Raw genomic sequence first — 57,109 nt, forward strand, 5'->3', positions numbered from 1 at the left:
TCCCTCGCGGATGAACGAGCCGCCTGCCTGGTCGGCGGCCACCGCGTCGTCCGACCACGAGTCCCACAGCTCCCTCGCGGTCTGCAGGAACTCCGCCGCCCGGGTGTATCGGTCGGACTCGGCGAGGAAGCCGCCGCGCCGGAAGTTCTCCCCGGTGAACGCGTCGTAGCTGGTCACGACGTTCCAGGCGGCCCGGCCGCCGCTCAGGTGGTCGAGTGAGGCCAGCCGGCGCGCCACCTCGTACGGCTCGTTGAAGGTGGAGTTGACCGTCGCGGCCAGCCCGAGACGGGTGGTGACGGCGGACAGGGCGGCCAGCACGGTCAGCGACTCGGGCCGCCCCACCACGTCGAGGTCGTGGATGCGGCCCTTCATCTCGCGCAGCCGCAGCCCCTCGGCGAGGAAGAAGAAGTCGAACTTGCCGCGCTCGGCCGTCTGGGCCAGATGCCGGAACGAGTCGAAGTCGATCTGGCTTCCGGACCGGGGATCGGACCAGACGGTGGTGTTGTTGACGCCGGGGAAGTGGGCGGCGAGATGGATCTGCTTGGTCATGATGCCTTCCTGACAGCCGGCGCCGTGACGTCCAGGGGGGCGTCCGGACGGGTGTCTTCCAGGTGGGGGTCCGGGTGGGGGTCCAGGCGGGGGATGGCGGCCAGCAGCTCACGCGTGTAGCCGGCGGCGGGGGCGGTGAAGACCTGGCGCACGTCGCCCGACTCGACGACCCGGCCGTCCTTCATCACGAGCACGTGGTCGCTGACGTGGTGGACGACGCCGAGGTGGTGGGAGATGAACAGGTACGCGATCCCGAGGTCCGCCTGGAGCTCGGCCAGCAGGTCGAGCACCTGGGCCTGGATCGACACGTCGAGGGCCGACACCGGCTCGTCGCAGACGATCACCCGTGGGCGGGGCGCGAGGGCGCGGGCGACGGCGACCCGCTGGCGCTGCCCTCCCGACAGCCGCGACGGCCGCCGGTCGAGCACGGAGGCGTCGAGGCCGACCTGTTCCAGCAGCTCCACCGCCCGGTCGCGGCGGGTCCGCCGGGGCTCGCCTCCCACGCCGAGCGCCTCGTCGAGGATGCGGCGCACGTCGAACCGCGGGTCGAACGAGCTCAGCGGATCCTGGTAGATCACCTGGACGTGGCGGCGGATCTCCCGCCGCTCGGCCGGGGTCAGCCCCTCCCACGGGCGGCCGTCGATCTCGACCGAGCCCGCGTCGGGCTTGAGCAGGCCGAGCACGAGACGGGCCGTGGTGGTCTTGCCCGAGCCCGACTCGCCGACGATCCCGAGGGTCTGGCCGGCCCGGAGCCGGAACGACACCCCGTCGACGGCGGTCCGCCTCCCGAACGTCCTGACCAGGTCGCGCGCCTCGATGACGACCTCGCCGGGCGGGCGGGCCGGGATCGGGCGCGCCGTCTCGCCCTCGGCGACCGACAGGCGGGTGCCCTTGGCGTGTTCCATGGGGACGGCGGCCAGCAGCCGCCGCGTATACGGATGGCCGGGGCTTCGCAGCACCCGCGCGGCCGGGCCGTCCTCGACGACCACGCCGTCCCTCATGACCAGCACCCGGTCGGCCAGCTCCGCCACCACCGCCAGGTCGTGGCTGATCAGCAGCAGCCCGCTTCCCCGCCGCCTGCGCTCGGCCAGCAGCCGGAGGATCTGCGCCTGCACCGTGACGTCCAGCGCGGTCGTCGGCTCGTCGGCGATCAGCAGCCGCGGGTGGCACGCGATGGCCGAGGCGATCAGCGCGCGCTGGCGCAGCCCTCCGGAGAGCTCGTGCGGGTACTGCCGGGCGCGCAGCTCCGGCTCGGGCACGCCGACCTCGCGCAGCAGCTCCAGGACGCGCCCGGCGGTCTCGGCGCGGGAGACGGCGCCGGGGACGTCACGGTGCAGGCGCAGCGTCTCGGCGATCTCCTTCCCGACGGGGCGCAGCGCGTCGAGGGAGACCAGCGCGTCCTGGAGGACGAAGCCGATCCGCCCGCCCCGGATCGCCCGCCACTGCCGCTCCCGGTAGCCGGAGGCGTCCCTGCCCTCGATCCGGAACGACTCGGCGCGGACCCGCGCGCCGTCTCCGGTGAGGCCGAGCAGGGTGCGGGCGGTGACGCTCTTGCCCGACCCGGACTCGCCCACGATGGCGACGCACTCGCCGGCGTGCACCGCGAACGACACGCCCCGGACGGCGTCGATCGCGCCGAAGGAGACGTGCAGCCCGGTCACCTCCACGATCGGCTCTGTCACGATCGGCTCTGTCACGAGGCCCTCCCTTCCGACAGGCGCCGCAGATGACGGCCGACGACGGTGATCGACAGCACGGTGAGCGTGATCGCCACGCCCGGGAAGATCGCGATCCACCATGCGACGGAGAAGTAGTCGCGCCCGCCGGCGAGCATCGCGCCCCACTCCGGCGCGGGCGGTTGCGGGCCGAGCCCGAGGTAGCTGAGCGACGCCGCCGCGACGAGGGCGGTCCCGACCTCGATGGTCGCCAGCACGAGCAGCGGCGCGAACGCGTTGGGCAGGACGTGCCGCGCGACGATCCGTCCCCGCGTCAGCCCCAGCGAGGTGGCCGCCTCGACGTAGCCGGTGCGCCGGATCACCATCGTCTGCGCACGGATCAGCCGGGCGTAGCCGGGCGCCGTGTAGAGGGCGATGGCGAAGATCACGTTCACGGTGCCCGGCCCGGTCACCGTGATCACCAGGAGGGCGAGCAGGAGGGTGGGCAGCGCGAGCACCACCTCCACCAGGCGCATGACCACCTCGTCGAGCACCCGCCCGCCGAGCGCGGCCAGCAGGCCGAGCGCGGTGCCCGCCGTCACCCCGAGGGCGGTGGCGCCCAGGCCCGCCAGCAGGGACGGCGCGGCGCCGAAGACGATCCGGGTGAAGACGTCACGGCCGTTGGCGTCGGTGCCGAGCAGGTGCGCCAGGCCGGGGCCCTGGAGCGCGGCGAGAGCGTCCGCCGCGTCGGGTGAGCCGGATGTCAGCAGGGCGGGCGCGACGGCGGCGACGGCGACCAGGGTGAGGAACAGCGTCGCCGCCCACACCCCCGGCCGGGGGACCCGGCGGGCCCGCCCGGCACCGGCCGTGATGGCGGCGGTGGTCATCGGGCACCTCGCAACCGGGGGTCGATGACCAGGTAGAGCAGGTCGACCAGGATGTTGACGGTCACGTACACGAGCGCGGTGACCAGGACGACCCCCATCACGACGGGGAGGTCCTTGCCGATCACCGCGGCAAGCGTGAGCTGGCCGATGCCCTGGCGGGAGAAGATCTGCTCGACCGCCACCATGCCGCCGAGCAGCAGCCCGACGACCCAGCCCAGCAGCGTGACCGCGGGCACCAGCACGTGCCGCAGCGCGTGCCGGAGGCGTACGCCCGGATCCGACATCCCCCTGGAGCGGGCCGTCAGCACGAAGGGCTCGTCCAGGACGGTCTCCAGGTTCTCGCGCATCATCTGGGTGAGCAGCGTCGTGACCGGGATCGCCACGGCGATGACCGGCAGCGCCAGGCCGGAGAGCCCCTCGCCCCCGGCGGCGGGGAACCAGCCGAGCTGGAAGGAGAAGACGGTCAGCAGCAGGATCGCCGTCCAGAACGTGGGGATGGAGACGCCGATCAGCTCCAGGCCCGAGGAGAGCCCCCGGATCCAGCGCGCCCGCCGGGCCGTCAGCAACGCCAGCGTGGTGGACACCACGACGGCGACGGCCAGCGCGCCCGCCACGAGCTGCGCCGAGGCCCCCAGCTGCGCGCCGATCGCCGAGGCGACCGACTCGTGGAGCTGGTAGGACTGGCCGAGGTCGCCGCGGAGCACCCGGCCGAGGTAGCTCACGTACTGCACCGGCAGGGGCCGGTCGAGCCCGTAGTCCGCGATGATCCGGGCGCGGACCTCCGGTGTCACGGTGGAGTTGCCGATGAGGGCGTCGGCCACGTCGCCCGGCGTCAGGTGCAGGGCGGTGAACGACACCGTCACCGCCCCCCACAGCACCAGCAGCGAGGTGCCGAGACGGCGCAGGACCAGCCGTGTCATGCCTTCGACACCCACGCGTCGTAGAAGGTGGGGTACGCCTGCGGCTCCCAGCCGATGCCGTGCGCCGCCTTGGACACGCCCAGCAGGTAGTTGAAGACGTACACGGGGAAGACCGCGGCGTCGGCGTTGACCTTCCGCTGGACCTGGGCGTACAGCTGCGACCGCTCGGCCAGGTCGGTGGTGGCCAGCGCGCCGTTCAGCCAGCCGTCGACCTCGGCGTCGTCGTACCGGGCGAGGTTCTGGCCGAACCGCTCCGCGTTGGGGATGTTGGCGATGGCGAACAGGTTGCGCAGCGCGTCGCCGTCGGCCCGCTGCCAGCTGAAGTCGATCAGGTCGTAGTCGCCCGCGACGGCCATGGGCGTGAAGTCGTTCGGCGTGACGTCGGCGAAGCGGACCTCGAAGCCGATCTTCTTGGCCTCGGCCTGGACCTGCTCGGCCAGCGTCCCGCGCTGCTCCCTGGCCAGTGACTTGAAGAACGGCCAGCGGACCGTCAGGCGCGCGCCGTCCTTCGTGCGGTAGCCCTCGGCGTCGCGGCCGGCCCAGCCCGCGTCGTCGAGCAGCCGCCCGGCCGCCGCCGGGTCGTACCTCCACTGGGTCTCCGTGCCCTTGTCGTAGCCGAGCGTCGTCGGGGAGACTGGGCTGAACGCCGGGTCGAAGGCGCCGAAGTACAGCTTCCGCACGATGGTCGCGAAGTCGATGCCGTCCCGGAAGGCCTGCCGGACCTTGGGGTCGGCGAAAACGCCCTTGGCGGTGTTGGGGTAGTAGTTGTAGTTCCCGCCGGGGGCCTGCCGCTTGACGACGGCGAGCCGGGGGTCGGCCTGGATCCGCTTGAGGTCCACCGGCGGGACGCCGGCGATCGCGTCGATCTGGCCGCTGGTCAGCGCCCCGAGCCGGACGGAGTCCTCGGTCAGCACCTTGATCTCCAGCTTGTCCAGGTACGCCGTCCCGGTGTGCCCGGCGCCCTCCGGACCCCAGGCGTAGCCGGGATTGCGGTGGTAGGTGATCCCCTGGTGGGGGGTGAACCGGTCGATCACGAACGGCCCGGTCCCCACGACCTTCTTGGCGAGCGCCTCGGGCCCCTCGGCCAGGGACTTCGGCGACTCGATCCCGAAGTACGCGGTGGCCAGGGCGGCCAGGAACGGGGAGTACGGCTTGGCGAACGACACCGTGACGGTGTGCGCGTCCACCACCTTCGTCCCGGTGTACGGGCCGAACGCGGCGGCGGCGAGCTGCGACTTGGTCTTCGGGTCGACGATGTGGTCGAGGTTCGCCTTGACGGCGGCCGCGTCGAACGCGCTGCCGTCGCTGAACTTCACTCCCTCGCGGAGCTTGAAGGTGTACGTCTTCCCGTCGGATGAGATCTTCCATGAGCTGGCGAGCCACGGGTGGATCCCGCCCTTGTCGTCGAGGGAGACGAGGGAGTCGAGCACCGGACGGGTGAACAGGCCGGTCACGTCCTGCGGGCTCGCGTGCGGGTCCAGGTTCAGCGGCTCGGTGTTGACGCCGAAGACGAGCGTCCCGCCGTGGACCGGCGCGCCGTCGGGCCTGCCGGCGGTCTGGGTCGTGGCGTCGGTGCCGCCGCAGGCGGTCAGCATGACGAGGGAGAGGAGGGCCGGACCCGCGATGGCGGATCTGTGGGAGGGGGGCACGATGGTTCGCCTTTCCGTGAGGCACGCCGCCGGGCGGGGGGTGTCAGCGCATAACCTACTTACACAGTAGGAAAACTGGGTAATGTCGTCAACATTGACAATCTGAGGCTGCCTCAGCTTGACTGTGTGGCGGGCATAACATGAGGATGCCTCCGCATGTGTTGACCGCCCGAAGGGCATCCCGCCGAAGGAGCGCACGTTGGCCGAGGGAGTCGCCGTCTCCGTGCACGACACCGCGCCTGTCTGGCGTGGGGACACCGCGGGCGACGCGCTGCGCCGTTCGATCGACCTCGCGCGGGCCGTCGAGGCCATGGGATACCGGCGCCACTGGGTGGCCGAGCACCACAACACGCCGGCGCTGGCCACGTCCAGCCCCGCCGTGCTCGCCGGCTCGATCCTCGCGGCCACCTCCACCATCCGCGTCGGCTCCGGCGCGGTCCTGCTGCCCAACCACTCGCCGTACGTCGTCGCAGAGCAGTTCGGCGTGCTGGCCGGGCTCTACCCGGGCCGGGTGGATCTCGGGCTCGGCCGCGCCGCCGGCGGTTCCGGCGCGGCCGCGGCCCGCCTCGGCGACCCGCGCGGTCTCGACTTCGACGTCGCGCTACGCGAGCTGCGGGAGTACTTCGCAGGGGGCAGCGGCGGCGTCCGCGCGATCCCCGAGCCGGCCACCCCGCCCCAGATCTGGCTGGTCGGGTCGAGCGCCGGCAGCGCCGCCGGCGCGGGCCGCCTCGGCCTGCCCTACGTGTACGCGCACGCGATCGTGGGGGGCGGGGCGCCGGAGGCGCTGGAGGCGTACCGGCGGGCCTTTCGGCCCTCGCCCGCCCTGGCGGAGCCGCACGCCTGTGTGGCGGTGATCGCGGTCGCGGCCGACAGCGACGAGCGGGCACACCGGCTGGCCGCCTCCTTCGTGTACGGCCAGATCCTCATGCGGACGGCCGACCCGGCGACCCTCCTGCCGACCGAGCGGGAGACGGCGGAGCACCGGTTCACGGCCGCGGAGGAGCGGTTCCTGCGCGAGAAGATCGACCCCCAGTTCGTCGGCGGCGCGGAGCGGATCGCCCCACGCCTGGGCGACCTCCTCCGGCGCACCCGGGCCGACGAGCTGTTCGTCCTCACCCAGGTGCCCGATCACCAGGCCAGGATCCGCTCGTACGAGCTGATCGCCAAGATCGTCTCGTCCTTGTAGGCGGCCCTTGAGCGCCGGCCGGGCGGAGCGCCCCGCCATGAGGAGCCCTGGCAGGCGCCCTCGTCACTCGCCTCCGGTGGGCCCCGGGGTGCTGATGCCGTCCAGCATCAGCCGCAGGAACCGCACGCTGCCGTCCCTGCCGGAGGTGGACTGCTCGCGCACCCACGCGGCGCCGCTGAGCAGGTCGAACAGCTCGTCGGGTGTCAGGTCGGGCCGGACCCTCCCGGCGGCCTGCGCGGCGCGCAGCAGGCCGGCGCCGCCGCGGTGCATCGCGTTGCACGTGGCGTGGGAGGGCGTGCCCTCGTCGTACATGCTCCGCGCGAGGATTCCGACGAGCCCGCGGAAGATGCTGAAGTGCCGGACGGCCTGTCCCATCCACTCCGCCAGGGCCTCCAGCGGGTCGGGGTGGCCGCTGAGGCGCTCGGCGCGGGCCACAAGGTCGGCGAGGCCGTCGCGGGTGGCGGCCTCCACGAGCGACGCCCGGGTGGGGAAGTGCCGGTACAGCGTGCCGATCGCCACGCCGGCCTGGCTCGCGATGTCCTCCAGTGACGCCTCGGCGCCGTCCGTCTCGAACGCCTTGCGGGCCGCGGCCAGGATCGCGTCGTAGTTGCGCCGGCCGTCCGCTCTCCTGGGGCGCTGGGCGATGTAGGGCTTGCCGTCCATCGGGACCTCTCGCTTGACATCCTGAGGCTACCTCAGGACAGCCCGAGGCGGTCTGGCGGTGATCAAGATCGGTAGTCCTTCAGGGTGATCGCGGTCGCGGCCTTGCGGATGGGCTCGGTGACCCGCTTGATCATCGCGTTCTTCCCCGGGAGGTGCGGCATCAGCCGCAGCATGAACATCTGGAACCGGATCTGTCCCGCCGACTTCAGCACCATGCCCTTGAGGTTGCTCTCGGCGAGCTTCTGGTTCTCCTCGGCGAAGTGCCGCATGTCGCTCTCGTAGGCGGCGAACGCGGCGCGGTGGTCTCCGGCGGCGGCCGCGAGTGAGCCAGCCAGGACGTAGGCGCCCACCAGGGCGAGGCTGGTGCCCTGGCCGGAGGCGGGGGAGGGCCCGTAGGCGGCGTCGCCGACGAGGACGACCCGCCCGGACGACCAGCGGTCCATGCGCACCTGGCTGATCGAGTCGAGGTAGAAGTCCGGGGCGTCCGCCATGGCGTCGAGGAGCCGGGGCACCTCCCAGCCCTGGCCCGCGAAGATCTCGCTCAGCAGCTTCTTCTGCTGGGCGACGTCGCGCCGGTCGTAGGCCAGCGGAGGCGAGGAGAACAGGAACAGCGCCTTGGCGTCCGCGGCGCTCCTGGTGCTGTACATCCCCACGCTCCGGCCGGGGGCCGGGTGCATCACCTCGGTGCGGTCGAGGCCGAGGTGGTTCGGGACCGTGAAGATCGAGATGTAGTGACCCAGGTGGTGGATGAAGGGGGTCTCCTCGCCGAAGGCCAGGGCGCGCACGTTGGAGTGCAGGCCGTCGGCACCGACCACGAGGTCGAACGTCCGCGGCGGGGCGTTCTCGAACGTGACCCGCACACCGCCGGGCGTCTCCTCCAGCGCGGTGATGGAGTCGTCGAAGATGTACTCCACGTCGTCCTTGGTCGCCGCGTACAGGATGCCGGCCAGGTCGCCGCGCATGATCTCGACGTCGTCGCCCTCGCGGCCGCCGAACAGCTGGGCGCTCATGGTCGCCTTCTGCCTGCCGTCCGCGTCGACGAACCGCGCGATCCGCATGTCGGTGCCGTGCCGCCGCACCTCGTCCGCCAGGCCCATGCGCTCGACGACGCCGAGAGCGGCGCCCCGGATGTCGATCTTGTAGCCGCCGTCCCGCAAGGAGGGCGCGCGCTCCACCACGGTCGGGGTGAATCCGTGCCTGCGCAACCAGTAGGCCAGCGTGGGGCCGGCGACGCTGCCGCCGGAGATCAGGATGTTCGTCATGCCCCTTACGGTACAAGCGTCTTAATCGTTTGTCTAGCACAGTTGTCTAAGACGCTCGTTCGGCCTTCGGGGGACTCGATCCGGCCGACGCGCATGCCCGCGACGCCATACCGGTTTCGACGGATGCGGGCGTTTACCCGGCGTTCGTGGAATAGATCCCTTCCGTTAGGGCGTTGTAGACGCTCGGAAAGATCATGGCGAAGGGCATGCGATGCCCGCGCGGTAAGCGCGATCCCCCACGGGGGGAGCCACTGCCAAGTACGCGGACATCAAGGAGACACGTTTTGCGTCCTTCCATCGCCGCGGCCGGTCAAGCGGCCGACCTTCTGTGGGACACCCGGGCGGTCTTCCTGTCGGGCGGGGCCGCCCCCCGGCCCAGGACGCTGATCGACATCCTCGACCGCACGGCACGCAGTCACCCGCACGCTCTCGCGCTCGACGACGGGCACACCCGCCTCGACTATCTCGGGCTGCGTGCCGCCGTCGACCGGATGGCGGGCGAGCTGCGCGCCGCCGGGATCGGGCCCGGCGACCGCGTCGGCGTGCGCCGCCCGTCCGGCACCGCCGGCCTCTACATCGCGATCCTCTCCGTCCTCGCCGCCGGCGCCGCCTACGTCCCCGTCGACGCCGACGACCCGGACGAGCGGGCCGAGCTGGTCTTCTCCGAGGCCGGCGTCTGCGCGGTCATAGGGGAGACGATCGAGCCGGTCGGCACGCCCCTCGGCCGTACGGGACCTCCCGGCCCGGACGACGACGCCTGGATCATCTTCACCTCCGGGTCCACCGGCAAGCCCAAGGGCGTGGCGGTGACCCACCGCGGCGCGGCGGCCTTCGTGGACGCGGAGGCGCGGCTGTTCCTGCCCGACAGGCCGATCGGCCCGGGGGACCGGGTCCTCGCCGGCCTCTCCGTGGCGTTCGACGCGTCCTGCGAGGAGATGTGGCTGGCCTGGCGGCACGGCGCGTGCCTGGTCGCCGCCCCGCGCGCGCTCGTGCGGACCGGCATGGACCTCGGCCCCTGGCTGATCGACAAGGGCATCACCATCGTGTCCACGGTGCCGACGCTGGCGGCCCTGTGGCCCGTGGAGACGCTCGACCGCGTCCGCCTGCTGATCTTCGGCGGCGAGGCGTGCCCGCCCGAGCTGGCCGAACGGCTCGCCGTACCCGGCCGTGAGGTCTGGAACACCTACGGCCCCACCGAGGCCACCGTCGTCGCGTGCGCGGCCCGCATGCCGGGGGAGGGCCCGGTGCGGATCGGCCTTCCGCTCGACGGGTGGGACCTGGCCGTCGTCGACGCCCACGGCGAGCCGGTCGCCATGGGGGAGTCCGGCCAGCTCGTCATCGGCGGCGTCGGTCTCGCCCGTTACCTCGACCCGGCCAAGGACGCGGAGAAGTACGCGCCGCTCCCGTCGCTCGGCTGGGAGCGCGCGTACCGCAGCGGCGACCTGGTCCGCGCGGAGAGCGAGGGCCTGATCTTCCTCGGCCGGTCCGACGAGCAGGTCAAGCTCGGTGGCCGGCGCATCGAGCTCGGCGAGGTCGACGCCGCGCTGCAGGCGCTTCCCGGCGTCTCCGGCGCCGCGGCGGCGGTCCGCACGGCGGGCGCGGGCAACCAGCTCCTCATCGGCTACGTGGTTCCGGCGGAGGGGTTCGACCCCGGCGTGGCGACGAGCCTGCTGAGGGAGTCGCTGCCCGCGGCGCTCGTCCCCCGTCTCGCGATCGTGGACGACCTGCCGACCCGGACCTCCGGCAAGATCGACCGTGCCGCGCTTCCCTGGCCGCTCACCACCACGGGCGCCGGCGAGGCGGACGGTGAGCTGACCGGGACCGAGCGGTGGCTGGCCGAGCGCTGGGGCCACGTGCTCGGCGTGACCCCCGCCGATCCCGCCGCCGACTTCTTCACCGAGGGCGGCAGCAGCCTGGCGGCGGCGCGGCTGGTCTCCGCCCTGCGCGCCGAGTATCCGGCCGTCGCCGTCGGCGACGTCTACGACCATCCGACGCTGGGGGGGCTCGCGGCCCGCCTGTCCGCGTACGGCGCCGCCGGGGTCGCCACCACCGGCCGGGTCGTCAGGCCGATGCCGAGGCGGGCGGCCGCCGTGCAGGCGGCGCTCATGGTGCCGCTCCTCACGGTCGGCGGGCTGCGCTGGCTCACCGCGCTGGCCACGCTCGACGCCGTCGTCTCCCCGTCCGGAGCCCCGGCCGTCTCGTGGGGATGGGTGCTGGCCGGCTGGCTGTTGTTCTTCTCGCCCGCCGGGCGCATGGCCATCGCCGCCGGAGGCGCCCGCCTGCTCCTGCGCGGCCTGAAGCCGGGAAGCTACCCCCGGGGTGGCCACGTGCACCTGCGGCTGTGGTTCGCCGAGCGGCTCGCCGCCCGCCTCGGGGTCCCCGGCCTGTCCGGCGCCCCCTGGGTCACCTACTACGCCAAGGCGCTCGGCGCGCGGATCGGCCGGGACGCCGACCTGCACTCCCTGCCCCCGATCACCGGGATGCTCCGCCTGGGGGCGAACGCCGCGATCGAGCCCGAGGTCGACCTGAGCGGGTACTGGTACGACGGAGACCTCGTCCGGGTCGGCGAGATCCGCGTCGGCCCCGGTGCGACGGTCGGCTCCCGCTCCACCCTGCTCCCCGGCGCCAGGATCGGCAAGAACGCGCAGGTCGCACCCGGATCCGCGGTCGCGGGCGCCGTTCCTCCCGGGGAGCGCTGGGCCGGGGCGCCCGCCGTACGGCAGGGCAAGGCGCGCAGGCCGGAGGAGAGGCCGGAGCGGACGCGCCGCTGGCTGGCCGGCTACGGGGGGTCCGCGCTGGTGCTGAGCCTGCTCCCGGTCGCCGCCGCGGTGCCGGGCGTCGCGGTGCTCGCCGCGTTCCTGCGCGGCGGCACGTCGCCGCTGGTCTCCCTTCTGTACGGCGTGCCGCTCGCCACCCTCGTCTCGATGGCGGCGCTCGCGCTGGCGATCTTCGTCTGCGTGCGGCTGCTCGCCGCCGGCCTGCGCGAGGGCAGCCACCCCGTGCACAGCCGCCAGGCCTGGCAGGCATGGGCGACCGGTCACCTGATGGCGATGGCCCGCGTCTGGCTGTTCCCGCTCTACGCGAGCGTCCTCACGCCGTCCTGGCTGCGCGCTCTCGGCATGAAGGTCGGCCGCGACGTCGAGGTGTCGACCGTGCTGGCGTTGCCGTCGATGACCTCCGTCGGAGACGGCGCCTTCCTCGCGGACGACACGATGGTCGCGCCGTACGAGCTGGAGGGCGGGCGCCTGCGGGTCGCGAACGCCCGCATCGGCAAGCGCGCCTTCCTCGGCAACTCCGGGATGACCGCTCCCGGCCGGAAGGTCCCCAAGGACGGCCTGGTCGGAGTGCTGTCCGCGACGCCGAAGAAGGCCAAGGCCGGCTCGTCCTATCTCGGCATGCCCCCCGTCAAGCTCCGCCGTACGGTGGAGGACGGCGACCGCAGCCGCACCTACGACCCGCCCCTGCGGCTGAAGGCGGCCCGCACGGCCGTGGAGCTGTGCCGGGTGGTCCCGGCGATGGTCACGGTCGCGCTCGCGGTCCTCGTCCTGGCCGCGCTGCAAGGGCTTTCCGCCTCGTTCGGGTTCGGGGTCGCGGCCCTGCTGGGCGGGGTGGTCCTGCTCGCCGCCGGCGTCGTCGCCGCGCTGGTCGCCAGCCTGGCCAAGTGGGCGATCGTCGGCCGGATCCGCGAGGGAAACCGGCCCCTGTGGAGCTCGTTCGTGTGGCGCAACGAGCTGGCCGACAACTTCGTCGAGGTGCTGGCGGCGCCGTGGTTCGCCGAGCCGTGGCTGGGCACCGCCCCGCTGAACCTGTGGCTGCGGTCCCTCGGAGCCCGGATCGGCCGGGGGGTGACCTGCGACACCTACTGGCTCCCCGAAGCGGACCTCATCACGCTGGGCGACGGCTCCTGCGTCAATCGCGGCTGTGTCCTGCAGACCCACCTGTTCCATGATCGTGTCATGAGCATCGATACGGTGGTCCTGCACAAGGGAGCGACGCTGGGCCCGCACGGGGTCGTCCTGCCGGCGGCGTCCGTCGGCGCGGACACCACCGTGGGCCCGGCGTCCCTGGTGATGCGCGGCGAGTCCGTGCCGTCCCAGACCCGCTGGTTCGGCAATCCGATCGTGGCGTGGGTCCCGTCCGACTGATGCTGGGAACCCGACGGAACGTGAGTGCGCACCACCCCTACTTCCCCGCACACGGGGACGAGACCTACGGCGTCGATCACTACGACCTCACACTCGGTTACCGGATCGGCCCCAACAGGCTGACCGGGGTCGCCCGCGTGACGCTGAGGCCCCGGGAGCCGCTGGACCGGATCACCCTCGACCTCGGCGCGTTCCGGGTCACCCACGTGCTGCTCGGCGGCGAGCGGCTGCTGTTCGCCCACCGCGACGGCAAGCTCCGCGTCGCGGCCGGCCGCCGGCTGCCGCCCGACGAGCCGGTCACCGTCGAGGTCCGCTACTCCGGGAGCCCGCGCCCGGTGCGGAGCCGCTGGGGCGGGGTCGGGTGGGAGGAGCTGACCGACGGCGCCATGGTGGCCGGCCAGCCGATCGGGGCGCCGTCGTGGTTCCCCTGCAACGACCGGCCGGGGGACAAGGCCGCCTATCGCATCTCCGTCACCACCGCCGCGGCCTACCAGGTCATCGCCAACGGCCGCCTGGTCTCCAAGCGCGGGGCGGCGTCGGAGACGACCTGGACGTACGAGCAGGAGGAGCCGATGGCGACCTACCTGGCGGGCGTGCAGATCGGGCGGTACCAGCGGGAGGAGCTGCCGGGGCCGGTCCCGCAGTCGCTGGCCTTCCCCCGGCGGCTGGCCGCGCGGGCGCGGCACGACTTCGGCCGCCAGGCGCGCATGCTGGCCGTCTTCTCCGAGCGGTTCGGGCCCTACCCGTTCGGGGCGTACACCGTCGTGGTGGTGGACGACGAGCTGGAGATCCCCATCGAGGCGCAGGGCATGTCGATCTTCGGCGCCAACCACGTCGACGGCTCCCGGCGTGAGGAACGGCTCGTGGCCCACGAGCTGGCGCACCAGTGGTTCGGCAACAGCCTGACGCTGGCCGACTGGCGCGACATCTGGCTGCACGAGGGCTTCGCCACGTACGCGGAGTGGGTGTGGTCGGAGGACTCGGGCGGCGACCACGCGCACGAGCACGCCCAGCGGTGGCACCGCAAGCTGGCCGCGCTGCCCCAGAACCTCGTGCTCGCCGATCCCGGCGCGGACAAGATCTTCGACGATCGGGTCTACAAGCGCGGCGCGCTCACCCTGCACGCCCTGCGGCGGACGCTCGGCGACACCGCGTTCTTCACGATGGTGCGTGACTGGACCGCCGAGTACCGGCACGGCGTCGTGACCACGGACGAGTTCACCGCGCACGCCCAGCGGTACGCGTCCCGGCGGCTGGACACGTTCTTCTGGACCTGGCTGTACGACGCCCGCCTCCCCTTCCTGCCCTGACCGTCCGAGGACGGGTGCTATCACGTCCGGCGTGATCGCGTCAGGGAGAAGTACCAGGCCACAGTAGGTAAAGATGCGTAGCGCGACGCGGGGCCGCGGGGGATGGTGATGCGAGTCAGGGAGCGTGCTTCCCGGAAACCGGGGAGGTGGCCACGAGCCCGCCACTCGGGAAGGACCCAATGCCCATCACGACAAGACGCCGGGCCGCCGTGTCGCTCGTCATCGCGCTGGCCGTCACCATCGTGACTGTGCCGGCCGGGACGTCGTACGCGGACATCCCCAACTATCGGTTCGTGTCCGGCACCAGTGATCGAGACTCCAGGGACAAGGGCGCCGAGGCCACCTGTCCCTCCGGAACGCGCGTGCTCGGTGGGGGAGCGGTGATCGACGGCGCGAGCGGCGACGTCATCGTCGACGAGGTCATACCAACCGTGAACGAGGTCAGCGTGTACGGGGTCGAGAAGACCGGCGACGCGGCCGAGGCATACTGGACGATCACGGCGTGGGCCGTCTGCGGCACCCCCAGCGGACTCGTCCACACGCGCTCACTGGAGACCGGGCCCGGTCCGAACGCCAAGGACCTGACTGTTACCTGCGAACCCGGGGAGTTCCTGCTCGGCACGGGATACGAGCTGGAAGGCGCGCGAGGCGGCGCGAGTGTCGAGACGCTCGTCCCGACACTGAACAGCGTGCGCGCGACCGCGAAGGAAAGGGACAGAGGGTACGCCTCGGACTGGTCGCTCCGGGTCTTCGCGATCTGCGCCGAGGACCCGCCGGCGGGGCTGTGGCTCTACTCCAAGACCAGTCGTTCCAACTCCGACGACAAGATGGCCGAAGTCTCCTGTGGCGGTGCCGGCGACAGGCAGGTGGTCCTGGGAACCGGGTACGCCATCTCCGGCGGCGCCGGCGAGGTCGTCATCGACGAGCTGGTGGCGGCCGGCGACACGGTCCTGGGCTGGGCGGCCAAAATGGACGGCTCCACCAGGGACTGGACCGTCACCGCGTACGCCATCTGCGCCTACGAACGGTAACCACGCAAGATGAGCGTCTTCCCGGGCGGGGTGCCTGCCCGGGAACGTGCCGTCCGGTTCTCCTCACCGGCGAAGGCTCCCGGCCGTGGAGGATCGCGCCGCCGTCCGTGTGGCCCCGTCCGTGTGGCCCCGTCCGTGTGGCCCCGTCCGTCAGGGCACGAGGTCGCGCAGGTCCGCGGCGAGCGAGGACAGCACGGGCGCGGGGTCCTCCAGCGCGAAGAAGTGGCCGCCGGGGAAGGTCCGGTGCCGGACCGGCGCGGACGTGAAGGCCGACCACTGCCGGACCTCCTCGGGCGGCACCGTGTGGTCCTCGGCGCCCGACCAGGTGATGACGGGGCAGCTCAGCGCCGGGCCGGCGGTGTAGCGGTAGGTCTCGGCCAGGCGGAAGTCGGCGCGCAGCGCGGGCAGGTACAGCTCGCGCAACGCGGGGTCGTCCAGCGTCTCCCCGACGTCGCCGCTGTCCTCCAGCACCTGCCGCAGGAACTCCTCGTCCGGCAGCAGGTGGAAGGCGTTCTGCGAGGGCAGGTGCGGCGCGGCGTGCCCGGAGACGACCAGGCAGGCGGGGCCCAGTCCGGTGGGATCCAGTCCGGTGGGATCCTGTTCTGCGGCTCCGAGCAGGCGGGCCAGCTCGAAGGCGACCAGCGCGCCCATGCTGTGCCCGATCAGCGCGTACGGCAGCGGCGACGCCGCGCGCCACCGCCTCACCGCCGCGCCGAGCGGCTGGAGCAGCTCCGCCATGGCGCTCATCGGCGGCTCCATGAGACGGCTCTCCCGGCCCGGCAGGCACGCCACCCAGAACTCCGCGTCCGGCGGCAGGTGGGGCTTCCAGCAGTGATAGGGGCCGGCCCCGCTGCCCGCGTGCGGGACGAACAACAGCCGCAGCCGCGCGGTCCCGTCACCGGCCACGCGCCGCATCCACTCCTGCCTCATCGCCGTGGTCATGCGGCAATCACACGCCCTGGCGGTTCATGCGTGGTTACGTAACTGGGCGCTAACTGCCGCTCCCTACCCTGCGGCCATCCAGGGGATTGGACACGAGGAGACGACATGGCAAACGCGTCGACCGCGGAGTTGTGGCCAGAGCTCGACCGGATCCCGAAGGCGCCGCCGCCACCCGCGCCGTCGCCCGACGAGGACGCCGCCGGGTACGGCCCGCCCGCCCCGTTGCAGGGCTTCATGCGGCTCTCGGGCGAACTGGGCCCGATCTTCCGGTTCGAGGCGCCGGGCTTCCAGATGGTGATCGCGTCCGGGGCGGACCTGGTCGCCGAGCTGGTCGACGAGTCGCGCTTCGCCAAGCACGTCGGTTTCGGCATGGCGGCGTACCGCGAGGTCACCGCGGACGGGCTGTTCACCGCGTTCAACGACGAGCCCAACTGGCAGCTCGCGCACGACATCCTGGCCCCGGCGTTCACGCTGGAGGCCATGCGCAGCTACCACGCCGCGATGGTCACGACCGTGCGCGAGCTGATCGCCGCCTGGGACAAGCGGGCCGGTGAGCCCGTCGACGTGGTGGGCGACATGACCAACGTCGCGCTGGAGTCCATCGGGCGCGCGGGCTTCGGCTACACCTTCGAGTCGTTCGAGCGCACCGGGCCGCACCCCTTCATCGCCTCGATGATCGCGACCCTCCAGCACTCGACGAAGATGCCGGAGGAGCAACTCGCCGAGAAGGAGCAGCACGAGAAGAACGTTCGCTTCATGCACGACCTCGTCGACGACGTGGTCCGCCGCCGGCAGGAGTCCGGCGACACCCGCACGAACGACCTCCTCGGCGTCATGCTGAACACCTCCCAGGACGGCACCGGGCGCCGACTCGACCTGACCAACATCCGCAACCAGATCACCACGTTCCTGGTCGCCGGCTTCGGCACCAGCGCCGGCCTGATGTCGTTCGCGCTGTACTACCTCACCAAGCACCCCGACGTGCTGGCGAAGGCGCGCGAGGAGGTGGACCGGGTGCTCGGCGGCGACCTGGACGCCGACCCCACCTACGAGCAGGTGGCCAAGCTGCGGTACGTGCGCAAGGTGCTGGACGAGTCGCTGCGCCTGTGGCCGCCCGCGGCCGTGTTCATGCGGGAGGCGCGGGAGGACACCGTCCTGGGCGGCACGTACCCGATGAAGAAGGGGGCCTGGGCGCTCGTCCTCACCCCGGTGCTGCACCGCGACCCCGCGGTGTGGGGCGAGGACGCGGAGAGGTTCGACCCCGAGAGGTTCACCCCCGAGGCCATCCGCTCCCGCCCGGCGCACGCGTACAAGCCGTTCGGCACGGGCCCGCGCGCGTGCATCGGCAGGCAGTTCGCGCAGCACGAGGCGACGCTCGCGGTCGCCATGCTGCTCCAGCGGTTCGACCTGCGGGCGGACCCGGACTACGAGCTGACCGTGGGCGAGCCCGGGTTCTTCATGCCCGCCGGCTTCACGCTGACCGCGCGGCCCAGGGCCGCCGCCGCGGGGGACGCCGCGGTTGCCGAGGAGGCCACCGAGGAGGCCGCCGTCCCGCAGGGCTGCCCGCACCACTCCTTCCAGACCACCTGACGATCCCCTGGGAAAGGACCGCCCGGCCTGGCTCCCCGCCAGGCCGGGCGGTCCCGTTTGCGGGCTTCCGTGTCAGGTGCCGCAGTGTCAGACAGCGCAGTCGAGGCGCATCAGCCAGCGGGGACGCCTGCCGCTGGTGGCCGCGGTCTCGGCGACGCGGTGGAACCCCGCCCGCTCGAACATCCCCGTCGTGCCGACGTAGGCGGACGTGGTGTCGACCCGGCCGCCCCCCGGGTCGACGGGGAACCCCTCGACCGCCGGGGCCCCGTGTGCGCGGGCCAGGTCCACCGCGCCCCGGAGCAGGTGCTCGGCGACGCCCTGCCTGCGATGCCCGGTCCTGACCACGAAGCACACCACCGCCCACACCGGCAGGTCGTCGACCGCCGGGATCGTACGCGAGCGGGCGAGCCGCGCCATGCCGGCGCGCGGGCCGGCGTTGCACCAGCCCACCGGCTCGCCGTCCCGGTACGCGAGCACGCCCGGCGGGGGATCGCCGGCCACCAGGGCGTGCATGCGCTGCTCGCGCTGCCGGGCGCTCGCCTTGACGAACTCACCCGAGGACACCCGCCAGGCGAGGCACCAGCAGCCCTTGCTGACGCTCCCCGACGACAGCACGGCGCGCAGGTCGTCCCACCGCTCCTCGGTCGCCGGATGGACCTCGATGTCGCTCACCGCCACTCCTCCTGTTCCTGTCCCTGCCGGTCGGCATGCGACCGGGGCCGCCCGCGCCCACGTGGCGCGGACGGCCCCGGCGGTACCGGACGGCCCTCAGCTGATCATCTGGGCGAGCCCCTCGCCGAAGGACCAGTCGCACAGCTCGTTCTCGGTGATGGAGATCAGCACGTTGCGCGGCTCCACCCCGGCCTTCTCCCACGCCAGCTCGGTGATGCGCCGGTACAGCGCCTTCTTCTGCTCCACGGTGCGCCCGGCGCGCATCGTGATCGCCACGAAGACGATGCCGTCGTCCCGCCGCACTCCCAGGTACGCGGGGTCGTAGCGGACGCGCCCGGCCGGGTGCCGGTTGATCACCTGGAACAGGTCGTCGTCGGGCACGTCGATCGTCTCTGTCATCGCCACGTGCACCGCGTCGCCGAGCGCGGCCAGCGTGTCGTCGTCGTGTCCGTCCAGTACGTCGATGCGGACCAATGGCATGTCGTCACCTCACCGGCCTGGTGGGCGCCTCACGCACGACCAGCAGCGTGCAGCCGGACTCCGAGCTGACCTGGTGGACGCTGTTCGGCTCCTCGATGATCAGATCACCGACACCGTACCTGTCGCCGTTGTCGTTGCGCAGCTCGCCTTCGAGCACGAACATCAGCTCGTAGTCGAGGTGCTCGTGCAGGTCGCCGTGCGAGCCGGGGCCGAACCGCACGAGGAACGCCGTGGCGTCCTGCCCGGTCAGGTACAGGGTGTGGATGTCCACGCCCTCGCGCCCCGGCTGCACCCACCGCCGCCAGTCGACGGCGTCCCGCCCGGCGGCGCTGAGCAGGTCCCTCACGACGAGGACGTCACGCTGTCGCGCTGTCTCGATCATTTCCGTTTCTCCTCCCGTGGCTCAGGTTCTGATCGCCGCGCGGCGCACCTTGCCCGAGGCGGTGCGCGGCAGGCGTGCGCTGACCTTCACCGAGTGCACCCGCAGGTCCTCGGTGACGTGCGCGTCCACGTGGGCCAGCAGCTCGCGTTCGAGGTCCGGGCCGTCCATGTCCGGCCGGACGAGCTCCACCACGGCGTGCGGCACGGCGCCGCCCACCGGGTGCGGCAGCGGGACGACGGCCGCGTCCGCGACGGCCGGGTGGCGGCGCAGCACGGCCTCCAGCTCGTACGGCGACACACGGCGGTCGAAGGACTTGAACACGTCGTCGCGGCGCCCGTGGATGCGGATCCAGCCGTCCTCGCTCCTCTCACCGAGGTCCCCGGTGCGGTACCAGCCCGCGCCGGGAGGCATGACGGCGCCGTCCGCGGCGAGGTAGCCGCGCATCACGCCGGCGGGCCGCGGCGTGAGCTCGACGCACACCTCGCCGGCCTCCGCCTGCTCACCGGTCTCCGGGTCCCGCAGCGAGATCCGGTAGCCCGGCAGGGGCTTGCCGAGCCAGCCCGCGCGGGGACGCAGCCCCGGTGAGGTCCCGATGAGACCGGTCGTCTCGGTCTGGCCGTACCCGTCGCGGACCACCACTCCCCAGGCGCGCTCGACCGCCTCGGACACCCGCACGTCGAGCGGCTCCCCGGCGCTGAGCGCCTCGCGCAGCCGGGGCCGCGCCGACTCCTGGGCCGACTCCTGGGCCGACTCCTGGGCCGACTCCAGCGCCGGCGCCAGCGCGCGCCACGTGCTCGGCGGCGCGCAGAACGTCGTCACGCCGTGGCGGGCCAGCAGCCAGGGCAGGCGTCCGGCCTCGACCGGGCCGGGAGGCAGCGCCACGATGGCGGCCTCCGCGTTCCACGGCACGAACAGGCTGCTCCACGAGTGCTTCGCCCAGCCCGGCGCGGAGACGTTCAGATGGCGGTCGCCGCGCACCAGGCCCGACCAGTACAGGCCCGACAGATGCCCGATCGGGTAGCTGGCGTGCGTGTGCGCGACCAGCTTCGGCGCCGACGTGGTGCCCGAGGTGAAGTAGCAGAACGCCACGTCGTCCGCGGGCGTCGGCCCGTCCGGGACGAACGGCCCGGGGAACCGCGTGCCCTCGTCGTACCGGTGCCAGCCGTCCACCGGCCCGCCGACCGCGATCCGCGCGCCCGCCCGGGTGCCTGTCTGGGTGCCTGTCTGGGGGCCCGTCTGGGGGAACAGGGGGGCCAGCCGCGACTCGCACACCACGTGCCCGACCCCGCCCCTGGCCATCCGGTCGTCCGCCTCGGCCGGGGTCAGGCTCGTGTAGGACGGGATGACCACGGCGCCGAGCTTCAGGCAGGCCAGGATCACCTCCCACAGCTCCCGCCGCTGGTCCAGCGCGATCAGCACCCGGTCCCCGCGCCGTACGCCGAGCGTGCGCAGCCACCCCGCCACGGCGTCCGAGCGCGCGGACATCTGGGCGTAGGTGACCTCGGCGGCGCCGCCCTCGCCGTCCAGCAGGATCAGCGCGGGGGAGTCGTTGCCCTCGGCGATCACGTCGAACCACTCCAGCGCCCAGTTGAAGTACGCCGGGCGCGGCCAGCGGAACGACTCGCAGGCCGCGTCGTGGTCCTCCCGGTGCGCCAGCAGCACGTCCCTGGCCGCCCGGAAGGCGTGGTGCGCCGGTGTCCGGCGCGGCCGCCAGTACTCGGCCGATCCGTTCACAGCAGCTCACCCGCCCTCTCGACCACGGGCACCCCGCTGGCCAGGCTGGCCGCGATGGCGTCCGCGTCACGGGTGAACTCGGTCCAGTCGCCGGGCCGGCCGCTGCCGACCTGGGTGAACCAGCGTGTGTGCTCGGACGGGATGCCCAGGACGTACAGGCCGGTCTCCGGCCGTCCGTCGCGCCTGACGGGGTGGAACGGCGCGCCGGTGACCGCCACGCCGCCCGTGGCGAACGAGGCGTCGCCGTGGGCGTTCACGTAGCCGGTCCACAGCCCGGCCTCCCGCAGCCGCGACGGCAGCGGCGCGAGGTCCCTGGCCAGGTCGGGGGCCGGGATGCGGCCGTCGATCACGGCGTCGAGCTCGATGCGGTCGTCGCTCACCTGCGGCGAGGACACGACGAACCTGCCGATCTCCTGGTCGGCGTCGAACGAGACCGACGGGCCGGCCACCACCAGCACACCACTCTCGATCAGCGCCTTGGTCTGACGTAGCCGCAGCAGCGGGGGACCGGCCGCGAGGAAGGAGGCCAGCGGCGTGAACCACGCCAGGAAGTCCCCCCGGTGCGACTCGGGCGTCAGACCGGAGAAGTCCACCGCCAGGCGCAGGACGCCGCGGGTGTCCCGCAGCACGTCGCAGGCGGCCTTGCGCGGCCCGTCCACGTTGCCCTGCTCGGCGTGCCGCAGGTCGTCCTCGATGAGGTCGAGCACCGCACGGGTGAAGTCGGCGCGTCCGGCGAAGCGCCGGTCGGCGAACGGCCTGCTGAGCGCCTCCAGGTCCAGCGGCGGCAGGTCGTCGACGCCGAAGTGGGCAGCCAGCGCCTCGATCGCCGTGATCCCGGCGGCCGCCTCGGCGGTGAAGCGTTCGGCGACGTCCTCGCCGAACCGGGACCGGACGGCGGTCGCGTAGTACACGAGCCTCATCTCGTCGGTGAGCAGCGGCAGGACGTCCTGGCGGAAGTCGAGCCTGTGCTTGCGCCGCAACTCGCGCACCCTGTTCGCGGTGAAAACCCGCGGCCGGTAGACGTACCTGCTGGGCTTCTGGTTGCGGCCACGCGCCGGGATCGGCACGCCGCTGCGCGACCCGGCGACGATGACCGGCTCGTCGCCCGAGGCCACGTAGCGCAGGTCGTCGCCGTCCTCGGCGAACCGGCCGCCCCGGCCGATCGTGAGCGCGACCATCACGTCGTAGAACGACAGGCCCAGGCCGAGCACGCCGACCTTCGTGCCGCCGCGCACCAGGTGCAGCGGCATGTCCGACGCGGAGTCGCCGCGGATGTAGCGCAGCTCCGGCCGTTCCCACGCGAAGTCCGCCAGGCGCTGCTGGACGCGGTCGAGCCGGGGCCGGGGGTGACCGGTCGTCAGGACGACCCGGTCGGCCCGCAGCGTCTCGCCGTCCGCGGTACGCAGCAGGTAGCCGCCCTGCTCGGGCGTGAGGTCCACGACCTCCGCCTTCCTGCGGCGCAGCGTGACCCCGTCCGGCAGCCCCCGTTCGACGGTGTCGAGCAGGAACCGCAGGTACCGGCCGTAGAGGGGGCGCGGCGCGTACCCGTTGGGCCCGGGGCAGTCGGCGTCCACCTCCTGCCACCACTGCGCGAGTGAGGGGCCGGCGCCGGGACGGGCCGGCCCGCCGTCCGGCGGCCCGGAGAACATCGTCACCTCGCCCGCCACGGTGTTCATCAGGAACCACGGCGGCTGGTCGGTGCGCCAGATGCGGCCGCAGCCGACCTCCACCGCGTCGATCAGGTGGATCTCCACCGGCCGGGCGGGCGGGTCCGCCGACAGCCGGACGGCCAGCCGCTCGACCACGGCCAGGCCCCTCGGCCCGCTGCCGACCACCGCCACCCGGTACGGCTCCCCGCCCCCGGACGGCACGGCGTGCGGCCGGCCGTCCGGCAGCGCCGCGCGGTCGTGCCGGTCGGCGGTGTAGCGCAGCATCGACAGCAGCCGCTGGGCGCCGATCCGGCTGTCGGCGTGGCCGCGCGACGGCAGCGGCAGGCGGCCGGTGCGCGCCCAGCGCAGCCGCCCGTCGTCGTCGATCCGGGTCTGGGTCAGACCCAGGTTGTCCCGGTGCAGGCAGAACGGCACGTCCAGCACGCCGCCGGCGAAGGCCCGCAGCAGCGCCCTGCCGACGTCGCCGCCGTCGGCCACGGCGGTGATCAAAGCGCGCGCCTCGGCCAGCACCTCCGAACAGTCCACCTCGGACGCCCAGGGGACGCCCCGATCGGTGCGGGCGGCCAGGTCGGACACGCGCCCGGCGCGTTCCAGCGCGGCGATGTTCTCCGCCAGGGTCGGAATGCGGTCCGCCTCGGCGGCGGTCTTGACGATCAGCCGTTCCGCGCCGCCGCGCACGGCGAGCTCGGCACTCGCGTCGAGCAGCAGCCCGGCGCCGGCGGCGGTGCGCGGGAACACCCCCATGTAGGTGTAGAGCACCACGTGCCAGTCCACCTCCAGGGGCAGCATCTCCGCCGCCAGCAGCCGCAGCGCCGCGAGCGCCTCGACGTCCTGCACCGCGTTGGTCTGCTGGGCGTAGCTCAGCGAGACGGTGGGGATCCCGCGCTGCGCGAAGAACAGCGCCTCCAGCACGCTGAGGGCCACCAGCAGCGACGGCGGGCAGAGCTGCCCGAGCATGCAGCCGCCGAAGGTCTCCAGGTGCGCCCGGGCGCCGCGGGCCCGCGCGCTGTCCGCCAGCTCCACCGTGGCCGCGTCCCAGTTGCGCACCGACTCCGCGAGCGGGGTGCGGCCGTACGGCAGGCAGTACGACACCGGGCCGCCCTCGCTCGCCGTGAGCCCCGCCATGATCGACGTACGGAAGATGGCGCGCGGGCTGGCCGAGCCGTGGCGCACCTGGACCGGGATCGGCGTCGCGCCCTCGACGCGGTCGTCCACGGCGTGCGCCGCCACGGCGGAGGTCAGGTGAGCGCCGTGCGCGACGATCGGATACCCGTTGAGCGGGTGACCCCCCGCCAGCGCGCGGCGGGCGCCGATGTGGTCGCCCACCCTCGTGTAGCTGTCCAGCGTGATCGTGCCGATGGTCCGGGCGTTCCCCGCGTTCACCCGCGCCACGGCACGCAGCCCGGCCGCCATCTCCTCGGGCGTCGCGAAGCCCATACGGGGCTGGACGACCAGCTTCCCGGCGTCCTTCGCGAGCTGGACGTACTCCTGCAGATCCTGCACCGGTTCCTGCACCGGCGCGTCGCTGTGGCCGTTCATGCCACGCACTCGTGCGTCCGGTGACCGGCCGTGCCGGTTGCGGTGAGCAGTTCCAGTTGCGCGGGCAGCTCGGCGGCGTCGGCCGAGTCGGTGTACACGGCGTCGAAGCCCGCGTCGATCAGAGCTTGCACCTTGTCGCCGTCGCCCGCGCCGCGGATGCCGAGCTTGCCGCCGATCACCGCGGGGACCGAGCTCGTCAGCGGGTCGGCGCGCAGCTTACGCACGACGCGGGCGCCGTCGAGATGCCCATGGCCGTTCACGGTGCTGATCACCACGAGGTCGGGGGCGTGCTCGCGCACCGCGTCCAGCAGCACGGCGTCCGGTACGCAGGGCCCGAGGTTGACGACCTCGTAGCCGTGCTCCTCGAACAGCAGCTGCAAGAAGACCAGATTCCACGTGTGCGAGTCGGACGACACGGTCGACAGCACAATCCTGCGGGCGCGTTCCTGTAAGGCCGTCATCGCGGACTCCTTGCGATTACACGGTGATACACGGTGGTCGGGGGAATGCTCAGACCCTGGCTCGTTCGCTCGGCACCTCGACCGCCAGCGCGTCGCGGCCGGTCAGCTCGCGGTGCTCCCGGAGGACGTGGATGAGGTCGACCATCCGGTCGAGCATCCGGGTGATCATCTCCATGCCCTCCTCGTCCTGGAAGACCTCGCCGCGCTCGTTGCCGAACGCCACGGAGGGGAAGCCGAACCCGGCCACGATCATGCGGTTGAGCAGCGCGTTGAGGATCAGGTTGGAGAAGGTCTCGACGTGGCCGTACCGCCGTCCGGTGACGATGACGCCCGCGACCTTGTTGGTCAGGCGCCGGTCGAACCGCAGGTAGCCGGTGCCCGAGCGCTCGATGAACGCCGGCATCAGCGGGGCGGCGGTGTAGCCGTGGATCGGCGTCGCGTAGATGATGCCGTCGGCCTCCACCATGCGCTCGACCACGCCGGCGACGTCGTCGCGGACCTCGCACGGGGTCGAGCGGAAGTTGCAGTCGCCGCACGGCCCGCATGGCGTCATGTCGAGCTCCCAGAGCCGGACGACCTCCAGCTGCGCGCCGCGGCGGGCGAGCAGGTCGGCGGCGTAGTCGAGGATGGCGGTGTTGTTGCCGTCCTTGCGCTCCGAGGCGTTGATGGCAAGGATCTTGATGGGACGGCTGGCGCTCACGGGGCTCCTCCTTGTCGAACTTGCCGAACAGCGCTTGCCGGTCGGACAGCGCTTGAGAGATGTCAGGCGGCCGACGAGCGCAGCCGGCCCTGCATGGCGTGGGCGAGGATGCGGGTGGTCTCGGCCGTCGGTTCGAGGTTGAGCTCCTCGCCCAGCCTGCGTACGCACAGCTCGTGCCAGCTCCTGACGCGGTCCAGCTCGCCGAGGCGGCCATGCGCGATCATGAGAGCCTGGTAGGTCTCCTCCTGGTAGCGGTCGATCGCCAGCGCCTGCCGCGACCACTCGATGACCTCCGGGAAGTCCTCGCGCGCCAGCGCCTGCCCGCGCAGGTAGGTCAGCGCGCGCAGCGCGAGCGAGCGGTACCACTCGCGCTGCTCGTGGACCCAGTCGGCGGTCTCGCCCGCGAGGTAGTCCCCCTGGTGGAGCGCCGCGACGCGCCGGTAGTGCGCGGTGGCGCCCTCGTGGTCGCCGCGCAGCTCCGCGACCCGGCCGGCGGAGAACGACGCCTGCAGCTCCTCGGCGTCCACCCACAGGTCGTCGGCGCGCAGCACGTAGCCGAAATCCTGGTGCTCGATCCGCGCGGGCGCCCCGCTCTCCAGCAGCATCCGCCGCAGCGCGTGCGCCGCCACCTTCAGGGAGCTGGAGCCGGGGGACCACTCCTGGTCCGGCCACAGCACCTCGTACAGCGTGTCGCGCAGCACGACGCGCCCGCGGTTCACGAGCAGGTACTGGAACAGGCTCCGCGCCTTGCCCGCGTGCCACCGCCGCACGGGCACGCCGCCCAGATGGACGGAGAACCCCCCCATGCACCGCACTTCGAGAGCGGCGCCGGTGGACTGCGGCACCGGCGTCGTCGTGGCTCTCAGTGATGACATGCGCAGTCCCTTCCCCCTACGAATTCCCTGTTTGAGATCACCGCGAGCGCCGGTCCTGCGGCTATTCGTCACGGTTCACAGGTGAAGTTAGGAGTCGTGCGAGAGCGTCTCAAGGTGGGCTCGGCTCGGCGGTGCGACTCGGATCCGAAGGTGTCACCAAGGGGGGCTACTTAGGTAGTAGTCCCAGAAACGGAGTGGAACGGCGGTATGGCGAGCGGCTTCGCCGGCACTGAATGGGCCGTTAACGGGCTTGTGGCCGGCGGCCAAAAGACCCGATTACGTCGCTCCCGAAAATAGGTCCACGTCCAATCATGGCGGCGTGAAGGTAACTCCGGTGCTCGAGTGATTCATTCAGACGTCATGCCCCAGGGACGATCTTGTAGCTGTGCTTTCTGACTTAGGGTGATATGACATTGGGAGCTGTTATTTGGGCAGCTTGGTATGTTGTCCATGCCGCCGTACCGGTTGGGGGGTACATGGGGGATCGCACGTCGGAAACACCTGTGGAGTTACCCGAGTCCGCACTCCGGGAGGTCCTTCGAGCGTACGAATCCCTGCTCGACCGCGAAGGCGGCGAGGCGATGTACGGCGGGGTCACCATCGCGATGCTGCTGACGCGCGCCGCGGCCCTGGTGAAGGTCGTCGCGGCCCGCTATCTCGGCGAGGGCGCGGACGGCGCCCCGGACGCCGCCGTGAGCGCCGATGCCGGGCCCGCGTCGCTGTCCGGGCTGGAGGTGGTGCACACCGGCGAGTCGCTGCGCGCCGCACGCGCGCTCTACCAGGCGGCCCTGCCGGTGCTGGTGCGGGAGTTGCCGGGGGGCGAACTGCCGCGAAACCAGGCCTCCATCGCCATCCTGCTGCACCAGATGATCATGGAGTGGCTGGGCGAGGACACCGGCAACTACCTCAGCTACCTGTTGCGCAGGGCGAACAACGCGCGCGTCGAGGAACGCCATCAGATGGCGCGGGAGCTGCACGACCGCATCGCCCACACGATGAGCATCGCGTTGCAGAGCATCGAGCTGCACGAGGTCTACGCCCAGACCGACCCGGCGCGGGCGCAGGCGAAGCTGCGCGACGCCCGTACGTACCTGCGCGAGGTCCTCGACAGCGTGCGCCGCATGTCGGTGGAGCTTCGCGAGACCGACTTCGACCACGGCCTCGGTGAGGCGGTGGCGGAATACCTGCGCAGCGAGGTGCCCGCGAAGGTGAGCATCGACTTCTCCTGCGACGAGCACGTGCCCGTGCCGCCCGAGATCGCCGAGGAGGTCTACCTCGTGATCCGGGAGGCCATTCACAACGCGGTGCTGCACGGCTCGCCCACCGAGCTCAGCGTCGCGCTGACCGTGACGGACGTGATGCTCAGCGCGGTCGTCCGCGACGACGGCGCCGGCTTCAACGTCAAGCGCGCCGCGCGAAGGCGCAACGGCGTCGGCCTGACCTCCATGCGGGAGCGCGTGGAGCTGCTCGGCGGCAGGTTCGTGCTGAAGAGCGGAACCGGTCAGGGCACGACGGTGGAGGCGCACATCCCGTTCATGAGGGGGCTGCTGTGACCGCGCCCGCGGACCGGCGTGCCAGGGTGGTCGTCGCCGACGACCACACGCTCTTCCGCCAGGGCCTCGTCGAGATGATCACGGTGACCGGCGATTTCCAGGTCGTGGGGGAGGCCGGGAGCGGGCCGGAGACGGTCCAGGCGGTGGGCCGGTGCCGCCCCGACATCCTGCTTCTGGACGTGGAGATGCCCGGCCCGGGGGCCAAGGCGACGGTGATCGAGCTGACCCGGCTGTACCCGGAGACCAGGATCGCGATCCTGACCATGCACGACGACCCGGGCCTTCTGCACGAGCTGCTGAGGTGCGGCGCGGCGGCCTACCTGGTCAAGACGATCGCGCGCAGTGAGCTGCTGGCGGCCCTGCACGCCCTGGCGCGTGACGGGCGCAACGTGCTGCTCTCGGTGTCGCGGGAGACCATCGACAAGCTCAAGCGGGACTCACCCGAGCCTGAGGTGGCCCTGTCGGACCGCGAGCTCGAGGTGCTGCACCTGACCGCGCAGGCGCTGACCAACGCGCAGATCGCGGTACGGCTGCACATCGCGGAGGCGACGGTCAAACGCCACCTCACGAAGGTCTACAGCAAGCTCGGGGCGGTGTCGCGGCTGGACGCCATCAGGAAGGCGAACGCCGCCGGACTGCTGCGGGGGGTGACGAGGTTCGAGGCGGTCACGGCCGAGGGCGGCTCCGGCTGAGCCGCCCCCGGCGCGTTCCTGCGGGACCCTGTCGCGGGCCGGGCTAGTTGTCGGCGAACTGCGCGGCGGCCACGGGGAAGGCGCCGACCGGCGCCCCCTTGAGCACGCGCAGCCTCCGCTGGCTCGCCCCGCTCGGCTGCATCGTCCGGCCGGCCGCGGCGGTGGCCGGGTGCAGCCTGGTCATCAGCTCGGTCAGCCGCGTCACCGGCAGGGCCTGCTTGCCGTCGCACAGCGCGGTGGCCGGGTCGTGGTGCGACTCCACGATGATCCCGTCCGCGCCCGCGGCCGCCGCCGCCAGCGCCAGCGGGATGACCCGGCTGGTCTCACCCGCCGCGTGGCTGGGGTCGACGATCACCGGTAGATGCGTGCGCTCCTTGAGCACGACCACCGCTCCCACGTCGAGGGTGAAGCGGTAGCTGCTCTCGAAGGTGCGGATGCCGCGCTCGCAAAGGACCAGCTGGTCGTTGCCGCCTTCGAGCACGTACTCCGCGGCCAGCAGGGTCTCCTCGACCGTCGCGGACAGCCCGCGCTTGAGAAGCACCGGCTGCCGCAGCCGGCCCAGCTCCCTCAGCAGCGTGAAGTTCTGCATGTTGCGCGCGCCGACCTGGATCATGTCGGCGGACTCGGCGACCACTTCGATGTCGCGGACGTCGAGGATCTCCGTGACCACCGGCAGACCGGTCATCGCCTTGGCCTCGACCAGGAGCTCCAGCCCCTCGCGGCCGAGCCCCTGGAACGCGTAGGGGGAGCTGCGCGGCTTGTAGGCGCCGCCGCGCAGCGCGTGGCAGCCCGCGTCGCGCACCGCCGCGGCGACCTCCAGCAGCTGTTCGCCGCTCTCCACCGAGCACGGCCCCGCGATGACGCTGAACGCGTCGGGACCGATGTGGCAGCCGTCGACCGCCACCGTGCTGAGCGACCCGAGCTTCGCCTGGGACGACGCCAGGACGTACGGTGCGGGGATGCTGCTCACGTCGAGCACGCCGGGCTCCGACGCCAGCGCGCTCGCGATGGTGTCGCGGTTCCCCGACGCCGACAGCACCAGGCCGTTGTGGACCCTCAGGTCCGAGCCCGCGGTCGCGGCCAGGTCGATGATGCGGTCCAGCTGGGTCTGATCGATTGTGTCACTGAGGACGATGACGACCGTCACGGCTCTTACCTGCCTGTCTCTACTGGATGGGTGGATGCGGAGAGTCGCGCGACGGCCGTTTCACAGGCGGCCGCGAGTCGCTGCGCGGCGGGATCGGCCGGCAGGTCCCAGTCCAACCTGAGCCTGCCCTCGACCTCGCGGACGAGCAGGTGCACCGCCGCGCCCGGCGCACCGAACACACCGTGGTCCTCCGCGGCGAAGGCGGAGCCGGAGGCGACGGGGCGGTACGCGAGCAGGTTCGTCACGACCACGGGCACCTCGCCTTCGGACAGCACCGGCCTGCGGTGGCTGAAGTCGCCCACCACGCCGGAGATCCCCGGGTGGACCGGTGGACGCGTGAGCTCGTTGGCCAGCAACGAGAATTTCTCGTGCGCCGCCACCGTCTCGGCGAGCGCGGCGAGCACCATGGCCGCGGGGGAGGTCCCCGTCTGCCCGGCACGCGTGACCAGTGCGGTCCACTGCCACGCCTCACCGGCGTACGTACGGTGATCACGCGTCCCGGTGGCCTCGCCGGTGGTCTGCGCGTCGGGGACGGGCTTGTCCGGCGTGACGTGGACGGCGCAGTCCCTGAAGGTCACGCCGGGATCGGAGAGCGCGAGGTCCGGGTCCTCGTACAGGTCCGACAGCTCCGGCAGGAGCACGTGGTGGAGGCTCCGCGCGTCGGCGACCGCCCGGTGCACCGACAGAAGGACGCGCACCGCGTCGCCCGGCATGAGCACCACGGTCAGCTCGTGCAGCGGCGTCCCGCGGCCGGGCGCCGGCGTGGCCGCCCACCGCTCGCGCAGCCCGGCGACCGATCGCTCGGCCTCCTCGGGCGACACGTCACGCAGGTCGCGCACCAGCACGTCGTCCTCCACCGCGTCGCGCGGCAGCACGACGAGGGTGTCGTCGTCACGCCGCACCGTGCGCAGCGCGTCGTGCCTGGCGCGCAGCGCGCTCCACGCCTGCCTGAACGCGTCGACGTCCAGCCAGTCGCGGTGCCACTCCAGGTGGTCGTGGCCGCCCGGGCCCGAGAGCTGGGCGCGCTGGCCGTCGGTGAGGGGGAACGGCGCGTACCGGCCTCCGGGATCGGGGGTGAGCACGGGCCGCGTCTCCTCGGGCACGGCCGCCCGTTCGCCGCACAGCCCGGCGATCTCCGCCACCGTGGGCGCCCGCAGCAGGTCCGCCATGCCCAGCTCCGCGCCGAGCTCGGAGCGTATCCCGGTCAGCAGCCTCGTCGCGCGCAGCGAGTCGCCGCCCAGCTCGAAGAAGCTGTCGTGGACGCCGAGCTCGTCGATGCCGAGCACGTCGGACCACAGGACCATGAGCACGCGCTCCAGCTCCGTGCGGGGTGCGACGTAGGGGGTGTCGAGCTCCGGGCGCCGGCGCGACGGCGGCGGCAGCTTCGCCCGGTCGATCTTCCCGTTGACCGTCGTGGGCAGGTCGCCCACCACGAACGCCGCCGGGACCATGTGCGCCGGGAGCTTGTCCGCCATGGCCCGCCGCAGCGCTGACACCGGCACCTGGGCGCCCGGCGCCGGCTCCACGTACCCGACGAGCCTGCGGTCGCCCGGGACGTCCTCGCGGGCCAGGACGGCGCACTGCATGACGCCGGGCTGGGCCGCGAGCACGCTCTCCACCTCGCCGAGGTGCACGAGGTACCCGCGGATCTTCACCTGGTCGTCGGTGCGGCCGATGATCTCCACCGTGCCGTCCGCCCATGTCTGCGCGAAGTCGCCGCTGCGGTACAGCACCGGGTACGGGTCGCCGGGCAGCGGGTTGGGCAGGAACTTCGCGCTGTTGACGTCCGGCCGGTTCAGGTAGCCCTGCGACAGGCTGGCGCCGGAGATGTAGAGCTCACCGGTCACGCCGGGCGGCACCTCGGCCATGCCCTCGTCCAGCACGTACATCCGGACGTTGGCGACCGGCTTGCCCACCGGCGGCAGCAGGTCGCCCCGCCGGTCGGGGCCGATGCCCCTGGCCATCTCGGTGAGGTCGCAGGTCGCGACGACGTTCGCCTCCGCCGAGCCGTAGACGTTGAGCACGTGGAACGGCAGGCCGTCCCTGGGCCAGGTGCGGACGCGCTCGCCCGCGATGCGCATCACCCGCAGGGCGGTGTCGTCCGGCCAGTCCAGGTTCCAGATCCGCTCGGCCATCGCCGTCAGCACCAGCGACTGGTCGATCCGCTCGCCGACCAGCCAGTCGCGCAGCTGCACCGCGTTCTGGGCGACGTCGGGCTCGGGGATGAGGACGGTGCCGCCGGCGGCCAGGATCGGGAAGCAGTCGACCTCCACGAGCCCGAAGCCGGGGGAGCACAGCCAGCTCCCGCGGGAGTCCTCGCCGAGCCCGCACTGCTCGCGCAGCACGTGCACGGTGTTGCGCATCGGCCCGTGCCTCAGCAGCACCGCCTTCGGGGTGCCCGTCGAGCCCGACGTGTAGGCGATGTGGCAGACCGACTCGGGCGTCACCGGGCCCCGCGGGTCCTCCGCCGGGGCCGACCGCCACGCCGGGTCCTCGACCAGGACGACGTCGCAGCAGCCGTCGACGTGGTCCCGCAACCCCTCCCGGGTGACGACCGCGATGGCCGCCGCGTCGGTCAGCATGAACCGCAGGCGTTGCCGCGGGTACTCCGGGTCGAGCAGCACCGCGGCGGCGCCGGTCTTGAAGACGGCGAGCTGGGCCAGGATGCTCTCGGTCGAGCGCTCCAGGCACACCCCGACCCTGCGGCCGGGCCCGCTGCCCAGCCGGATCAGGTGCTGGGCGAGGCGGTTGGCCGCCTCGTCGAGCTCACCGTAGCCGGTGCTCGTGCCGCGGTGGACGACGGCCGTCGCGTCCGGCCGCCGCTGCGCGATTTCGGCGACGAGCTCGTGGAAGTGGCCCCCGGGCCACGTGTCGTTCACGGCGTTGTCCCCTTCAGCAGGTGGTCATCGGCTTGCGGGCGGCGACGTCCACGAAGTTGGTGAACAGCCGCATCCCGTTCTCGGTGCAGATGCTTTCCGGGTGGAACTGGACCGACTCGATCGGCAGCGTGCGGTGCCGCAGGCCCATCACGTACCCGTCGTCGGCCGACCGCGCGGTCACCACGAGGTCGGAGGGCACGCTGTCCTCGGCCACCACCAGGGAGTGGTAGCGGGTGGCCTCGAACGGCGCGGGCATCCCGGTGAACAGCCCGTCGCCGTCGTGCAGCACCTTGCTCGACTTGCCGTGCATCAGGTGGTCGGCCCGCACCACCCGCGCGCCGAACGCGGCGCCGATCGCCTGGTGCCCCAGGCACACGCCCAACATCGGCAGCCAGTGGCCGAACTCGTGGACCAGCTCGACGTGACCGGAGTCCACGGGATGCCCGGGACCGGGGCCGAGCACCAGCGCGTCCGGGTCGATCGCGACGACGTCGGCGTGGCTGAGCTCGTTGGAGCGCACCACGATCGGGTCGGCGCCCGCGCTGTGCATGTACTGGCGGATGATGTGGACGAAGCTGTCGAACGCGTCGACGATGAGAACTCTCATGCGCGCGGCTCCTCTCCGGTGACCGCCCAGTGGGCCGCGCCCAGCTTGGCGATGGTCTCGTTCCACTCACGTCGGGGTGTGGAGTCGGCGACGACCCCCGCGGACGCTCTCGCGCGGTAGACGCCGTCGCCGTGCACCAGGGTGCGTATGCAGAGCGCCAGGTTGACGTAGCCGCCGAGGCCCATCAGTCCCAGGGCGCCCGCGTAGAGTCCGCGGCGGCTGGTCTCCACCGCCTCGATGATCTCCATCGCCCGGACCTTGGGGGCGCCGGTCATGGTGCCGGACGGGAAGAGGGCGGCGACGACGTCGTAGCCGTCGAGGCCCGTGTCGAGCCTGCCCACCACGGTGGAGACCAGGTGCAGCAGGCGCGAGTACCGCTCGACCACGAGCATGTGCGGCACGTCGAGGGTGCCGGGGGCGCAGATCCGGCCGATGTCGTTGCGGCACAGGTCGACCAGCATGACGTGCTCGGCGATCTCCTTGGGGTCCTCCCGCAGCCGGCGGGCCGCGGTCGGCTCCTGCTCGTCGTCCGGGCCGCAGGGCAGCGTGCCCGCGATGGGGCGCATCGTGACCAGGCTGTCCTCCACCTTGGCGAACAGCTCGGGGCTCGCGCCGACCACCGTGTGCCCGGCCAGCGGGGCGAGGTACATGTACGGGGAGGGGTTGCGGGTCCGCAGCCTCCTGTAGACGTCCACCGGGTCCGCCGTGCTCCGCATGGTGAACTCGTGTCCTATCTGGACCTGGTAAATGTCGCCCGCCGCGATGTGCTCCAGGCACCGCTCGACGCTCTCGTGATACAGCTCCGCCGTCGTGCTGTCGGAGACGTCCGACGCCAGGCTGGGGGGCAGCGGCCCGTCCGCCCGCGGTGGCGCGTCCAGCAGCGGCAGCAGGTCTCCGGCGTCGAGGCCGGGCCAGGCCGCGGAGTCGTGCAGCACGAGCTCGGCGCCGCCGTCGACGCCGATGCGGACGTGCCCCTGGTACAGCACGAGGCTCACGTCCGGCAGGACGGCCTCCTGCTCGATGAGGAACGGCAGGTCCTCGATGTAGCGCGCCGTGTCGTACCCGAAGAACGCGAGGAAGCCGAAGTCGAACGCGGACGGTGAGCCGGCGGCGTCGAAGCAGTCGTGGACGGCCCGCAGGACGTCCCACAACGCCCGGGACGTCACCCGTTCGCCGCCGGCGTGGTCCAGCACTCCGGCCGCGCGCCGGTGGACCTCCGACACCAGCGCGGGCACACCGGTGACCCGGACGACGCCGCGCGTCACCGAGACGCTGAGCAGCTCGCGGAAGCCGACGAACGACTGCCGCGTGTCCACGTCGGGGCCCGACACCGACTCCAGCAGGTAGACGTCCTCCCGGCCGAACCGTTCGGCCAGGGCGGTGTAGACGGTCAGGGGATCGGCCGTGCCCGCGGGGTGGCGGCGTGTGCCGACCGCGATCGGGACGTGGACGGCGGCCGGCTGACCGGCTCCGCCGACGAGGGTGTGCGCCATGTCGTCCCCCGGATCAGCTCGTGATGACCTGCCGCTTGGCGGCTTCCCGCGCGGCGGCCTTGTCGGCGTTGTCCGCACCGGCCCGGTTGTCCAGGATCCGCGCGGCCTTCCAGCTGACGAACGACCCGGTGTTGGTGATCGGGTCCAGCTCGTCGGTGATCACGACCTTCGTCTCGACGCCCAGCTGCTCGCGGACGCGGGCGGTGACCCCGCGCTCCACCTCGGCGGCGGCCCCGCTGATGTCGGTCAGCAGGTCCAGGTGCACGGTGGCCCGTTCGCGGCCGTCCGGGCCGTCGTCGAGGACGACCTGGTACCCGAGCGCGCCCCGGACGCCGTCGAGCACGGCGGTCTCGATGTCGGCGGCGCGGACGCCCCGGCCCTCGATGACGACCTGGTCCGCGACCCGGCCCACCACGTCGATCACCGGGCCGGGGTGGCCGCACCGGCAGGCGCGCCCGTCGAGGGACACCAGGTCGCCGGTCCGGTACCGGATGAGCGGCTTGATGCCGGGGACCAGCATGGTCAGGCACAGCTCGCCCTCGCCCTGGTCGCCGCGCACCTCACCGGTGCGGGGGTCGAGCACCTCGACGATGTAGTTCGGCCGGGACAGATGCAGGTTGCCGTGCGTGCAGCCGGTGGCGATCGCCATGGCCTCCTGCGAGCCGTACAGCGTCGGCAGCGCGTCGGCGTTCCAGATCGACCGGACGTTCGCGGCGAAGGCGGGCGTGCAGATCTCGCCCAGCACGAGGAAGAGCTTGACCTTGAAGTCCCGCTCGATGTGGTAGCCGTGGTAGCGGGCGGCCTTCGCGAGGCTCAGGCACAGCGCCGGCGCGCACACGACGACCTCGACGCCCAGCTCGTGCATGAGCCGCAGGGCCTTGGCGAACCCCACGCGCGGCGACTCCGGCCATATCTTGGCGTGGCAGGCGTCCAGCTTCCGCGCCGTCTCACCGAAGGTGTCGCCGAACGCGTACAGCTCGGACGGCCCCATCAGGCCGATCACGGGCATGCGGTCGCCGAACCGGTCGCGGAACAGCCGCCGCCACGACTCCTCCACGTGGGCGTCGCTGGCGAACATGTCCACGGCGCCGCGCGGACAGGGGGTGGACGGCCCGGTCGTCCCGGTCGTCTCGTAGTAGACCGCGGCGTCGGCGGGGGCGCCGCTCAGCACCGCGTGCATCTCGCGGCGCAGGTCGGTCTTGGTGGTGAAGGGCAGAGCGGACAGGTCCGCCGGCGTCACCGCGGCGACGTCGACGCCCGCGAGGTGGCGGCGGTAGAACGGGGACAGCTCGGTGACGTGCCGCAGCACCGCGGGCAATCTGGCCGCGTACCAGGCCGTCCAGTCGGCTTCGGTCAGCGCGCCGGAGAAGTAGCGCTCGCTGAGGGACTCGTAGTCCGCCCGGAAACGGCGCGCGTCGGTGGGCGAACTTGTCGCGGTAACTGCCATCGGTCGCTCCAGGGGTCGGCTGCGTCTGTCGGCTGGACGTTAGGGGGGCGGAGTTCAGGCCCGGTTACGCCGGGGCGTAACCGCCGGCTAACTGGGCGTCCCTAGCGTCACGGCGTCGGCAAACCACTGCGAACCAGTGCGAACCACTGCGAACCACTGCGAGGAGGTCGATCAGGTTGGACGCTGAGGTCCTGCGCAAGCTCGCCGGGCTGTCCGGCGCCGAACGGGCCCGCCTGGTGAGCAAGCTGAGGCGGTCCGCCGGGGTCGCGGAGTCCGGCCCCCGCCTCGTGCCGCGCGGCGGCGGCGCGGCGGACGCGTCGTTCGTCCAGGAACAGCTGTGGTTCCTGCACCAGCTCGCCCCCGGCCAGCCGTCGTACAACGTGTCGTTCTCGTTCCGGCTGACCGGGCCGCTCGACTCGGCGAGGTTGCTGTCCGCGGTGGACGCCGTCATCCGGCGGCACGACGTGCTGCGCAGCCGCCTCGTGCTGCGCGGCGGCACGCTGACCCAGGTGCCGGACGTCGAGGTGCCGCCGGTGGAGGTCGTCGGCGTGCCGGACGAGGCCGCCGTGCGGGAGCACGTCCTGCGGCTGGCGCGCGAGCCGTTCGACCTGGGCGCCGGCCCGCTCACCCGGGCCGCGCTGCTGCGCCTGTCGCCGCGCGAGCACGTGCTGGTGTGGGTGGCGCACCACTGCGTCGTCGACGGCTGGTCGTTCGGGCTGATCCTGGACGAGCTGCGCGCCGGCTACCAGGGCGCGACGGTGGCGGAGCCCGAGCTGCGGTACGCCGACGTGGCGGCTTGGCAGCGGGAACGGTTCGCGGCCGGTGAGTTCGCGGCCGCGCTTGCCCGCTGGCGTACGCGGCTGGCGGGCGCGCCGTCCGTCACGATCCCCACCGACCGGCCGCGACCCGCCGCGCAGACCTTCGCCGGCGCGCTGATCGCGTTCGAGGTGCCGGACGACGTGGCGGCGGGGCTGGACGCCCTGGCCGACCGCTCCGGGGTCACGCTGTTCAGCGTGCTGCTGACGGCCTACCAGGCGCTGGTGTCCAGGTGGAGCGGCGCGCCCACGGTGGTCGCCGGCGTGCCGCTGGCGGGGCGCGGCCGTCCCGAGCTGAACCAGGTCGTGGGCCCGCTGGCGAACACGCTGCCGATCCGCGCCGACCTGCCGGGGGACGCGTCGTTCGCCGACGTCCTGGCCAAGGTGCACGGCGGCGTGCTGGACGCGCTGGAGGACCAGGACGTGCCGTTCGCGCGGCTGGTGGAGCAGCTCACGCAGGGCCGCGACCCGAGCAGGAACCCGCTGTTCCAGGTGCTGTTCAACCTGGGCAACCTGCCGCAGGGCGCCGAGGGCGTCGACCTGGCCCCCGACCTGCGGCTGCGGCCGGAGGCCCACCCCAACGGCACCGTGCGGATGGACATGGAGCTCACCATGGAGTCACGGGGGGAGGCACGGGGGGAGGCACCGGGGAAGTCCCAGGGCGGCGGGCTGGCGGGGCGGCTGGAGTACAACACGGCGCTGTACGAGCCCCGCACCGCCGGCGCGGTGGTGGACTCGTTCCAGCGGTTGCTGCGCGCGGTGGCGGCCGATCCCGGCATCCGGATCGCGGACCTGCCGGGCCCCGCGCCGCGCCACCGCGTGACGGCCCGCCCGGTGGCCGGCGGGCGGGTGCGCCGCGGCCGCGCGTGGGCGGACATGCTCTGATCCGTCCGTACCCGCCCCGCTACGACGGAGGGCCCGGTCATGGACCGGGCCCTCCGTCGTGCCGTCTTCGTGTCATCCGGCGCCGTCGAACTCGACCTTCAGCTTCTTCGCGTCAGGCTCGAGGAAGGACAGCAGGCGTTCGCCCTCCTCCTCCAGCGCGGCCCCGGCGTCCGCCGGCCGCAGCGGGTGCATGGTGAGGGTGGCGGTGTCGCGGGCGCGGCTGTGCGTCCACGTGCCGGCGACCACGCCGTCGACCAGGTACGTCGCGAGGCACTCGCCGTTGATCGCCTTGTAGACGTCCTTGTGGATGGCCTCCGGCAGGATCCGCGTGCGGTCGGCGTGGGACAGCAGCGCCGCGTCCCACTTGGGGAGGAACCGCACGGGCAGCGGTGTGTCCGCCGGCGGCAGCGGCGCGTCCGGCAGGTCGATCAGCTCCCGGCCGTCCTCGGCGGTGTACCGGACGAGCTCCAGCTCCTCCAGCGCGGGATCGATCTGCCGGAACCGCAGGTAGGTGAAGTGGGCGATGTCGGCCCGGCTGGCCGGCCCGAACGCCGCGAGGTAGCGCCGCACCAGCCGCGCGGTGGCCGCGGGTTCGGGCTCCAGGCTTCCCTGCCACAGGACCATGGCGGGCTTGCCGTGTGCCCGCCAGTGCCCCGACGGGGCGACGTGCACCAGCGGCAGCAGAGCGCGCGCGTAGTGCACCAGGTCGCCCTTGCGCACCGTGCCGCCGGTCACTTCGCCCACGTGGTCGCGCAGGTCCTGCGCGGTCCTGGGCTCGGTGGTGAACTTCTCCAGGGCGGCCAGCAGGGCGTCCTCGTCGACGCCCGCGTTCTTGTGACGCCCCCGGATCTCGGTCAGCCACTGCCGCCGCCACGCGGCGGCGAAGTGACCGTAGTCGTCACCGGCGACGATGTGCAGCGTGCCGCGCATCAGGGTCGCCTTGACGACGGCCCCCTCGACCAGCGCCCGTTCCAGGTCGGTCCGGTCGAACTCCGGCAGGCGCGAGTGCAGGGCGATGTGCGGCGACGGCGAATACTGCGCCTGAAGTGCGGCGAGCCGCCGCACCGCGTCCTCGGCCGGGAGGGCCTGGTCGCGGTGGAGCAGCTGCCGGGTGAACAGTGAAGCGGTCAGCTCGCGCTGGGTCAGCGTGCGGGGGACGGCTCCCACGGGTGTCACTCCTCGTCACTCCTCGGTCCGGTGGCTCACGCTGCGGTGCGCCCGTGTAGGCGAATCGTAACGAGAGCCGCCCGCGGCACGCGTCCCCAGCCGAGGACGCGTGCCTGAGAACGAGCGCCGGAGGGGACGCGTGCCGCGGGGAACGTCACATCGCGGCCTGCAGCTCGGCGTGCCGCCGCGCGATGAGCTCCGCCAGCTCGGCGGCGTGGTCCCGTACGAAGTAGTGCCGGCCGCCCTCGATGACGTCGACGCCCTCCACCTCGCCGAACCGGGACCACTCGGTGTGCCGCCGCTCCCAGCCCTCCGTGGCGGGGTCGGCGTCGCCGAACACGCACCGGATCGGGGCGCGGATCGGCTCAGGCCGCCGTTCCAGGCTGCGGATGTGGAACTCCATCGCGCCCTCGTGGTCGTGCCTGCCGGCCACCAGGACGTGCTCGATCGTCGCCCACTCAAGCGCTCCGTCGAGCCCGCCGAGGCTGCGCAGGTGGTCGGCCCACGCCTCGTTGCCGGTCGCCCGCTCGATCGCCAGCGCCGCGGCGGGGTCGGCCTCGGGAAGCGACGCCGCCAGGTACACGGCGCGCAGGTCGACGCCCCGCGCCTCCAGCTCGGGCGCCAGCGCGGCGGCCATCGCCGTGCCCGCGCAGTGGCCGTACACCAGCACCGGGCCGCTGATCCGCCCGGCGACCTCGTCGGCGACGCCGCGCACGATCTCGTCGAACGGCCGGAAGTCCCGCGGCGAGCCGGACGGGTCGTACCCCGGCTGGCTCAGCGCCCACAGCGCCACGCCGTCGGGCAGGGCGTCGGCCAGCGGCTGGTAGGCGATGGCGTTGCCGCCTCCGTACGGCAGGCACACCAGGGTCACGCGTGGGTGCCGGCCCGCGGGTGTGAGCTCGTGCAGCAGCGGCTGGGGGCCGTCGTCCGCCGAGCGGAGCCGCACCGCGAGGGCTCGCACCGTCGGGTTCTTGAACAGCTCGATGACCGGGACGGCCGAGTCGATGGCGAGCATCGCCCGCACGGCCGCGAACGAGTCGCCGCCGATGCGGAAGAAGTCGTCGTCGATGCCGATGTCGTCGATCCCCAGCACGTCGCGCCACACGCCGGCGATCCGCGCCTCCAGCGGGTTGCGCGGTCCCTGCCCGCCGCTGCCGCCCGCCACCTCGCGGGCGGACAGCGCCTTGCGGTCCACCTTTCCGTTCGGCGTGGTCGGCAGCGCGTCCAGCACTTCGAGCACGGCCGGGACCATGTGCGAGGGCAGGACGGCGAGCAGGTGCTCGCGCAGGTCGCGCACCAGCCCCTCGCGGTCGGCGCCGGGCGTGGCGGTCACGAAGCCGGCGAGGGTGTGGTTGCCCCGCTCGCCCTGCGCGACCACGACGGCCTCCGTGACAGCGGGATGCTTGCGCAGCGCGGACTCGATCTCGCCGAGCTCGATCCGCAGGCCGTGCACCTTGACCTGGAAGTCCATGCGTCCCAGCAGCTCCACCACGCCGTCCGGGCGGTACCTGGCCAGGTCGCCGGTCCGGTAGAGCCGCTCGGTGTGGCCGCCGGGGAACGTGTGCTCGACGAACCGCTCGGCGGTCAGCTCCGGGCGGTTGACGTAGCCGCGCGCCAGGCCGACGCCGCCGATGTACAGCTCCCCGGGGATGCCGACGGGCTGCGGCCAGCCGTGCGGGTCGAGCACGTACGTGCGCTGGTTGGCCATCGGCGACCCGTACGGGATGGTCTTCCACTCCGGGTCGACCTCGCCCACCGGGAAGATGACCGAGTCCATCGACGCCTCGGTGGCGCCGCCCAGCGCGATCACCTGGACGGGGGCGAGGGCGCGGACGCGGTCGGGCAGGCCCACCGCGATCCAGTCGCCGCTGAGCAGGGCCAGCCGCAGGTTGGGCAGCTTGGCGCCGTCCGCGACCAGCTTCTCGACGAGCAGCTCCAGCAGGGCGGGGGCGGAGTGCCAGATCGTGATGCCGTGCGCGTGCATGAGCTCGGCCCAGCGCGCCGGCTCCTTGACGGCCTCAGGTTCCGGCAGGACGAGCTTCCCGCCCGCGGCGAGCAGGCCCAGCATGTCGTAGACCGACATGTCGAAGCTGGGGGAGGAGACGCCGAGCACGCTGTCGTCCGGCCCGACGCCGAGGCGGCGGTTGAAGTCGGTGTAGTTGTTCACCGCTCCCTGGTGGCGCAGCGCGATCCCCTTGGGGCGGCCGGTGGAGCCCGAGGTGTACATGACGAACGCCAGGTCGCCGGAGGTCACGCCGGCCTCCACCGGCTCGGCCGGCTCGGCGGCCAGGTCGCCGGCGTCCAGCACCAGGACGTTCTTGCCCGGGGCGTCGAGCCGGTCGCCCATCCGGGTGCTCGTCAGCACACCCCAGGCGCCCGAGTCCTCCAGCATGAACGCGACGCGCTCGGCGGGGTAGTCGGGATCGACGGGGAGGAACGCGCCGCCCGCCTTGAGCACACCGAGCACCGCGACCGCCTGCCACACCGAGCGCGGCATGCACACGCCGACCACGACGTCGCGGCCGACGCCGAGCGCGCGCAACCGGTGGGCCACCTGGTTGGCGCGCGCCTCCAGCTCGGCGTATGTGAGGCTGTCCTCGCCGCAGGCCACGGCCACGCGGTGGCCCTGGGTGCGGGCGTTCGCCTCGAACAGCTGGTGCAGGCAGGCGTCCTCGTCGAACGGCTCTGCGGTGTCGTTCCAGGTGATCAGGACGTCGTGCAGCTCGGGCTCGGTGAGCATCCGCAGGTCGGTCACGGCGGCGTCCGGCCGCTCCACCCCGGACCGCAGCAGGGTCAGCAGGTGGCCGAGCATCCGCTCGGCGGTCTCGTCGTCGAACAGGTCGGAGTCGAAGGAGCAGTCGACCGTCGTGCCGTCCGCCGTGGTGTCCATGACCAGGGCCAGGTCGAACCGCGCGGTCGAGAACTCCGACGGCAGCGCGCGCGCCTCCAGCCCGTCGAACCGCAGCACCTCGCCGGTGCTGTCGTAGGCGCCGGTGTAGACGCGGAAGAACGGGGACCGGCCTCCGGCCGTGCGCTCCGGCGCCAGCTCCTGCACGAGCGTGTCGAACGGGATCCACGAGTGGTCCACCGCGTCGCGCAGCGTCCCGCCGGCGCGGCGCACCAGCTCCCGGAACGTCGGCGCCCCGCTCAGGTCCGCCCGCAGCACCACGGTGTTCGCGAAGTAGCCGATCAGGTCGCGCAGCTCCGGCCGGTCGCGGCCGTCGAGCGTGGTGCCGACCGCGAAGTCCTCCTGGCCGGTGTAGCGGAACAGCAGCGTCTGCAGGGCGGCGACCAGGACCGACAACGGTTCGGCGTCCACGGCCCCGGCGAGGTCGCGCATCCCCTCCAGCAGCGAGTCCTCCAGGTCGAGCCGGGCGAAGCCGCCCTCACCGGAGGGCACCTCCGGCGCCGTCCTGTCGGTCGGCAGGTCGAGCGTGGCCAACGCGTCCAGCTGCCGCCGCCAGTAGGCGAGCTGCTCGTCCCGCTGCGGGCCGGCCAGCTGGGCGGACTGCCACGCGGCGTAGTCCGAATACTGCGCCGGCAGGCCGGGCAGCTCGGCGGCCCGTCCGGAACGGCGCGCGTTGTAGCCCGCGGCCAGCTCCGCCAGGAGCACCCGGCGCGAGCCGCCGTCCATCGCGATGTGGTGGACGCATACCAGCAGCACGTGCTCGTCCTGCGCCAGCCGCAGCAGCTCGGCGCGGACGATCGGCCCTGCGGCCAGGTCGAACGGCTCGCTCTCCTGGCCCGCGTGCGCCTCCTCCACGGCCTCGGCGCGGGCGAAGCGGTCGAGACCGCTCAGGTCGACCGTGGGCAGGTCGAAGGGCGCGGGCTCCTGGACGACGGCCACCGGCTCGCCGTCCAGCGTCCGGTACGTCGTTCGCAGGATCTCGTGTCGCGCCACCAGGTCGGCGAGGCTCGCCGCCAGCGCCGTGTGGTCGAGCTCGCCGCGCAAGCGGATGGGCAGCACCACGTTGTACGCGGTGCGCCCCGCCTCGAGCTGGTCGAGCAGCCACATCCGGCGCTGGCCGGACGAGGTGGGCAGGCCGTCCTTCTCAGCGGGGGTGGTAGTCGCCATGCTGGAGCCATCTCCTTCCGGCCACGCGGGCCTGCCTGGAGCCATGATGGGCGACTGTAGGAACGGCGGGTTGGGCCTCGGTTACGCGGCCTGAGTGGGGCGCGCCTGGGCTGCGCGGCCTGCGCTGCGCGGCCTGCGCTGCGCGGCCTCGGTTACGCGGCGAGCCCCTCCGGCCAGTGCGGCAGCCGGAGCGCGGCGCACCAGCCGTCGCCGGCGCTGAGCTCGGTGAGCACCGAGACGGCGTGCCGTACGAGGGGATGGCGTTCCGCGGTCCGCCACACGAGCGACCACGGGTAGACCGGCATCGGGTCGACCAGGTCGAGCACGCGCAGCCGGGGGTCGTCCGGGTTCTGCACGTCGGTGCCGGTGAGGAACGCGGGCCCGCGGTCACGCGACCGGTACAGGATCTCCTCGGCGGTCACGATGTCCACATTGGGGAAGCGCAGGGCGCAGCCGAAGCTCTGCGCCATGCGGCTGACGAACCCGCTCCACTCCGAGGCGCTGCCCGGCGTGGGGGTCCACAGGCCGAACTCGGCGAGGTCGGCCGGGCGCACCGCGTCCAGCCGGGCGAGCGGGTGCTCGGCGTCCACGGCGACCAGCAGCGGCTCCAGCCGGATGATCTGGTGGGTCAGTGCCCTCGGCTGCTGGCCGTGGATGCGGCCGAAGGTCACGTCGATCTCCCCGCGCAGCAGCGCCGGCACGGCGTGGGTGAGGGTGCGCCGGGAGCTGAGCTCCACCGCGATGGTGGGGTCCTCCTCGATCAGCCTGCGGGTCATGACCGCCGGCGCCAGCCGTTCGTGCAGGACGTCGACGCGCAGGGTGCGCGGCCCGCCCTGTACGGCGGCCACGGCGGCGTCGGCCGCGGCGAGCGCCTCGCGGACGGGCACGAGGAACCGCAGCCCGGCGTCGGTGAGCGCGACGCTGCGGGTCGAGCGGTCGAACAGCGTGATGCCGAGACCGGACTCCAGCTTGGTGATGCGCTTCGACAGCGCCTGCTGGGTGATCGCCAGCCGCTCCGCCGCCGCTCCGAAGTGGAGCTCCTCGGCGCAGACGGCGAACGCCCGGACCAGTGCCATGTCCAGGTCCATGCGGACATCCTTGATTGACAACCACTGGTTGTCAATGTGACGGATGAGTTGTTGGACCCGTGCCCCGCGCACCGGTTGGAATGGTCCCGGCTTCGGCCGTCGACCATCCCCAATCGTGCGATGGAGGTGACTCTCATGACCATCTCGAAAGAGACCCATGTGCCAGAGAGCACGGGGGCCAATCCACTGAGGTGGAAGGCGCTTTCGATCCTCGCCCTGGTGCAGTTCATCATCTACGTGGACGCGACCATCGTGAACGTCGCGCTTCCTTCGATCCGTGAGGATCTGGGCTTCACATCCGACGGGCTGATCTGGGTCGTCAACTGCTACCTGATCGCCGCCGGCGGCCTGCTCCTGCTCGGCGGCCGCCTCGCCGACCGGATCGGCCGGCGTCGCGTCTTCTGCGTCGGCTCCGCCGCGTTCGCCGTCGCGTCGCTCGTCGCCGGTCTGGCCATCAGCCCCGGCATGCTGCTCACCGGACGCGTGATCCAGGGCGTCGCCGAGGCTCTGGCCGCCCCCGCCGGTCTGGCCATGGTCGCGCTGCTGTTCAACGACCCGAAGGAGCGCGCCAAGGCGTTCGGCATGTGGGCGGGCCTGTCCGGGCTCGGCGCCTGCGCGGGCGTGCTGCTGTCCGGCGTGTTCACCGGCCTGCTGACCTGGCGGCTCATCTTCCTGATCAACATCCCGCTGTCGGTCATCCCGCTGCTGACCCTCCCGAAGATCGTCGAGGAGAGCCGCGCGCCCTCCTCGGGACGGCGGATCGACTGGGCCGGTGCGGCGCTCATCACCGGTGGCCTGTTCATGGTGATCTACGGTCTGCTCGCCGCCGTCCACCAGTCGTGGAGCGCGCCGGGCGTGTGGGGTCCGCTCGTCGGCGGCCTGGTCGCCCTGGCCCTGGCGCTGGTCGTCGAGGCCAACGTCGCCGAGCCGCTGATCCCGCTGCGCTTCTTCCGCAACCGCATCCGGCTGACCGCCAACGGCGTCACCGCCATCATCGGCGGCGTCTCCGCCGCGGTGTTCTTCATGGTCGTCCTGTACGTCCAGGACGTGCTGGGCTACACGCCGCTGCAGAGCGGCCTGGCGTGGGTGCCGTTCTGCCTCGCCTTCATGGGCGGTCTCTTCGGGTCGATGCAGATCATCATGCGGTTCGGCCCCCGGCCGGCCATGTCGCTCGGCCTGCTGGTCGCCGCCGCCGGCCTGTACCTCCTGTCGCAGCTGCCCGTGGGCGGCTCGTTCTGGACGCAGCTGCTGCCGGCGACGGTCCTCGTCGCGATCGGCTTCGGCATGACGAACCCCGCCATGCAGCAGTCGTCCATGCACGGCGTCAGTGAGATGGACGCGGGTCTCGGGTCCGGTGTCCTCACGACGCTGCTGCAGCTCAGCGGCGCGCTGGGCCTCGCCGTCTTCGTGCCCGTCGCGCTGCGCGAGCAGTCGGCCTCCGTGGCCGGCGGCGCCACCGCCGCTCAGGCGGCCGTGTCCGGGTTCACGCTGGCCTTCCAGGTCGCCTCCATCGTGCTCGTCATCGGGTCGGCCGCGGTGCTGTTCCTGCTGCGCGGCACCCCCAGCCCGGCTCAGGCGCAGCACGCCGGCTGACGGCCGCTGTCAACGTCGGATGAGATCACGGGGGGTGTCGCAGTGACCGCCATCCACGAATCACCGGTCGACCTCGGAACTCCCGAGGCGGAACAGACGCTTCACCGGGCGCGGCTGCTGACCGGCCCGGAGCTCCGCAAGGCCGTACAGCGGCTCGAGGAGCCGGTGCGCACGGTCGCCGGGTTCCACTTCGGCTGGTGGGACCCCGAGGGCAAGCCCGTCATGACGGACGCGAGCGGCGACGTGTGCTCCGCGCTCGTGCTGACGTGCGCCGAGGGGCTCGGCGCCGACCCGCGGACGGCGCTCGCACCGGCCGCCGCGATCGAGCTCGTGCACAACTCGTGGCTGCTCCACGACGACGTCATGGAGTACGCCCTCACCCCGCGGGGCCGGCAGGCCGCGTGGACGGTGTTCGGCCGGTCGCAGGCGATCCTGGCCGGGGACGCGTTGCTCGTCCTCGGCATGGGATCGCTGACCGGTCACCCGCTCGTCGAGGAGCTCAGTGCGGCTCTGCTGGACCTGATCGCCTGGCAGGGCGCCGACCTGGCGTTCGACGAGCGGCTCCCCACCGAGCCGTACGGCGTGGAGGTCTCGGAGCGCCTGACGAGAACGGCGGGGAAGGTCGGCGCCCTGTTCGGCGCGGCGTGCGCGCTGGGCGCCGCGTCGGCCGGGGCCGACCAGGACACGACCGCGCTGCTGCGGCAGTTCGGCCGGCGGATCGGTCTCGCGGCCGAGTTCGTCGACGAACTGCGCGCCGTGCGGGACGCGGGTCCCAAACCCCTGCGCAAGCGCTCCATGCTGGTCGCCGCGGCGCTGAGCAGTTGCACCAAGGCGGGCAGGCGGCTGGGCGAGCTGTTCGGCAGGCCCGAGCGGCTGAGCGCGGAGGAGACGGCGGAGGCCGCGCGGCTGGTCGAGAAGGCGGGAGCCTCCCGCTGGGCCGAGCAGGCCGTGGGACGGCAGCGCGCACAGGCCCTGGACTGCTTGGCGGAGGCGGACCTCGCTCCGGCTCCGGCGGCGGCTCTGCGCGCGCTCACGGACCTGGTCACCCGTGAGGGCTACCGCGGAGGTGTGCTGTAGCTCCCGTGGGGGGGTGATCGAGGCGACGGGCCCCTGGTGCCGGGTGTGGGAGAAGCAACCTTCCCGCCGGCGCCAGGGGCTCATTCGTGCGCTCGGAGGAGTCGCGCGACCTCAAGGTCCGTACGGAGTGGAAATCGGCGATGACGCGGATTCGCATGGCCCCTGCGCCGGGGTGCGCCATGTCGGCGAAGCTGATGTGCGCGGCAGGTCCATGATGCTCGGACTACTGGTCCGCGGGAATGAGGTCGAGCCTGAAGACGGCCGTCTTGCCGACATGACGCTCGATCTCGTCGAGTGGCGCATCCGGGCCGAACGGCAGGTGGGGATCCCGGTACCCGATCTGCGGGAGGTAGGTCGCCAGGGCCCGAGCCGCCTCGCGTCCCTCCACCATGACCGGAGCGCGCTCGGTGTCCTGCCCATGGGGTCCGTCCCGCTCCACACGGCACCGCCCGGCCGCGAGCAGATTGCGGACCTAATCTCGTTGACGCGTCGCCGAGCATATGTAGAGATTTCCGTCGATCGCAGTGACGTTGACCCCGAACGGGCGGGGCGCGCCGCTGCGCCGGCCCGCCACAGCGATCACCCGCGGGACCGGGCGCGCGTCGCGGTATGGCTCCACCGGCTGTTCGCGCAGGCGCTCCAGCATCTCCAGACCTGCCTGGCGCTGCTGCCGCCGGTCGTATCCCGCCGTACCTGTCACGGCGTCCTGATTCGGCTGACTCACTGACCTCACCACAAACGGTCCGACGGTCCATTTCTCTCCGGAGTACGATACGGTCCAATGGTCCATTTCGGCAAGGGAGGCCATGTGAGCCAGCGGGCCGACGCGATCCGCAACCGAGCCGCCGTCCTGGACGCCGCCGAGGCATTGTTCCGTCAGGACGACCCGGGCCCCGTCACCCTCGCCCGGATCGCCGAGACGGCCGGCGTGGGCAAGGCCACCGTCCTTCGGCGGTTCGGGGACCTCGGAGGGCTCATCGAAGCCGTCATCGCGCCCAAGGTCGCAGCCCTGCAGGACGCCGTCCGGACCGGCGGCCCGCCGCTGGGGCCAGGCGGGCCGCCCGAGGCGCGCCTGCACGCCTACCTCGACGCGCTGTTCGACTTCGTCCTCGACAACCATGCGCTCATCCGCGCACTCGAACACCGGCGTCCCCATGCTTACTACGCGAACCCGGCGAGCCAGTTCTGGATCGGCGAACTCGCCCGGCGGCTGCGCGCCGCACATCGGCCGGTCGACGCCGACTATCTCGCCTATGCCGTGTTCACCGCCATACGCGCCGACGTCATCGACTACCTGCGATCCGAGCAGCACATGAGCACCGACCGGATCCGCGCTGGTCTGCACGTTCTCGCCACACTCAGCCCACCCGGCCGGTAGACCTCGGGCAGTGTCATCGGCGCCTCCGGCCGATCACACCGCCGGGCCACTCCCCACCCCTCGCACGGGAAAGGCCCCCACGCCGGTGGGAGGCGTGGGGGCCTGGGGGGAGAGGGCTTCGCTACTGCTCGGCCAGGGCGGCCAGGTCGTCCTCCGTGAGGCCCTGCATGGCCTCCGCGATGGCCAGCGTCTGCTCGCCGGTCACCGGGTCGTTCGCCAGCGCCTCGCAGATCTGCGACAGCGTCGGCTCGGCGAAGACGGTCCGCAGTCCCAGCTCGGCGCCGAACAGCTCGCGTACGCGGCCGACGAGCGCGGTGGCCTTCACCGAGTCACCGCCGAGCTGGAAGAAGTGGTCGTCCAGGCCCACCTGCTCGACCTGCAGCAGGTCGCTCCACAACCACGCCACGGCCTGCTCCAGCGCCGACTGGGGAGGCACGAACTCGGTGGTCTTGGTGCTGCCCGCGTCCTCCGCCATCGCGGTCAGCGTCAGGCGGTCGACCTTCCCGTTGCCCGTCAACGGCATCGCGTCCAGCGGCACGACCGTCCCGGGCACCATGTAGGAGGGCAGGGTCTCCGCGGCGAACCGCTGGACCTCCGCGATGTCGGGAGCCTCGCCCGCCACCGTCGTGATGAACGCGACCAGCCGGCGCGAGTGCCGGGTGGCGCCGGCGGCGACCACGACCGCGCGGTCCACCGCGGGGTGGTCGGCCAGCGCCGCCTCGATCTCGCCCAGCTCGATCCGGTAGCCCTGGATCTTCACCTGGAAGTCCTCGCGGCCGAGGATCTCGATGTTGCCGTCCGGCAGGTACCGGCCCATGTCGCCCGACGCGTACACCCGCTCGCCCGTGCCCGGCAGCGGGAAGAACTTCGCCGCCGTGCGCTCCTCGTCGCGCCAGTACCCGTGCGCGAGCCCGACCGGGCTGCCGATGTGGATCTGCCCCGGCACCCACACCGGCCGCGGCCGCAGCTTGTCGTCCAGCACGTGGTAGCGCTGGTTGCTCATGGGCTTGCCGTACGGGATGCTCGCCCAGTCCGGGTCCACCTCCTCGATCGGGTAGATCACCGACCAGACGCATGTCTCGGTCGGCCCGCCGGAACCGATGACGCGCACGTCGCGCGCCAGCGCCCGCAGGCGGTCCGGCAGGGTAACGGGGATCCAGTCGCCCGCCAGCACCGCCAGCCGGAGCGGCGCGAGCACGTCCCCGGCGTCGGGGAGGCCCTCCAAGTGGTTCACCAGCACCTCGATCAGCGCGGGCACCGAGTTCCAGAACGTCACGCGCTCGTCGCGCACCAGCGCCGCCCACGCGGCCGGGTCGGGCACGTCGTACGGCTCGGGCATCACGACGGCGCCGCCCGCCTCCACGATGCCGAACGTGTCGTAGACCGACAGGTCGAAGTGCAGGCCCGACACGGCGATGCATCTGTCGCCGGGGCCGACGCCGAAGCGCCTGTTGATGTCGAGGATCGTGTTGGCGGCGCCGCGGTGGTCGACCATCACGCCCTTCGGCTTGCCCGTCGAGCCGGACGTGTAGATGACGTACGCCAGGTCGGCCGGCTGCTGCACGGGCTCGAGCGGCGAGCCGTCGGCGGTGTCGAAGTCGCGGTCGACGAGGAACCGGCGCGGCCCCACCGGCCAGTCCAGGCGGGAGTCCACACGGCTCTGCGTGAGCACCAGCTCGACCTGGCCGTCGTCCAGCAGGGCGTGCAGTCTGCCCGCCGGCACCGAGGGGTCGATCGGCAGGTACGCCGCGCCGGAGGCGAGCACGCCGTGGGCCGCGACGATCTGCTCCCAGCCCTTCTCCATCACGACGGCGACGAGCCGGTTGGGCCGCGCTCCGGCCTCGCGCAGCACCCGGCCGACCTGGTTGACGCGGCGGTCCAGCTCGGCGTACGTCAGCCTGCGGTCGCCCGACACCACGGCGACGGCGTCCGGCCGCGTGGCGGCGTGCCGCGCCACGGACGTGTGGAGCAGCAGCTCCGGCATCTCGACCGCCGTCCGGTTGGCCTGCTCGCGCTGGTCGAGCTGGTGCCGGGGCACCAGGTTGAACCACTCCTCGTGCCACGCGGACGGGTCGGCCGCCAGCCGTTCGAGCAGCCGGCAGTAGGAGCCGAACATGTCCTCGACCATGCCGGGCGGGAACACCTCGTCCAGGGTGTCCCAGCTGAACTCGAGCCGGCCCTCGACCTCCGACACCTGGAAGTCGATGGTGACCTGCGGTGTCTGGGTGCTGGTGTGGACGGCGGTGCCCAGCGAGGTGGTGAAGTGCCGTGCGGGCTGGCCCAGCAGGCTGGTCACCACCACGGGGAACGCGGCCCGCACCACGCCGCCACTGCGCCTGGCCAGCTCACGCATGACCCGCACGCCACCGAAGTGGCGGTGCTCCAGGTCGGTCCACAGCTGCGCCTGGATCGACTTGGCCCGATCCTCGAACGTGCCGTCGGTCTTCTCCACCGCCAGCAGCGAGGTGGTGGTGAAGTCGCCGATCAGGTCGTTGATCGACGGGTGCAGCGGGAGCCGGTTGAACAGCGGGAAGTTGATGGTGAACTGGTCGCTCCGGCTCCAGGTGCGCAGCACCTCGGCGAAGACGGCGACCACGATGCCCGACGGCGTCAGCGACGCCGCCTTGCCGCGAGCCTGCAGGCGGGACCAGTCCTCCACCGGCAGCTGGTGCTGGCGGCGGGTGAACCGCCCGGTGGACGGTGTGCCTGCCGGGGCCCTCGGCAGGTCCGGCGCGGCGGGCAGGCCCGCGTCCAGCCGCTTGAGCCAGTACGCCTTGGAGCGCTGGTAGTCCTCGGAGGCGTCCAGGACCTCGCCGGACGTCGCCAGCACGTAGTCCCGGAACGTCACGTCGAGCGGCTGGAGGGCGTCCGGCGAGTCGGCGTCGTAGGCGGTGACCAGGTCGGGAACGAGGATGTGGAAGTAGCTCCACGCGTCGATGATCAGCAGGTCCAGGCCGAGGTGCAGGCGGACCCTGCCGCCCGGCAACAGGGTCAGCCGCACGTCCCACAGCGGCCACCGGTCGGCGGGCAGGACCCGGTGCGAGAGCTCGTCGCGCAGCTCCGCGGCCCTGGCCTCGGCGGCCTCCGGCTCCTCGGAGCGCAGGTCGAGCACGGGGATCTCGTACTCGGGCACGTCGGTCAGCACGCGCTGCGTGCCGTCGGGGAGGATGACGGCCCGGAGCATCTCGTGCCTGCGCACAACGGCGGCCCAGGCCCGGCGGAACCGCTCGACGTCGAGGCCGGTGCTCTCCCATTCCCAGTAGCCGTGGCAGCCGACGTTGCCGAACTCGACGGCGTCGCTGCGGCCGATCCAGTACGCCTGCTGCGTGTCGGTCAGGGGGAACGGCAGGTGCGCGTCCTCGGGGCGGGCGACGATCCCGGTCTGCTTCGGCCGCGGCGCGAGAGCCAGCAGAGCGCGCCGGTCCGGCCTGCCGTCGGCCAGCCTCGGCAGCTCGGCCAGCTCCACGACCGGCACCCCCGCGGGCACCCGGGGCGCCTCCTGCGCCACCACGAAGCAGGTGCCGCCGGCGACCGCGACCTCCCGCACGCCGGGCTGCCGGAGCACGTCCGCCTCCAGCTCCGGGTGGTCGAGCGGCCGGTCGGCCAGGCGTCCGAGCACCTCGACGGTGCCGTCGGCGGCCCGGCGCGCGAGGTCGCCGGTGCGGTGGAGCAGGCGCGCGGGCTCGCCGGGCAGCGAGTGCCGCACGAACGCCTCGGCGGTGCGCACCGGGTCGCCCACGTACGCGGTGGCCACCACCGGGCCGGCGACGTGGAGTTCGCCGACCTCGGCCGGCCGCATGTCCTCGCCGAGGACGTGGAGGCGGGCCCCCGGGACGGGTTCGCCGCCGATCAGGACCGGCCCGGTCGTCTCGGCCGACCCGTACGCCGTGACCACGCGGAACGGCGCCTCGGCCGTACGGCGGAGCCTGCCGTGCACGGCCAGCGTCCGCAGCGCCGCGGAGGCGGGCCAGCGCAGCGCCACCAGCCGTTCGGCCCGTTCGGCGTCGATGCCGGCGTGGGTGACCTTGGCGGCGAGCAGCCAGTCCCGCAGGCGGCCGGGTGACGCCTCGGCGGCCGGGCCCGCGACGACGACCTCGGCGCCGGCGGCGAGGAACGGCAGCCACTGCGCCGGCCCGGCCGCCGACCCGGCGGCGGCCAGCCACGCGGCCCGGTCCTCGGCGGTGACGCCGTACGCCTGCCGTACGCCGTCGATCATCGCTTCGAGCGCCGTGCCGGTGCCCAGCACGGGCGTGGGCTCGCCGGTCGAGCCTGCCGTGAACAGCAGGAGGCATCCCCGGGCGGGCCGCAGGTCCGCCTCGGGACCGTCCTCGTCCATGAGGAGCGTGGCGACGCCGGGGGGCAGCATCCCGGCGAGACCCGCCCGGGTGACGACGGTCCGCGCCGAGCTGCTGCTGAGCTTGCGGGCGGTCGTCTCGGGCGCGTCGGCCGGGTCGAGCAGCGCGGTGGCGGCGCCCGTCCTCAGCGCGGCCAGCACCGCCACGGCGTGGTCGGCCGACCGCTCGAGGAGGACCGCGACGCGGCTGTCCGGTGTGACGCCGAGCGCGGCCAGCCTGCGGGCGGCCCGGTCGGCCCGGTTGTCGAGTTCGGCGAACGTGAGTCGCCGGTCGCCGTCGCGCAACGCGACGGCGTCTGGAGTCCGTACGGCCGCCTCGGCGACCCGGTCGACCGACTCCTCCTGGGCAGGCACCGTGGTCACGATTGCTCCCATCCCTGTCTCGGACTCGAAGGACCGGGGTGCGCGAGGGCGCACCCTGGTGCGCCAGCACGGTAGAAGTGAGGAGTTAGCCCCTGGTTACGGCCGCCGCCCTCGGCCGGGTCCTCCACGGCCTCCCGGGGCACGCCGTGGCGACCGGGCCGCATATTGACAGAATGCTGTCATGATGCGGCGGGCGATGCGAAACTGGTGCCATGGCTGAGAAGACAGTGCACCTCGCCGTCTACGAGACGCTGGCCGACTGGGAGTTCGGCCACGCGGTCGCGCACATCAACAACCCGAAGTTCCAGCGCCGGCCCGGCCGCTACCGGGTCCGCACGGTCGCGAGGACGCCGGAGCCGATCACCACCCTCGGCGGTCTGCGGATCACGCCGGACCTGACGGCGGACGAGCTGGACCCGGCGGACAGCGCCATGCTGATCATGCCGGGCGCAGGGGGATGGCAGCGCGGCAACGCGGTGTTCGCCCAGGCCGCGCGGCGGTTCCTGGAGGCCGATGTGCCGGTGGCCGCGATCTGCGGCGCCACCTACGCGCTCGCCCGTGAAGGGCTGCTCAACGACCGGGACCACACCAGCAACGCGCTGAGCTCCCTGGCCAAGGCCAAGGCCTACACCGGCGCCCACCGGTACCGGGACGAGCCCGCGGTGACGGACCGCAAGCTGATCACCGCGGGGGCGACCGGCCCGCTGGAGTTCGCCCGTGAGATCTTCGCCGAGCTGGACCTGTACACCCCCGAGGCGCTCGACGCGTGGTACGGCTTCCACCGCACGGGCGACCCGAAGCTCTACTTCAAGCTGGCGAAGGCAAGTGCCGCGTAGCGAGGCGGGGGACGTCCTGACCGAGCTGGTCCTGCGCGTCTTCCGGCTCCACGGCGGTTTCCTCGCGGTGGCGCAGGACCTGGCGAAGCCCGCCGGCCTGACGGCGGCGTGGTGGCAGGTGCTCGGCGCGGTGCTGCGCCGGCCGCTGCCGGTCTCCGGCATCGCCCGCGAGATGGGCCTCACCCGGCAGAGCGTGCAGCGCATAGCGGACCTGCTGGTCGGCGAGGGCCTGGCGGAGTACGCGCCGAACCCGGCGCATCGGCGGGCGAAGCTCGTACGGCCGACAGAGGAGGGCTACGCGGCGGTGGCGCGGCTGCGGGAGGCCCAGCACGCCTGGGCGGACGAGATCTCGGCCAAGGCCGGCGCCGACGAGCTGCGCGCCACTCTGGCGACGGTGAACCGCCTGATCGAGCTGGTCGAGAGCCGGCGATGAGCCGGCTGACCTCCAGGTGCTCCGATGCCGAGGGCCGCGCCGGCGGCCGGCCCCCGGAGGCGGCGCGTGAGTGCGGCCGGGGGTGTCAGCCGGGCCTGCGGCGGGTGGTCCCGCGAGTGGGGGAGGCGGCGAGAGGGTCCTCCGGCCAGGGATGCTTCGGGTAGCGGCCACGCAGCTCGGCGCGGACCATGCGGTAGCCCTCCCGCCAGAACGAGGCCAGGTCGGCGGTCACGGCCGCCGGCCTGCCCGCGGGCGACAGCAGGTGGATCACCAGCGGCACCCCGGCGATCCGGGGCGCGGCGTCCCAGCCGAACAGCTCCTGCAGCTTGGCGGCCAGCACCGGCTGGTCGCCCGAGTAGTCGACCCGGATGCGCGAGCCGGTCGGCACGGTGACGCGTTCGGGGGCGGTCTCGTCCAGCCTGAGCTGCCACGGCAGCAGCCGCTTGAGCGCGGCGGCGACGTCCACCCTTTCCAGGTCGGCGCGGCGGCGCAGGCGCGGCAGATCCAGCCACGTCTCGGCGGCGCCGATCAGCCCTTCGTCGGACACGTCCGGCCACGGCTCGCCCAGCGTCCGGCGGCAGAACGCCATGCGCTCGCGTACGGCCACGGCCTCCGGCGTCCAGCGCAGCAGCGACAGTCCTTCACGGCGCAGCCCGTCCAGGATCGCCGCCCGTACGTCCGCGTCGCGGAGCGGAGCCGAGGACAGCTCCACCGCGCCCAGGCGCTCCACCCGCCGGGCCACGACGTCGCCGTCCCAGCGGATCTCGTCCTCGACCCGGTGGAACGGCCCCGCGGCCTCCACCGCGACGTCCTGGTCGATGGCGACGGCCTGCCGTATCCGGGCGGAGGCCGCTCCGGCCGGGCGGTCGGCCACCGCGATCGCCAGCCACTCCGCCGAGGCCAGACGGGAATCGGGAGGCAGCGTCGCGGCCGTCCCGGACACCATCAGGTAGCCGCCGCCGCGGCGGCGCGCCACCCGCTCGGGGTAGGCGAGCGCCACGACCAGCCCGGCCACCGCGTCATCGCTCCCGCCACCCCGCACGGCAGCGCCGGTCCCGATGCCGGTCCCGATGCCGGTCCCAGTGCCGGTCCCGGTGCCTGAGCCGGAGCCGGGGCGGCCGTCCGGCACGGCCTGCGCCAGGCGCCGGGTCTCGCGCCGCCAGTCGCGCGACCCGCTTCGCCGCGCCTCCCGCCACACCGCCACCAGGTCGTCCGGCGCCGACCGGGGCAGGTCCTCCGACAGCAGGGCCACCACCTCGGCGGCCGCCGAGGGGCCGTCGAGCAGCGCACGCGCCAGCCGGGGATGGACGCCGATCGCCGCCATCCGCCGCCCGCGCCCGGTGACGCGTCCGTCCTCCAGCGCTCCGAGCGCGTGGAGCGTACGGCCGGCCACGGCCATGGACGCGGCGGGCGGCGGGTCGAGCAGCGCGAGCGCGGAGGCGTCGGGCGTCCCCCAGCAGGCGGCCTGCAGCGCGAACCCGGTCAGATCGGCGAGCGCGATCTCCGGCTGGGCGTGGTCGGGGAGGCGGCCGTGCTCGGCCTGCGACCAGCATCGATAGACGGTGCCGGGAGCCTCACGCCCGGCGCGTCCGGCTCGCTGGCCGGACGACGCCTTGGACACCCGCACGGTGGTGAGTGAGCCGAGCCCCCTGCCGTGGTCGGTGCGCGGCTCGCGCGCCAGCCCTGCGTCGACCACCACCCGGACCCCGGGGACGGTCAGGCTCGACTCGGCCACCGAGGTCGCGAGGATCACCCGCCGGCGGGGGCCCCGCGACAGCACCTCGTCCAGCCTCTCGGCCCGGCCGTGGACCCGTAGCACGTCGATCTCGGGTTGCTCACCGAGCGCCGCCGCCACCCTGCCGATCTCACCGACCCCGGGCAGGAAGCACAGCACGTCACCGGCCCGTTCGGCCAGGGCGCGCCGTACGACACCGGCGACATGGGTGAGCAGGGCCGGGTCGACGCGCATCCCGTGGGGTGGGGCGACGGGCCTGGCGGGCGGCGCCCAGACGACCTCCACCGGATGCGTCGTGCCGGAGGCGTGCACGACCGGCGCGTCCCCGAGAAGCCGGGCCCAGGGGGCGGCGTCGGCGGTGGCCGAGGTAGCGACGAGCCGCAGGTCCGGCCGTAGGGTGGCCCGCACGTCGAGCAGGAACGCCAGCGCGGTGTCGGCGTCCAGGTGCCGTTCGTGGCACTCGTCGAGCAGCACGGCGCCGACCCCGTCCAGCTCCGGGTCGTGCTGGAGCCGCTGGAGGAGCACGCCGGTCGTCATGACCTGCACGTGCCGCCCCTGCCGGTGCTCGCCGCGCACGGTGAAGCCGACCTCCTCGCCGACCTCGGAACGCAGCAGCCAGGCCATGCGCCGTGCCGCCGCACGGGTCGCGATCCTCCGGGGCTCGGCCACGATCACGCGCTCCCAGGGAGCGCCGGAGTCGAGCCCGGCCAGGACGAGCGGGACGAGGGTCGTCTTGCCCGTTCCGGGCGGCGCGGTGAGGACGGCGGCGCCGTCGCTCTCCAGAGCCGCCCGCAACTCCGGCAGGGCATGACGGATGGGAAGATCGCCCGCCCGCGCGTCGTCCACGGTCATGAGGCGTCCCCGGCTCCCGCCGGTGCGGGATGGCCGGCAGCGGCGGTCCGCACGACAATCACGGATGAACGCTACCGGCCGGGCCGGGCGCACAGGTTCCACCCTGGTGGCCCCATGACGAAGGACCACCTCGGAAGGCCGGACCGGACACTCGGGGGGGCCTGGCCTTCCGATCGTCGGTTGTGTGCGGCGGCGGGGCGCCGCCACCCCTGCGGTGGTCTACTCGCGCCGACTCACTGGTAGCCGGCGGCGGTGATGTTGGCCTGGACCAGGGCTTCGGTGGCGTCGGTCGGGTAGCCGGTGGTCAGGACGCCTTCGTAGAAGGTGCCGGCGCCGCT

General features: G+C 73.0%; 42 protein-coding genes (1 of these 42 running past the window's edge). 13 read left to right on the top strand and 29 right to left on the bottom strand.

Annotation, left to right across the window (positions count from 1 at the left end; genetic code table 11):
* The 5 genes in view from AB0B72_RS28975 to AB0B72_RS28995 are tightly spaced (each overlapping or abutting the next) and all read right to left on the bottom strand, a layout consistent with a single transcriptional unit that may run on beyond the window.
* Window positions 1-549, bottom strand: partial view of an NtaA/DmoA family FMN-dependent monooxygenase gene (locus tag AB0B72_RS28975; RefSeq protein WP_367742256.1) — the 5' end (the start) only. It extends 783 nt beyond the left edge of the window; only the first 549 of its 1,332 coding nucleotides appear in the window; the start codon lies at window positions 547-549; its stop codon lies off the left edge, out of view.
* Window positions 546-2,246 carry a dipeptide ABC transporter ATP-binding protein gene (locus AB0B72_RS28980; protein WP_367742258.1) on the bottom strand — a complete coding sequence of 567 codons (1,701 nt, stop codon included), beginning with the start codon at window positions 2,244-2,246 and terminating at the stop codon, window positions 546-548. Before AB0B72_RS28980 ends, AB0B72_RS28975 begins: the two co-directional genes overlap by 4 nt.
* Window positions 2,243-3,091 (bottom strand): ABC transporter permease, encoded by an 849-nt coding sequence (locus AB0B72_RS28985; protein ID WP_367742259.1) that lies wholly within the window; start codon window positions 3,089-3,091, stop codon window positions 2,243-2,245. The genes AB0B72_RS28980 and AB0B72_RS28985 overlap by 4 nt, the downstream gene beginning before the upstream one ends.
* Window positions 3,088-4,011 carry an ABC transporter permease gene (locus AB0B72_RS28990; RefSeq protein ID WP_367742260.1) on the bottom strand — a complete coding sequence of 308 codons (924 nt, stop codon included), beginning with the start codon at window positions 4,009-4,011 and terminating at the stop codon, window positions 3,088-3,090. The genes AB0B72_RS28985 and AB0B72_RS28990 overlap by 4 nt, the downstream gene beginning before the upstream one ends.
* Window positions 4,008-5,660: an ABC transporter substrate-binding protein gene (locus AB0B72_RS28995; protein WP_367742261.1), complete on the bottom strand. Its 1,653-nt coding sequence runs from the start codon at window positions 5,658-5,660 to the stop codon at window positions 4,008-4,010. The genes AB0B72_RS28990 and AB0B72_RS28995 overlap by 4 nt, the downstream gene beginning before the upstream one ends.
* A 199-nt stretch (window positions 5,661-5,859) precedes the next feature.
* Between AB0B72_RS28995 and AB0B72_RS29000 the strand changes: the two genes are divergently transcribed.
* On the top strand, window positions 5,860-6,846 hold the full coding sequence (locus tag AB0B72_RS29000; protein ID WP_367742262.1) for an MsnO8 family LLM class oxidoreductase: 987 nt from the start codon (window positions 5,860-5,862) through the stop codon (window positions 6,844-6,846).
* Window positions 6,847-6,909: 63 nt separating this feature from the next.
* On the opposite strand, the gene AB0B72_RS29005 is transcribed toward AB0B72_RS29000, so the two are convergent.
* Both AB0B72_RS29005 and AB0B72_RS29010 read right to left on the bottom strand, forming a co-directional pair.
* Window positions 6,910-7,509, bottom strand: a complete 600-nt coding sequence (locus AB0B72_RS29005) for a TetR/AcrR family transcriptional regulator (protein WP_367742263.1) — start codon at window positions 7,507-7,509, stop codon at window positions 6,910-6,912.
* Window positions 7,510-7,571: 62 nt separating this feature from the next.
* On the bottom strand, window positions 7,572-8,771 hold the full coding sequence (locus AB0B72_RS29010; RefSeq protein WP_367742264.1) for an FAD-dependent monooxygenase: 1,200 nt from the start codon (window positions 8,769-8,771) through the stop codon (window positions 7,572-7,574).
* Window positions 8,772-9,055: 284 nt separating this feature from the next.
* On the opposite strand from AB0B72_RS29010, the gene AB0B72_RS29015 reads away from it, so the two are divergent.
* From AB0B72_RS29015 to AB0B72_RS29025, 3 genes are all read left to right on the top strand, one after another.
* Entirely contained in the window at window positions 9,056-12,916 is a 3,861-nt protein-coding gene (locus tag AB0B72_RS29015) for a Pls/PosA family non-ribosomal peptide synthetase (protein ID WP_367742266.1), read from the top strand.
* A 20-nt stretch (window positions 12,917-12,936) separates the two neighbouring features.
* Window positions 12,937-14,226: a M1 family metallopeptidase gene (locus tag AB0B72_RS29020; protein ID WP_367742267.1), complete on the top strand. Its 1,290-nt coding sequence runs from the start codon at window positions 12,937-12,939 to the stop codon at window positions 14,224-14,226.
* 179 nt (window positions 14,227-14,405) lie between these two features.
* Window positions 14,406-15,257, top strand: coding sequence for a hypothetical protein (locus AB0B72_RS29025; RefSeq protein WP_367742268.1), 852 nt, complete (start codon window positions 14,406-14,408; stop codon window positions 15,255-15,257).
* A gap of 150 nt (window positions 15,258-15,407) precedes the next feature.
* Here the strand turns inward: AB0B72_RS29025 and AB0B72_RS29030 are convergent, their stop codons facing one another.
* Window positions 15,408-16,199 (bottom strand): thioesterase II family protein, encoded by a 792-nt coding sequence (locus AB0B72_RS29030; protein WP_367742270.1) that lies wholly within the window; start codon window positions 16,197-16,199, stop codon window positions 15,408-15,410.
* A 105-nt stretch (window positions 16,200-16,304) separates the two neighbouring features.
* On the opposite strand from AB0B72_RS29030, the gene AB0B72_RS29035 reads away from it, so the two are divergent.
* A complete protein-coding gene (locus AB0B72_RS29035) occupies window positions 16,305-17,789 on the top strand; it encodes a cytochrome P450 (RefSeq protein ID WP_367742272.1) in 1,485 nt (494 codons plus the stop codon).
* Window positions 17,790-17,876: 87 nt separating this feature from the next.
* Here the strand turns inward: AB0B72_RS29035 and AB0B72_RS29040 are convergent, their stop codons facing one another.
* The 8 genes from AB0B72_RS29040 to AB0B72_RS29075 all read right to left on the bottom strand — a co-directional run bounded on the left by AB0B72_RS29040 (window position 17,877) and on the right by AB0B72_RS29075 (window position 26,302).
* Window positions 17,877-18,461, bottom strand: a complete 585-nt coding sequence (locus tag AB0B72_RS29040; RefSeq protein WP_367742273.1) for a GNAT family N-acetyltransferase — start codon at window positions 18,459-18,461, stop codon at window positions 17,877-17,879.
* 96 nt (window positions 18,462-18,557) lie between these two features.
* A complete protein-coding gene (locus AB0B72_RS29045) occupies window positions 18,558-18,941 on the bottom strand; it encodes a tautomerase family protein (RefSeq protein WP_367742275.1) in 384 nt (127 codons plus the stop codon).
* 4 nt (window positions 18,942-18,945) lie between these two features.
* On the bottom strand, window positions 18,946-19,323 hold the full coding sequence (locus AB0B72_RS29050) for a cupin domain-containing protein (protein ID WP_367742276.1): 378 nt from the start codon (window positions 19,321-19,323) through the stop codon (window positions 18,946-18,948).
* Between the two features lie 21 nt (window positions 19,324-19,344).
* Complete coding sequence (locus tag AB0B72_RS29055) at window positions 19,345-21,057, bottom strand: AMP-binding protein (RefSeq protein WP_367742278.1); 1,713 nt, start codon at window positions 21,055-21,057, stop codon at window positions 19,345-19,347.
* A complete protein-coding gene (locus AB0B72_RS29060) occupies window positions 21,054-24,266 on the bottom strand; it encodes an FAD/NAD(P)-binding protein (RefSeq protein WP_367742279.1) in 3,213 nt (1,070 codons plus the stop codon). The genes AB0B72_RS29055 and AB0B72_RS29060 overlap by 4 nt, the downstream gene beginning before the upstream one ends.
* Window positions 24,263-24,727, bottom strand: coding sequence for a cobalamin B12-binding domain-containing protein (locus tag AB0B72_RS29065; RefSeq protein WP_367742282.1), 465 nt, complete (start codon window positions 24,725-24,727; stop codon window positions 24,263-24,265). Before AB0B72_RS29065 ends, AB0B72_RS29060 begins: the two co-directional genes overlap by 4 nt.
* Window positions 24,728-24,776: 49 nt before the next feature.
* Window positions 24,777-25,427 carry a flavodoxin family protein gene (locus tag AB0B72_RS29070; RefSeq protein WP_367742284.1) on the bottom strand — a complete coding sequence of 217 codons (651 nt, stop codon included), beginning with the start codon at window positions 25,425-25,427 and terminating at the stop codon, window positions 24,777-24,779.
* A 62-nt stretch (window positions 25,428-25,489) separates the two neighbouring features.
* Window positions 25,490-26,302, bottom strand: a complete 813-nt coding sequence (locus tag AB0B72_RS29075) for a BTAD domain-containing putative transcriptional regulator (RefSeq protein WP_367742286.1) — start codon at window positions 26,300-26,302, stop codon at window positions 25,490-25,492.
* A 503-nt stretch (window positions 26,303-26,805) separates the two neighbouring features.
* On the opposite strand from AB0B72_RS29075, the gene AB0B72_RS29080 reads away from it, so the two are divergent.
* Complete coding sequence (locus AB0B72_RS29080) at window positions 26,806-27,855, top strand: sensor histidine kinase (protein ID WP_367742288.1); 1,050 nt, start codon at window positions 26,806-26,808, stop codon at window positions 27,853-27,855.
* Entirely contained in the window at window positions 27,852-28,547 is a 696-nt protein-coding gene (locus tag AB0B72_RS29085) for a response regulator transcription factor (RefSeq protein WP_367742290.1), read from the top strand. Before AB0B72_RS29080 ends, AB0B72_RS29085 begins: the two co-directional genes overlap by 4 nt.
* A 43-nt stretch (window positions 28,548-28,590) precedes the next feature.
* Here AB0B72_RS29085 and aroF read toward each other — a convergent pair whose 3' ends face one another.
* The 5 genes from aroF to AB0B72_RS29110 are packed head-to-tail and all read right to left on the bottom strand — an operon-like array spanning window position 28,591 to window position 36,120.
* Window positions 28,591-29,694, bottom strand: coding sequence for a 3-deoxy-7-phosphoheptulonate synthase (gene aroF / locus AB0B72_RS29090; protein ID WP_367742292.1), 1,104 nt, complete (start codon window positions 29,692-29,694; stop codon window positions 28,591-28,593).
* A gap of 5 nt (window positions 29,695-29,699) precedes the next feature.
* Window positions 29,700-32,573 (bottom strand): amino acid adenylation domain-containing protein, encoded by a 2,874-nt coding sequence (locus AB0B72_RS29095; RefSeq protein ID WP_367742294.1) that lies wholly within the window; start codon window positions 32,571-32,573, stop codon window positions 29,700-29,702.
* 13 nt (window positions 32,574-32,586) lie between these two features.
* A complete protein-coding gene (locus AB0B72_RS29100; RefSeq protein ID WP_367742296.1) occupies window positions 32,587-33,180 on the bottom strand; it encodes an aminodeoxychorismate/anthranilate synthase component II in 594 nt (197 codons plus the stop codon).
* Window positions 33,177-34,673 carry an anthranilate synthase component I family protein gene (locus AB0B72_RS29105; protein ID WP_367742297.1) on the bottom strand — a complete coding sequence of 499 codons (1,497 nt, stop codon included), beginning with the start codon at window positions 34,671-34,673 and terminating at the stop codon, window positions 33,177-33,179. Before AB0B72_RS29105 ends, AB0B72_RS29100 begins: the two co-directional genes overlap by 4 nt.
* Window positions 34,674-34,686: 13 nt before the next feature.
* Window positions 34,687-36,120: a phenylacetate--CoA ligase family protein gene (locus AB0B72_RS29110; protein ID WP_367742299.1), complete on the bottom strand. Its 1,434-nt coding sequence runs from the start codon at window positions 36,118-36,120 to the stop codon at window positions 34,687-34,689.
* A 176-nt stretch (window positions 36,121-36,296) separates the two neighbouring features.
* Here AB0B72_RS29110 and AB0B72_RS29115 point away from each other — a divergent pair, with 176 nt between their 5' ends.
* Complete coding sequence (locus AB0B72_RS29115) at window positions 36,297-37,820, top strand: condensation domain-containing protein (protein WP_367742301.1); 1,524 nt, start codon at window positions 36,297-36,299, stop codon at window positions 37,818-37,820.
* Window positions 37,821-37,892: 72 nt separating this feature from the next.
* On the opposite strand, the gene AB0B72_RS29120 is transcribed toward AB0B72_RS29115, so the two are convergent.
* The 3 genes from AB0B72_RS29120 to AB0B72_RS29130 form a co-directional block, all read right to left on the bottom strand.
* Window positions 37,893-38,987, bottom strand: coding sequence for a winged helix DNA-binding domain-containing protein (locus tag AB0B72_RS29120; RefSeq protein WP_367742303.1), 1,095 nt, complete (start codon window positions 38,985-38,987; stop codon window positions 37,893-37,895).
* A gap of 154 nt (window positions 38,988-39,141) precedes the next feature.
* On the bottom strand, window positions 39,142-43,062 hold the full coding sequence (locus AB0B72_RS29125) for an amino acid adenylation domain-containing protein (RefSeq protein ID WP_367742305.1): 3,921 nt from the start codon (window positions 43,060-43,062) through the stop codon (window positions 39,142-39,144).
* A 152-nt stretch (window positions 43,063-43,214) separates the two neighbouring features.
* Window positions 43,215-44,150 (bottom strand): LysR family transcriptional regulator, encoded by a 936-nt coding sequence (locus tag AB0B72_RS29130; RefSeq protein WP_367742307.1) that lies wholly within the window; start codon window positions 44,148-44,150, stop codon window positions 43,215-43,217.
* 135 nt (window positions 44,151-44,285) lie between these two features.
* On the opposite strand from AB0B72_RS29130, the gene AB0B72_RS29135 reads away from it, so the two are divergent.
* Both AB0B72_RS29135 and AB0B72_RS29140 read left to right on the top strand, forming a co-directional pair.
* On the top strand, window positions 44,286-45,743 hold the full coding sequence (locus tag AB0B72_RS29135; RefSeq protein ID WP_367742309.1) for an MFS transporter: 1,458 nt from the start codon (window positions 44,286-44,288) through the stop codon (window positions 45,741-45,743).
* A gap of 42 nt (window positions 45,744-45,785) precedes the next feature.
* Window positions 45,786-46,820 (top strand): polyprenyl synthetase family protein, encoded by a 1,035-nt coding sequence (locus AB0B72_RS29140; RefSeq protein WP_367742310.1) that lies wholly within the window; start codon window positions 45,786-45,788, stop codon window positions 46,818-46,820.
* A gap of 223 nt (window positions 46,821-47,043) precedes the next feature.
* Here AB0B72_RS29140 and AB0B72_RS29145 read toward each other — a convergent pair whose 3' ends face one another.
* Window positions 47,044-47,259 carry a hypothetical protein gene (locus AB0B72_RS29145; RefSeq protein WP_367742312.1) on the bottom strand — a complete coding sequence of 72 codons (216 nt, stop codon included), beginning with the start codon at window positions 47,257-47,259 and terminating at the stop codon, window positions 47,044-47,046.
* Between the two features lie 33 nt (window positions 47,260-47,292).
* Window positions 47,293-47,544, bottom strand: a complete 252-nt coding sequence (locus AB0B72_RS29150; protein WP_367742314.1) for a hypothetical protein — start codon at window positions 47,542-47,544, stop codon at window positions 47,293-47,295.
* An 84-nt stretch (window positions 47,545-47,628) separates the two neighbouring features.
* Between AB0B72_RS29150 and AB0B72_RS29155 the strand changes: the two genes are divergently transcribed.
* Window positions 47,629-48,198 carry a TetR/AcrR family transcriptional regulator gene (locus AB0B72_RS29155; protein ID WP_367742315.1) on the top strand — a complete coding sequence of 190 codons (570 nt, stop codon included), beginning with the start codon at window positions 47,629-47,631 and terminating at the stop codon, window positions 48,196-48,198.
* A gap of 121 nt (window positions 48,199-48,319) precedes the next feature.
* Here AB0B72_RS29155 and AB0B72_RS29160 read toward each other — a convergent pair whose 3' ends face one another.
* Window positions 48,320-52,915: an amino acid adenylation domain-containing protein gene (locus AB0B72_RS29160; RefSeq protein ID WP_367742317.1), complete on the bottom strand. Its 4,596-nt coding sequence runs from the start codon at window positions 52,913-52,915 to the stop codon at window positions 48,320-48,322.
* A 212-nt stretch (window positions 52,916-53,127) separates the two neighbouring features.
* Between AB0B72_RS29160 and AB0B72_RS29165 the strand changes: the two genes are divergently transcribed.
* Both AB0B72_RS29165 and AB0B72_RS29170 read left to right on the top strand, forming a co-directional pair.
* Entirely contained in the window at window positions 53,128-53,751 is a 624-nt protein-coding gene (locus tag AB0B72_RS29165; RefSeq protein WP_367742318.1) for a type 1 glutamine amidotransferase family protein, read from the top strand.
* On the top strand, window positions 53,741-54,184 hold the full coding sequence (locus AB0B72_RS29170) for a MarR family winged helix-turn-helix transcriptional regulator (RefSeq protein ID WP_367742319.1): 444 nt from the start codon (window positions 53,741-53,743) through the stop codon (window positions 54,182-54,184). Before AB0B72_RS29165 ends, AB0B72_RS29170 begins: the two co-directional genes overlap by 11 nt.
* Before the next feature lie 85 nt (window positions 54,185-54,269).
* Here AB0B72_RS29170 and hrpB read toward each other — a convergent pair whose 3' ends face one another.
* Window positions 54,270-56,771 (bottom strand): ATP-dependent helicase HrpB, encoded by a 2,502-nt coding sequence (gene hrpB / locus AB0B72_RS29175; RefSeq protein ID WP_367742321.1) that lies wholly within the window; start codon window positions 56,769-56,771, stop codon window positions 54,270-54,272.
* 233 nt (window positions 56,772-57,004) lie between these two features.
* Window positions 57,005-57,109 (bottom strand): arabinofuranosidase catalytic domain-containing protein (locus AB0B72_RS29180; RefSeq protein ID WP_367742323.1); only part of this gene is annotated, 105 nt, incomplete at its 5' end.

Origin of the sequence: Microbispora sp. NPDC049125, assembly GCF_040802045.1 — a bacterium.
In the GTDB taxonomy this organism is placed as follows: domain Bacteria; phylum Actinomycetota; class Actinomycetes; order Streptosporangiales; family Streptosporangiaceae; genus Microbispora.

Excerpts from the sequence above, each read along its gene's own strand:
- AB0B72_RS28985 (WP_367742259.1), bottom strand. The coding sequence starts at position 3,091 with ATGACCACCGCCGCCATCACGGCCGGTGCCGGGCGGGCCCGCCGGGTC.
- AB0B72_RS28990 (WP_367742260.1), bottom strand. The coding sequence starts at position 4,011 with ATGACACGGCTGGTCCTGCGCCGTCTCGGCACCTCGCTGCTGGTGCTG.
- AB0B72_RS29005 (WP_367742263.1), bottom strand. The coding sequence starts at position 7,509 with ATGGACGGCAAGCCCTACATCGCCCAGCGCCCCAGGAGAGCGGACGGC.
- AB0B72_RS29010 (WP_367742264.1), bottom strand. The coding sequence starts at position 8,771 with ATGACGAACATCCTGATCTCCGGCGGCAGCGTCGCCGGCCCCACGCTG.
- AB0B72_RS29025 (WP_367742268.1), top strand. The coding sequence starts at position 14,406 with ATGCCCATCACGACAAGACGCCGGGCCGCCGTGTCGCTCGTCATCGCG.
- AB0B72_RS29030 (WP_367742270.1), bottom strand. The coding sequence starts at position 16,199 with ATGACCACGGCGATGAGGCAGGAGTGGATGCGGCGCGTGGCCGGTGAC.
- AB0B72_RS29035 (WP_367742272.1), top strand. The coding sequence starts at position 16,305 with ATGGCAAACGCGTCGACCGCGGAGTTGTGGCCAGAGCTCGACCGGATC.
- AB0B72_RS29045 (WP_367742275.1), bottom strand. The coding sequence starts at position 18,941 with ATGCCATTGGTCCGCATCGACGTACTGGACGGACACGACGACGACACG.
- AB0B72_RS29050 (WP_367742276.1), bottom strand. The coding sequence starts at position 19,323 with ATGATCGAGACAGCGCGACAGCGTGACGTCCTCGTCGTGAGGGACCTG.
- AB0B72_RS29060 (WP_367742279.1), bottom strand. The coding sequence starts at position 24,266 with ATGAACGGCCACAGCGACGCGCCGGTGCAGGAACCGGTGCAGGATCTG.
- AB0B72_RS29065 (WP_367742282.1), bottom strand. The coding sequence starts at position 24,727 with ATGACGGCCTTACAGGAACGCGCCCGCAGGATTGTGCTGTCGACCGTG.
- AB0B72_RS29075 (WP_367742286.1), bottom strand. The coding sequence starts at position 26,302 with ATGTCATCACTGAGAGCCACGACGACGCCGGTGCCGCAGTCCACCGGC.
- AB0B72_RS29100 (WP_367742296.1), bottom strand. The coding sequence starts at position 33,180 with ATGAGAGTTCTCATCGTCGACGCGTTCGACAGCTTCGTCCACATCATC.
- AB0B72_RS29105 (WP_367742297.1), bottom strand. The coding sequence starts at position 34,673 with ATGGCGCACACCCTCGTCGGCGGAGCCGGTCAGCCGGCCGCCGTCCAC.
- AB0B72_RS29110 (WP_367742299.1), bottom strand. The coding sequence starts at position 36,120 with ATGGCAGTTACCGCGACAAGTTCGCCCACCGACGCGCGCCGTTTCCGG.
- AB0B72_RS29125 (WP_367742305.1), bottom strand. The coding sequence starts at position 43,062 with ATGGCGACTACCACCCCCGCTGAGAAGGACGGCCTGCCCACCTCGTCC.
- AB0B72_RS29130 (WP_367742307.1), bottom strand. The coding sequence starts at position 44,150 with ATGGACCTGGACATGGCACTGGTCCGGGCGTTCGCCGTCTGCGCCGAG.
- AB0B72_RS29135 (WP_367742309.1), top strand. The coding sequence starts at position 44,286 with ATGACCATCTCGAAAGAGACCCATGTGCCAGAGAGCACGGGGGCCAAT.
- AB0B72_RS29165 (WP_367742318.1), top strand. The coding sequence starts at position 53,128 with ATGGCTGAGAAGACAGTGCACCTCGCCGTCTACGAGACGCTGGCCGAC.
- hrpB (WP_367742321.1), bottom strand. The coding sequence starts at position 56,771 with ATGACCGTGGACGACGCGCGGGCGGGCGATCTTCCCATCCGTCATGCC.